This is a genomic window from Pseudomonas trutticola BRTCR10 (assembly GCF_056155105.1).
Genome location: NZ_CM149552.1, coordinates 5,961,178 through 6,018,848 on the forward strand (window position 1 = coordinate 5,961,178; position 57,671 = coordinate 6,018,848).

General features: G+C 60.2%; 51 protein-coding genes and 1 tRNA gene (2 of these 52 only partly in view). 31 read left to right on the plus strand and 21 right to left on the minus strand.

The genetic code is table 11. From position 1 onward, the window contains the following. The 12 genes from ACVVH8_RS27135 to ACVVH8_RS27190 all read left to right on the plus strand — a co-directional run. Nucleotides 1-833 carry the end of a bifunctional diguanylate cyclase/phosphodiesterase gene (locus ACVVH8_RS27135; protein WP_103304419.1) on the plus strand. Its footprint begins 2,914 nt before the window's first position, so the window shows 833 of its 3,747 coding nt (coding positions 2,915-3,747); its start codon lies off the left edge, out of view; its stop codon occupies nt 831-833. A 15-nt stretch (nt 834-848) separates the two neighbouring features. Next, nucleotides 849-925 (plus strand) — tRNA-Ile (locus ACVVH8_RS27140). Between the two features lie 131 nt (nt 926-1,056). Further along, nucleotides 1,057-1,518, plus strand: a complete 462-nt coding sequence (locus ACVVH8_RS27145; protein WP_475227229.1) for an Lrp/AsnC family transcriptional regulator — start codon at nt 1,057-1,059, stop codon at nt 1,516-1,518. 223 nt (nt 1,519-1,741) lie between these two features. Next, complete coding sequence (locus ACVVH8_RS27150; protein WP_103304421.1) at nt 1,742-3,424, plus strand: flavin monoamine oxidase family protein; 1,683 nt, start codon at nt 1,742-1,744, stop codon at nt 3,422-3,424. Between the two features lie 12 nt (nt 3,425-3,436). Then, a complete protein-coding gene (locus ACVVH8_RS27155) occupies nt 3,437-4,231 on the plus strand; it encodes a carbon-nitrogen hydrolase family protein (RefSeq protein WP_315446204.1) in 795 nt (264 codons plus the stop codon). A gap of 38 nt (nt 4,232-4,269) precedes the next feature. Beyond that, nucleotides 4,270-6,687: a pyrroloquinoline quinone biosynthesis protein PqqF gene (gene pqqF / locus ACVVH8_RS27160; RefSeq protein WP_475227231.1), complete on the plus strand. Its 2,418-nt coding sequence runs from the start codon at nt 4,270-4,272 to the stop codon at nt 6,685-6,687. Between the two features lie 156 nt (nt 6,688-6,843). Next, nucleotides 6,844-6,918 carry a pyrroloquinoline quinone precursor peptide PqqA gene (gene pqqA, locus ACVVH8_RS27165; protein WP_003422658.1) on the plus strand — a complete coding sequence of 25 codons (75 nt, stop codon included), beginning with the start codon at nt 6,844-6,846 and terminating at the stop codon, nt 6,916-6,918. Nucleotides 6,919-6,999: 81 nt separating this feature from the next. Continuing rightward, nucleotides 7,000-7,911, plus strand: coding sequence for a pyrroloquinoline quinone biosynthesis protein PqqB (pqqB, locus tag ACVVH8_RS27170; RefSeq protein ID WP_475227234.1), 912 nt, complete (start codon nt 7,000-7,002; stop codon nt 7,909-7,911). 123 nt (nt 7,912-8,034) lie between these two features. Beyond that, on the plus strand, nt 8,035-8,787 hold the full coding sequence (gene pqqC, locus ACVVH8_RS27175) for a pyrroloquinoline-quinone synthase PqqC (RefSeq protein WP_475227238.1): 753 nt from the start codon (nt 8,035-8,037) through the stop codon (nt 8,785-8,787). Further along, nucleotides 8,784-9,059, plus strand: a complete 276-nt coding sequence (gene pqqD / locus ACVVH8_RS27180; RefSeq protein WP_103304426.1) for a pyrroloquinoline quinone biosynthesis peptide chaperone PqqD — start codon at nt 8,784-8,786, stop codon at nt 9,057-9,059. The genes pqqC and pqqD overlap by 4 nt, the downstream gene beginning before the upstream one ends. Nucleotides 9,060-9,066: 7 nt before the next feature. Continuing rightward, the gene (pqqE, locus tag ACVVH8_RS27185) at nt 9,067-10,203 is read left to right on the plus strand and encodes a pyrroloquinoline quinone biosynthesis protein PqqE (RefSeq protein ID WP_371919314.1); all 1,137 of its coding nucleotides are present in this window, start codon (nt 9,067-9,069) and stop codon (nt 10,201-10,203) included. Beyond that, a complete protein-coding gene (locus tag ACVVH8_RS27190) occupies nt 10,169-11,968 on the plus strand; it encodes a S9 family peptidase (RefSeq protein WP_475227241.1) in 1,800 nt (599 codons plus the stop codon). The genes pqqE and ACVVH8_RS27190 overlap by 35 nt, the downstream gene beginning before the upstream one ends. Before the next feature lie 137 nt (nt 11,969-12,105). Here the strand turns inward: ACVVH8_RS27190 and ACVVH8_RS27195 are convergent, their stop codons facing one another. Together ACVVH8_RS27195 and ACVVH8_RS27200 are read right to left on the minus strand one after the other, a co-directional pair. Beyond that, the gene (locus ACVVH8_RS27195) at nt 12,106-12,264 is read right to left on the minus strand and encodes a YqaE/Pmp3 family membrane protein (RefSeq protein WP_003228885.1); all 159 of its coding nucleotides are present in this window, start codon (nt 12,262-12,264) and stop codon (nt 12,106-12,108) included. A 201-nt stretch (nt 12,265-12,465) separates the two neighbouring features. Continuing rightward, on the minus strand, nt 12,466-13,749 hold the full coding sequence (locus tag ACVVH8_RS27200; RefSeq protein WP_475227244.1) for an aspartate aminotransferase family protein: 1,284 nt from the start codon (nt 13,747-13,749) through the stop codon (nt 12,466-12,468). A gap of 169 nt (nt 13,750-13,918) precedes the next feature. On the opposite strand from ACVVH8_RS27200, the gene ACVVH8_RS27205 reads away from it, so the two are divergent. Continuing rightward, nucleotides 13,919-14,833 (plus strand): LysR family transcriptional regulator, encoded by a 915-nt coding sequence (locus ACVVH8_RS27205; protein ID WP_103304430.1) that lies wholly within the window; start codon nt 13,919-13,921, stop codon nt 14,831-14,833. Nucleotides 14,834-15,061: 228 nt separating this feature from the next. Here ACVVH8_RS27205 and ACVVH8_RS27210 read toward each other — a convergent pair whose 3' ends face one another. The 11 genes from ACVVH8_RS27210 to bioB all read right to left on the minus strand — a co-directional run bounded on the left by ACVVH8_RS27210 (nt 15,062) and on the right by bioB (nt 29,966). Next, nucleotides 15,062-16,840, minus strand: a complete 1,779-nt coding sequence (locus ACVVH8_RS27210; protein WP_103304431.1) for an acyl-CoA dehydrogenase C-terminal domain-containing protein — start codon at nt 16,838-16,840, stop codon at nt 15,062-15,064. A 260-nt stretch (nt 16,841-17,100) separates the two neighbouring features. Then, nucleotides 17,101-18,897, minus strand: a complete 1,797-nt coding sequence (locus ACVVH8_RS27215) for an acyl-CoA dehydrogenase C-terminal domain-containing protein (RefSeq protein WP_475227247.1) — start codon at nt 18,895-18,897, stop codon at nt 17,101-17,103. A gap of 90 nt (nt 18,898-18,987) precedes the next feature. Beyond that, entirely contained in the window at nt 18,988-20,277 is a 1,290-nt protein-coding gene (locus ACVVH8_RS27220) for a GGDEF domain-containing protein (protein WP_103304433.1), read from the minus strand. A gap of 198 nt (nt 20,278-20,475) precedes the next feature. After that, entirely contained in the window at nt 20,476-22,578 is a 2,103-nt protein-coding gene (locus ACVVH8_RS27225; RefSeq protein WP_475227249.1) for a cytochrome-c peroxidase, read from the minus strand. A 273-nt stretch (nt 22,579-22,851) separates the two neighbouring features. Continuing rightward, nucleotides 22,852-24,657 carry a phenylacyl-CoA dehydrogenase gene (locus ACVVH8_RS27230; protein ID WP_103304435.1) on the minus strand — a complete coding sequence of 602 codons (1,806 nt, stop codon included), beginning with the start codon at nt 24,655-24,657 and terminating at the stop codon, nt 22,852-22,854. Nucleotides 24,658-24,933: 276 nt separating this feature from the next. After that, nucleotides 24,934-25,230 carry a pyrroloquinoline quinone biosynthesis protein PqqE gene (locus tag ACVVH8_RS27235; RefSeq protein ID WP_475227251.1) on the minus strand — a complete coding sequence of 99 codons (297 nt, stop codon included), beginning with the start codon at nt 25,228-25,230 and terminating at the stop codon, nt 24,934-24,936. A gap of 120 nt (nt 25,231-25,350) precedes the next feature. After that, on the minus strand, nt 25,351-26,031 hold the full coding sequence (gene bioD / locus ACVVH8_RS27240; protein WP_475227254.1) for a dethiobiotin synthase: 681 nt from the start codon (nt 26,029-26,031) through the stop codon (nt 25,351-25,353). After that, complete coding sequence (gene bioC / locus ACVVH8_RS27245) at nt 26,028-26,840, minus strand: malonyl-ACP O-methyltransferase BioC (protein WP_475227256.1); 813 nt, start codon at nt 26,838-26,840, stop codon at nt 26,028-26,030. Before bioC ends, bioD begins: the two co-directional genes overlap by 4 nt. Next, complete coding sequence (locus ACVVH8_RS27250) at nt 26,833-27,564, minus strand: alpha/beta fold hydrolase (protein WP_315446193.1); 732 nt, start codon at nt 27,562-27,564, stop codon at nt 26,833-26,835. Before ACVVH8_RS27250 ends, bioC begins: the two co-directional genes overlap by 8 nt. Next, the gene (gene bioF, locus ACVVH8_RS27255; RefSeq protein WP_475227259.1) at nt 27,557-28,735 is read right to left on the minus strand and encodes an 8-amino-7-oxononanoate synthase; all 1,179 of its coding nucleotides are present in this window, start codon (nt 28,733-28,735) and stop codon (nt 27,557-27,559) included. The genes ACVVH8_RS27250 and bioF overlap by 8 nt, the downstream gene beginning before the upstream one ends. 175 nt (nt 28,736-28,910) lie before the next feature. Further along, the gene (gene bioB / locus ACVVH8_RS27260; protein WP_103304440.1) at nt 28,911-29,966 is read right to left on the minus strand and encodes a biotin synthase BioB; all 1,056 of its coding nucleotides are present in this window, start codon (nt 29,964-29,966) and stop codon (nt 28,911-28,913) included. A 90-nt stretch (nt 29,967-30,056) separates the two neighbouring features. Between bioB and ACVVH8_RS27265 the strand changes: the two genes are divergently transcribed. From ACVVH8_RS27265 to rarD, 5 genes are all read left to right on the plus strand, one after another. Then, the gene (locus ACVVH8_RS27265) at nt 30,057-30,791 is read left to right on the plus strand and encodes a phosphoribosyltransferase family protein (RefSeq protein WP_475227263.1); all 735 of its coding nucleotides are present in this window, start codon (nt 30,057-30,059) and stop codon (nt 30,789-30,791) included. 189 nt (nt 30,792-30,980) lie between these two features. After that, entirely contained in the window at nt 30,981-31,745 is a 765-nt protein-coding gene (locus ACVVH8_RS27270) for a TOBE domain-containing protein (protein ID WP_475227266.1), read from the plus strand. 70 nt (nt 31,746-31,815) lie between these two features. Beyond that, the gene (locus ACVVH8_RS27275) at nt 31,816-33,717 is read left to right on the plus strand and encodes a PhoX family protein (protein WP_475227268.1); all 1,902 of its coding nucleotides are present in this window, start codon (nt 31,816-31,818) and stop codon (nt 33,715-33,717) included. A 166-nt stretch (nt 33,718-33,883) separates the two neighbouring features. Further along, entirely contained in the window at nt 33,884-34,858 is a 975-nt protein-coding gene (locus tag ACVVH8_RS27280; RefSeq protein ID WP_110720743.1) for a serine/threonine protein kinase, read from the plus strand. A gap of 203 nt (nt 34,859-35,061) precedes the next feature. Beyond that, entirely contained in the window at nt 35,062-35,949 is an 888-nt protein-coding gene (rarD, locus tag ACVVH8_RS27285; protein ID WP_475227271.1) for an EamA family transporter RarD, read from the plus strand. Between the two features lie 223 nt (nt 35,950-36,172). Here the strand turns inward: rarD and ACVVH8_RS27290 are convergent, their stop codons facing one another. Beyond that, a complete protein-coding gene (locus tag ACVVH8_RS27290; protein ID WP_034155036.1) occupies nt 36,173-36,691 on the minus strand; it encodes a glycine cleavage system transcriptional repressor in 519 nt (172 codons plus the stop codon). Nucleotides 36,692-37,337: 646 nt separating this feature from the next. Here ACVVH8_RS27290 and ACVVH8_RS27295 point away from each other — a divergent pair. Beyond that, nucleotides 37,338-39,515, plus strand: a complete 2,178-nt coding sequence (locus tag ACVVH8_RS27295; RefSeq protein ID WP_315446190.1) for a malate synthase G — start codon at nt 37,338-37,340, stop codon at nt 39,513-39,515. Nucleotides 39,516-39,746: 231 nt separating this feature from the next. Here the strand turns inward: ACVVH8_RS27295 and ACVVH8_RS27300 are convergent, their stop codons facing one another. Further along, a complete protein-coding gene (locus ACVVH8_RS27300) occupies nt 39,747-40,193 on the minus strand; it encodes a response regulator (RefSeq protein WP_103304449.1) in 447 nt (148 codons plus the stop codon). On the opposite strand from ACVVH8_RS27300, the gene ACVVH8_RS27305 reads away from it, so the two are divergent. From ACVVH8_RS27305 to ACVVH8_RS27345, 9 genes are all read left to right on the plus strand, one after another. Next, the gene (locus ACVVH8_RS27305; protein ID WP_475227273.1) at nt 40,192-40,446 is read left to right on the plus strand and encodes a hypothetical protein; all 255 of its coding nucleotides are present in this window, start codon (nt 40,192-40,194) and stop codon (nt 40,444-40,446) included. The two genes, ACVVH8_RS27300 and ACVVH8_RS27305, sit on opposite strands and share 2 nt — an antisense overlap. Before the next feature lie 5 nt (nt 40,447-40,451). Further along, nucleotides 40,452-42,386, plus strand: coding sequence for a putative nucleotidyltransferase substrate binding domain-containing protein (locus tag ACVVH8_RS27310; RefSeq protein ID WP_475227276.1), 1,935 nt, complete (start codon nt 40,452-40,454; stop codon nt 42,384-42,386). Then, complete coding sequence (locus tag ACVVH8_RS27315) at nt 42,383-43,090, plus strand: 3'-5' exonuclease (RefSeq protein ID WP_315446187.1); 708 nt, start codon at nt 42,383-42,385, stop codon at nt 43,088-43,090. The genes ACVVH8_RS27310 and ACVVH8_RS27315 overlap by 4 nt, the downstream gene beginning before the upstream one ends. Before the next feature lie 250 nt (nt 43,091-43,340). Beyond that, nucleotides 43,341-43,817, plus strand: a complete 477-nt coding sequence (locus ACVVH8_RS27320) for an RNA polymerase sigma factor (protein WP_401302881.1) — start codon at nt 43,341-43,343, stop codon at nt 43,815-43,817. Then, the gene (locus ACVVH8_RS27325) at nt 43,814-44,788 is read left to right on the plus strand and encodes a FecR domain-containing protein (protein ID WP_475227279.1); all 975 of its coding nucleotides are present in this window, start codon (nt 43,814-43,816) and stop codon (nt 44,786-44,788) included. Before ACVVH8_RS27320 ends, ACVVH8_RS27325 begins: the two co-directional genes overlap by 4 nt. A 266-nt stretch (nt 44,789-45,054) precedes the next feature. Beyond that, nucleotides 45,055-47,493 carry a TonB-dependent siderophore receptor gene (locus ACVVH8_RS27330; RefSeq protein WP_213026774.1) on the plus strand — a complete coding sequence of 813 codons (2,439 nt, stop codon included), beginning with the start codon at nt 45,055-45,057 and terminating at the stop codon, nt 47,491-47,493. A 74-nt stretch (nt 47,494-47,567) separates the two neighbouring features. Beyond that, entirely contained in the window at nt 47,568-48,698 is a 1,131-nt protein-coding gene (locus ACVVH8_RS27335; RefSeq protein ID WP_475227282.1) for a PepSY-associated TM helix domain-containing protein, read from the plus strand. Further along, complete coding sequence (locus ACVVH8_RS27340; protein WP_475227285.1) at nt 48,695-48,874, plus strand: hypothetical protein; 180 nt, start codon at nt 48,695-48,697, stop codon at nt 48,872-48,874. Before ACVVH8_RS27335 ends, ACVVH8_RS27340 begins: the two co-directional genes overlap by 4 nt. A gap of 206 nt (nt 48,875-49,080) precedes the next feature. Then, nucleotides 49,081-49,710 (plus strand): glutathione S-transferase, encoded by a 630-nt coding sequence (locus ACVVH8_RS27345; RefSeq protein WP_103304456.1) that lies wholly within the window; start codon nt 49,081-49,083, stop codon nt 49,708-49,710. 199 nt (nt 49,711-49,909) lie between these two features. On the opposite strand, the gene creD is transcribed toward ACVVH8_RS27345, so the two are convergent. The 4 genes from creD to rloA2 all read right to left on the minus strand — a co-directional run bounded on the left by creD (nt 49,910) and on the right by rloA2 (nt 54,157). Beyond that, nucleotides 49,910-51,280, minus strand: a complete 1,371-nt coding sequence (gene creD / locus ACVVH8_RS27350; RefSeq protein ID WP_475227290.1) for a cell envelope integrity protein CreD — start codon at nt 51,278-51,280, stop codon at nt 49,910-49,912. 200 nt (nt 51,281-51,480) lie between these two features. Continuing rightward, the gene (gene creC, locus ACVVH8_RS27355) at nt 51,481-52,899 is read right to left on the minus strand and encodes a two-component system sensor histidine kinase CreC (protein ID WP_475227292.1); all 1,419 of its coding nucleotides are present in this window, start codon (nt 52,897-52,899) and stop codon (nt 51,481-51,483) included. Beyond that, nucleotides 52,899-53,579 carry a two-component system response regulator CreB gene (gene creB, locus ACVVH8_RS27360; RefSeq protein WP_475227295.1) on the minus strand — a complete coding sequence of 227 codons (681 nt, stop codon included), beginning with the start codon at nt 53,577-53,579 and terminating at the stop codon, nt 52,899-52,901. Before creB ends, creC begins: the two co-directional genes overlap by 1 nt. A 74-nt stretch (nt 53,580-53,653) precedes the next feature. Continuing rightward, complete coding sequence (gene rloA2 / locus ACVVH8_RS27365; RefSeq protein WP_053124525.1) at nt 53,654-54,157, minus strand: retropepsin-like aspartic peptidase RloA2; 504 nt, start codon at nt 54,155-54,157, stop codon at nt 53,654-53,656. A 307-nt stretch (nt 54,158-54,464) separates the two neighbouring features. On the opposite strand from rloA2, the gene ACVVH8_RS27370 reads away from it, so the two are divergent. Then, complete coding sequence (locus ACVVH8_RS27370; RefSeq protein WP_475227297.1) at nt 54,465-55,352, plus strand: acyltransferase; 888 nt, start codon at nt 54,465-54,467, stop codon at nt 55,350-55,352. A 1-nt stretch (nt 55,353) separates the two neighbouring features. On the opposite strand, the gene ACVVH8_RS27375 is transcribed toward ACVVH8_RS27370, so the two are convergent. Then, nucleotides 55,354-55,911, minus strand: a complete 558-nt coding sequence (locus ACVVH8_RS27375) for a DUF2780 domain-containing protein (protein WP_103304462.1) — start codon at nt 55,909-55,911, stop codon at nt 55,354-55,356. 148 nt (nt 55,912-56,059) lie between these two features. Between ACVVH8_RS27375 and ACVVH8_RS27380 the strand changes: the two genes are divergently transcribed. Continuing rightward, nucleotides 56,060-56,695, plus strand: coding sequence for a sigma-70 family RNA polymerase sigma factor (locus tag ACVVH8_RS27380; protein ID WP_475227299.1), 636 nt, complete (start codon nt 56,060-56,062; stop codon nt 56,693-56,695). After that, entirely contained in the window at nt 56,692-57,366 is a 675-nt protein-coding gene (locus ACVVH8_RS27385; RefSeq protein WP_475227302.1) for an anti-sigma factor, read from the plus strand. Before ACVVH8_RS27380 ends, ACVVH8_RS27385 begins: the two co-directional genes overlap by 4 nt. A gap of 295 nt (nt 57,367-57,661) precedes the next feature. On the opposite strand, the gene fdhA is transcribed toward ACVVH8_RS27385, so the two are convergent. Next, nucleotides 57,662-57,671 carry the end of a formaldehyde dehydrogenase, glutathione-independent gene (gene fdhA, locus ACVVH8_RS27390; protein ID WP_042561444.1) on the minus strand. 1,190 nt of this gene lie beyond the right edge of the window, so only the last 10 of its 1,200 coding nucleotides appear in the window; its start codon lies beyond the right edge, outside the window; it ends in the stop codon at nt 57,662-57,664.

The window sequence follows — 57,671 nt, forward strand, 5'->3', positions numbered from 1 at the left end:
ACCTCACCGCGCAAGCCATCGAACGCGTGGCACTGGAGCACGAACTGCGTCGAGCCATCGAACGCGATGAATTGTTCCTCTACTACCAACCGAAAATCAGCCTCGACGATCACCGCCTGGTCGGCGCCGAAGCGCTGATCCGCTGGCGGCATCCGACTTTTGGCGAAGTGCCGCCAGAGCACTTCATTCCACTGGCCGAAGAGAACGGCATGATCCTGCAGATCGGTGATTGGGTGCTGGAGACCGCGTGCCGACAAATGTTCGAGTGGGGCCAGATCTACGACAGCCTTGGGCCGCTGTCCGTCAACCTCGCAGGTGCCCAACTGCGTCAACCGAACCTGCTCGGACGCATCGAGCAACTGCTCAAGGAAAACCGCTTGAGGCCCGATTTACTGCAACTGGAAATTACCGAGAATTTCATCATGAGTCAGGCCGAAGAGGCGCTGGCGGTGCTGCACCAACTCAAGCACCTCGGTGTACAACTGGCAATCGACGACTTCGGCACAGGTTACTCCTCACTCAGTTACCTCAAGCGCCTGCCGCTGGACATCCTCAAAATCGACCAGTCATTCGTCCGCGGACTGCCGGACGATCCCCACGACGCGGCGATTGTCCGCGCCATCATTGCACTGGGCCGGAGCATGCAATTCACCGTGATCGCCGAGGGTGTGGAAACCCGGGCGCAACAACAATTCCTCGCCGCCGAAGGCTGCGAACAGATCCAGGGCTACATCGTCAGCCTGCCGTTACCGCCGGAAGAATTCGCCGCAACATTTCTTCGTGTAACCGTATCGGATTATTCGGATAGCACAGCCGAGAAACCGTCGCTATAATCCGCGGCCTACTGAGGGCCTATAGCTCAGTTGGTTAGAGCAGAGGACTCATAATCCTTTGGTCCACGGTTCAAGTCCGTGTGGGCCCACCAAATTGAAAGCCGCGCATTGCGCGGCTTTTTCGTTTCTGCGTTTAGCCCCGACCAATAAGGGGCTTCCATATTTTGCGGGTTGAAGCTGTAACATGCTCGCCCAAAGATCCGCGTCCCATGGAGCCGCTCCCTTGCCAGACACTCGCCCGCCCGTACTTGATGAAATCGACCGTCAGTTGATCGCTGCCCTGCAGATCAACGCCCGCGAGAGCGTGGCCATGCTCGCTCGGCAGTTGGGCATTGCGCGCACCACCGTGACTTCGCGGTTGGCGCGACTGGAAAAGGCCAAAGTCATCACCGGTTATGGCGTTCGCCTCGGTCAGCGTTTGGTCGATGGCGGGTTGCAGGCTTATGTCGGGATCAAGGTGCAGCCGCGTTCCGGCAAGGAAGTGCTGCGTCGCTTGAGTGCGATGGCGCAGGTGCAGCAGTTGTGTGCGGTGAGTGGCGAATTTGATTATGTGGCGTGGTTGCGCACGGACTCGCCGGAGCAACTGGATCAGTTGCTGGATCAGATCGGGAGTGTGGATGGGGTGGAGAAGACGACGACTTCAATCATTCTGAGCAGCAAGATTGATCGGGGGCAGCCGGTTTGAATATTTTCACCGAGATTTCTCGGTTGAATTTCAGGGCTTCATCGCGGGCAAGCCCGTTCCCACAATGATCGAAGTGAAGTCGAATATCGTCACTCTGTTCAATTAATTATCAAAACGACGACACTTTGCGTCTTATTAACGTGTTCTACGCTCCCTAAAATGGCTGGCATCTTTTCCTATACTCAGACGCGCATCCCGCGTCGGGTCGCCAGCAAGGTCAGCCATGAACAAGAACAATCGCCATCCTGCAGACGGTAAGAAACCAGTCACCATTTTCGGCCCGGACTTTCCGTTCGCTTTCGACGACTGGATCGAACACCCGGCTGGCCTCGGCAGCATTCCTGAACACAATCACGGCGCTGAAGTGGCGATTGTCGGCGCGGGCGTTGCCGGTCTGGTGGCCGCTTACGAGTTGATGAAGCTTGGCCTGAAGCCGGTGGTTTACGAGGCTTCCAAGCTGGGTGGCCGTCTGCGTTCGCAAGCGTTCAATGGCACTGATGGCATCGTCGCCGAACTCGGTGGCATGCGTTTCCCGGTGTCTTCCACGGCGTTTTATCACTACGTCGACAAGCTCGGGCTGGAAACCAAACCTTTCCCGAACCCACTGACACCGGCCTCCGGCAGCACCGTGATCGATCTGGAAGGCAAAACCCATTACGCACAGAAACTGGCCGACCTTCCTGCACTGTTCCAGGAAGTGGCTGACGCCTGGGCGGATGCCTTGGAAGCAGGTTCGCAGTTCTCCGATATCCAGCAAGCCATCCGCGACCGCGATGTACCGCGCCTTAAAGAGTTGTGGAACACCTTGGTGCCACTGTGGGACGACCGCACGTTCTACGATTTCGTCGCCACCTCCGAAGCCTTTGCCAAGCTGTCGTTCCATCACCGCGAAGTGTTCGGTCAGGTCGGTTTTGGTACCGGCGGCTGGGACTCGGATTTCCCCAACTCGATGCTGGAAATCTTCCGTGTGGTGATGACCAACTGCGACGATCACCAGCACCTGGTGGTCGGCGGCGTCGAGCAAGTGCCACAAGGCATCTGGCGCCATGCACCGGAACGCTGCGTGCATTGGCCGCAAGGCACCAGCCTGAAGTCTCTGCACCGTGGCGCGCCGCGTTCCGGCGTGAAGAAAATCGCTCACGCACCGGATGGCCGTTTCGCCGTCACCGACAACAACGGCGACACCCGCGAATACGCCGCCGTGCTGACCACGTGCCAGAGCTGGCTGCTGACCACCCAGATCGAATGCGACGAAACTCTGTTCTCGCAGAAGATGTGGATGGCGCTCGATCGCACCCGCTATATGCAGTCATCGAAGACTTTCGTGATGGTCGACCGGCCGTTCTGGAAGGACAAGGATCCGGAAACCGGCCGCGACCTCATGAGCATGACCCTCACCGACCGCCTGACTCGTGGCACTTATCTGTTCGACAACGGCGACGACAAGCCGGGCGTGATCTGCCTGTCGTACTCGTGGATGAGCGACGCGTTGAAGATGCTGCCGCACCCGGTGGAAAAACGCGTTGAACTGGCGCTGAATGCGTTGAAGAAGATTTACCCGAAAGTCGACATCGCCGCGCGGATCATCGGCGATCCGATCACCGTGTCGTGGGAAGCCGATCCGTACTTCCTCGGCGCGTTCAAGGGCGCCCTGCCTGGTCACTATCGCTATAACCAGCGCATGTACGCGCACTTCATGCAGGACGACATGCCGGCCGAGCAGCGCGGGATTTTCATCGCCGGCGACGACGTGTCGTGGACCCCGGCGTGGGTCGAAGGCGCGGTGCAGACTTCGCTCAACGCGGTGTGGGGGATCATGAAACATTTCGGCGGTTCTACACATAAAGAGAACCCGGGCCCGGGTGATGTGTTCAAAGACATCGGCCCTATCGCCCTGCCCGAGTAAGAGGAATCCCTGATGCGTGTAGCCCTTTACCAATGTCCGCCGCTGCCACTGGACCCCGCCGCCAACCTGCAACGCCTGCATCAACTGGCGATGGAGGCCAAGGGCGCCGACCTCTTGGTGCTGCCGGAGATGTTCATGACCGGCTACAACATTGGCGCCGAAGCGGTCAGCACATTGGCCGAGGTCTACAACGGTGAATGGGCGCAGCAAATTGGCCGGATCGCCAAGGCTGCCGGCCTGGCGATTCTTTACGGCTATCCCGAGCGCACTGCCGACGGACAGATTTACAACGCCGTGCAGTTGATCGACGCGAACGGCGAGCGCCTGTGCAATTACCGCAAGACGCATCTGTTCGGTGATCTTGATCGTTCGATGTTCAGCCCCGGCGAAGGCGAGTTTCCGGTGGTTGAACTGAACGGCTGGAAGCTCGGTTTCCTGATTTGCTACGACCTGGAGTTCCCGGAAAATGCCCGTCGTCTCGCCCTCGATGGCGCCGAGCTGATTCTGGTGCCAACGGCGAACATGATTCCGTTCGACTTTATCGCCGATGTATCGGTACGCGCCCGCGCCTTCGAAAACCAGTGCTACGTGGCCTATGCGAACTACTGTGGCCATGAAGGCGACATCCACTATTGCGGGCAAAGCAGCATCGCCGCACCGGACGGCAGCCGTATCGCTCAGGCCGGTCTCGATGAAGCCCTGATCGTCGGTGAGCTGGATCGCCAGTTGATGGTCGACTCCCGCGCCGCCAATCGCTACCTCAGTGACCGTCGCCCTGAGCTATACGGCGCGCTGAACAAGCGCTAATCCGCTAGCATTGGCACTTCACTGTTCTGGAAGTGCCCATGCCTGCGCCGACTCACCCCCGCCCCCACACTGAAACCCTGGCCAATGGCTTGCGCGTGACCCTGCGTCACGTGCCTGGCCTGAAGCGCAGCGCCGCCGCGTTGCGCGTGGCTGCCGGTAGCCACGACGTGCCGCTGGCGTGGCCGGGGCTGGCGCATTTTCTTGAGCACTTGTTGTTTCTTGGCACCGACCTTTTTCCTGCAAGTGAAGGGTTGATGGCCTACGTGCAAAGTCATGGTGGTCAGGTAAATGCCAGCACTCGCGAGCGCACGACTGACTTTTTCTTTGAGTTGCCAACCCACTTGTTCAGCGGCGGGCTGGAGCGTCTGTCAGACATGCTCGCCCATCCGCGTATGAATCCGGACGATCAATTGCGCGAACGCGAAGTGCTGGACGCGGAGTTTGTCGCTTGGTCGCAGGATCCTGCGGCGCAGCAGGCGTTTGCGTTGTATGAAGGTTTACCTGCGAACCATCCGTTACGCGGTTTTCATGCGGGGAACCGCGACACACTGCAAGTCGAGCAGCCAGCGTTTCAGCAAGCACTGCAAGACTTCCATCAGCAGTTTTATCGCACCGGGCAAATGACCTTGAGCCTGGTCGGCCCGCAGAGCATTGAGGTATTGCGCGCTCTGGCGGAGCAATTCGCGGCGACGCTGCCGGTTGGGGATAACGTTGCCCAGGCAGCGACGGTGCCGCTGGCGGTGAAAAGTTATCAACAGGCCGGAGAGCGGCGTTGTCATCTGCTGTTTGCCTTCGACTCGTTGCCTGTCTTGTCCGCCGAAGCCTTGGGGTTTCTTTGCCATTGGTTGAACAACGCCAAACCTGGCGGCTTGCTCGCACATCTGCAGCAACAAAACCTCGCAGATGACTTAAAAGCCGCACCGCTGTATCACTTTGCCGGACAAGCATTGCTGCACTTGCAATTCACTGCCCCCCGCGAAGCCATGAGCGCCATTCGCGAACAACTGCTGGATTGGCTTAGCTTCTTTGCTAAGCAGCAGGACTGGACAGCGCTGCGCGAGGAATACGCCAATCTGCTTGCTCGTCAGCAACAGATCAGCACCGCTCTGCAACTGGCGCGCCTCGACAGTGAACAGCTTGACGGCGAACTGTCCGAAAACGCTGTCGTTGCACTCAAACAGCTACTGCGCGAAATCGGCGTTGTGGATAACTTCAGCAGCCACTGGCATCTGCCGGCAGCCAACCCTTTCCTGCGCTCCAGCGAACCGCTGGCGAACGCCGGTTTGATTCGCGGCCAGACCAGCGCCCACCGTGGCTTGCGCACGTTCGCCCAGGATCGTTCGCGCGGCCGGCGTGAGCGTTCACCGATGCAGTTCAGCCAGGCGCTGCCGGACACCAGTGATCAGGGCGCGATTTATCTGCGCTGGCAACTGCAAGCCGCCGCCAGTGCCGATCTGCAAGGCAAGCTACAACGCAGCCTGCGGGAAACCCAGGAAGACGCGCGTCAGGCCGGGGTCGAGTTGTCCTTCAGTGCCACCGGCACTCAATGGCTGCTGAAACTGACCGGCCTGCAAGAGCCGATGCCCGGTGTCCTGGAGCATGCGCTGAAAGTTCTGACACAGGTTGATGCCGATTCTCCGAGCGCAGCGCCAGAAGCGCCGTTGATAGCGATCCGCCAATTGCTCAAGGAGTTGCCGCAACGTTACCTGCCAGCGGTCGCCGAGTCGGGCGACGCCAACCACCTGTGGACAACTTCGCGCTGGGACGGGCTGGCGCTGGGCCTCAGCGCACAGACTCAATCGGCGATGGGGCTGGCCCTGAGCCGCATCCCCGGCACACCGGACAATCAGCTGCCGGCAACACCTGCGATCAATGCTCAACACCTGTGGAGCCACATCGAAACAGGCTCCAGTGAACACGCCCTGCTGCTGTTCTGTCCGACAGCCAGTCGCGAAATTGCCGACGAAGCGGCGTGGCGCCTGCTCGCACAGCTGTGCCAGACGCCGTTCTATCAGTGCCTGCGGGTCGAATTGCAGTTGGGTTATGCGGTATTCAGCGCCCTGCGGCAGATTCACGGCCAAAGCGGATTGCTGTTTGGCGTGCAGTCGCCGAACACTGCACCGGCTCAGTTGCTCGGTCATATCCAGCAGTTCCTCGACAGTGTTCCTGGGCTGATCGAAAACCTCGATGACCACGGTTTCAACCAACTACGTCAGTCACTCGCGGAGCAATTCGACGAGAGCAATCTGACCGGCAAAGACGCCGCCGAACTGCTCTGGCAGGCAAAACTTGCCGGCCACTCGTCGGATTACCTGGCCCAATTGATCGCCGCGATCGGCCAACTGGATCGCCGGGCATTGCTGGCAGCCGCGCAACGATTAAATCGCGCCGAAGGCGGCTGGCTCTGCCTCGCCAGCGACTCGATGCCGGGCGCACCCTGGCAAGCAGCAAAATGATCGTTACCAACGCTGCAAGGAGCTTTCTCGAATATTCACGGGCATTCCCGGTGAAATTTTGAGTAACATAGCCGCCTAACTATTTGGAACATCCCTGCGCTGCCGTGGACTATAACTATGGACAGCGCTATCCCACCCACTAGAAGGAGACACCTTATGTCCTGGACAAAACCTGCTTACACCGACCTGCGTATCGGCTTCGAAGTCACCATGTACTTCGCCAGCCGCTGAGTTCTGCTTACGTAGAACTGCAGTGCAACGCCTCGGCTCGCCGGGGCGTTTTATTTTCAGCGTTGAAAGATTGGAGCGTTCATGTTCGTCCAGATTCTGGGTTCGGCCGCCGGTGGCGGATTTCCGCAGTGGAACTGCAACTGCATCAATTGCGCAGGCTTTCGCGACGGCAGCCTGAATGCCAAGGCCCGCACCCAATCGTCCATCGCGATTTCCGATGACGGTGTGAACTGGGTGCTGTGCAACGCCTCGCCGGACATCCGCGCGCAACTGCAAAGCTTCGCCCCGATGCAACCGGGCCGAGCCCTGCGCGACACCGGCATCAGCGCGATCATCCTGATGGACAGCCAGATCGACCACACCACCGGCCTGCTCAGCCTGCGCGAAGGCTGCCCGCATCAGGTCTGGTGCACGGACATGGTTCACGAAGACCTGAGCACCGGTTTCCCCCTGTTCAAGATGCTCACCCACTGGAACGGCGGGTTGAACTGGAACCGCATCGAACTCGACCAGAGTTTCACCGTGGCGGCGTGCCCGAACCTGCGTTTCACGCCGCTGCCGTTGCGCAGCGCTGCACCGCCCTACTCGCCGCACCGTTTCGACCCGCATCCGGGCGACAACATCGGCCTGATCGTCGAAGACCTGCAGACCGGCGGCAAACTGTTCTACGCACCGGGTCTGGGCAAGGTCGACGCGCCGTTGCTGGACATCATGGCTGGCAGTGATTGCCTGCTGGTGGACGGCACGATGTGGGATGACGATGAGATGCAGCGCCGTGGCGTCGGCACCCGTACCGGTCGCGAGATGGGCCATCTGGCGCAGAACGGCCCCGGCGGCATGCTCGAAGTGCTGGAACAGCTTCCCGAGCAGCGCAAGGTGCTTATCCACATCAACAACACCAATCCGATTCTCGATGAGGATTCGCCGGAGCGTGCGGAATTGGCGCGGCGTGATGTTGAAGTGGCGTATGACGGCATGAGTATCGTGCTGTAACTGAGGACCCCATCGCTGGCAAGCCAGCTCCCACATTGGATCTGTACCTGTGGGAGCTGGCTTGCCAGCGATGACTCAAGTCCAGACGCCTGAGATTCCAATGCTTGTTCCCGGAGAACAGACATGACCGACACCCCGCTGTCCCCCGCCGAATTCGAAGCGGCCCTGCGCGCCAAAGGCGCCTACTACCACATCCATCACCCGTATCACGTGGCGATGTATCAGGGCCGCGCCACCCGCGAGCAGATTCAGGGCTGGGTCGCCAACCGCTTCTACTATCAGGTGAACATCCCCCTGAAAGACGCAGCCATTCTCGCCAATTGCCCGGATCGCGAGATCCGGCGCGAGTGGATTCAGCGACTGCTCGACCACGACGGCGCTCCCGGTGAAGACGGCGGCATCGAAGCCTGGCTACGCCTCGGCCAGGCCGTTGGCCTCGATCCGGATCAACTGCGCTCCCAGGAGCTGGTGCTGCCCGGCGTACGTTTCGCCGTCGATGCCTACGTCAACTTCGCCCGCCGCGCCAGTTGGCAAGAAGCGGCCAGCAGTTCGTTGACCGAACTGTTCGCGCCGCAGATCCACCAATCGCGCCTCGACAGCTGGCCGCAGCATTACCCGTGGATCGACCCGGCCGGGTATGAGTATTTCCGCACCCGCCTCGGTCAGGCGCGGCGCGATGTCGAGCACGGTCTGGCGATCACCCTTGAGCATTACAAGACGCGCGAAGGCCAGGAGCGCATGCTGGAAATTCTCCAGTTCAAACTGGACATTCTTTGGAGCATGCTCGATGCCATGAGCATGGCCTACGAACTGAACCGCCCGCCGTATCACAGCGTCACCGATCAACGGGTCTGGCACAAAGGAATCGCCTTATGAGTTTCGACCGCAGCAAGACCCCGACCTGGCGTCCCGGCTACCGCTTCCAGTACGAACCGGCACAGAAAGGCCATGTGCTCCTGTACCCGGAAGGCATGATCAAGCTCAATGAAAGCGCCGCGTTGATTGGCGGTTTGATCGACGGTGAACGGGACGTCGCGGCAATCATCGCCAAACTCGACGAACAGTTCCCCGGCGTGCCCGAGCTCGGTGACGACATCGAGCAATTCATGGAGGTTGCCCGTGCGCAGCACTGGATCGAACTTGCCTGAGTCATCGGTGCAAGTCCCGGCCAAACCGGAAATCGGCCTGCCGCTGTGGCTGCTCGCCGAGCTGACCTACCGCTGTCCGTTGCAATGTCCGTACTGCTCAAATCCACTGGATTTCGCCGAGCAGGGCAAAGAGCTGACAACCGAGCAGTGGATCAAGGTATTCCGCGAGGCGCGGGAGATGGGTGCGGCGCAGTTGGGCTTTTCCGGCGGTGAGCCACTGGTGCGTCAGGACCTCGCCGAGCTGATTCATGAAGCGCGGCAGTTGGGCTTCTACACCAACCTGATCACTTCCGGCATCGGTCTGACCGAGCAGAAAATCAGCGACTTCAAAAAGGCCGGCCTCGATCACATCCAGATCAGTTTCCAGGCCAGCGACGAGCAAGTGAACAACCTGCTCGCCGGCTCGAAAAAGGCCTTCGCGCAGAAGCTGGAAATGGCCCGCGCGGTGAAGGCCCACGGCTATCCGATGGTGCTGAACTTCGTCACCCATCGGCACAACATCGACAAGATCGACCGCATCATCGAACTGTGCATCGCGCTTGAGGCCGACTTCGTCGAGCTCGCCACCTGCCAGTTTTACGGTTGGGCGCAGCTCAATCGTGTCGGCCTGTTGCCGACCAAAGAGCAACTGGTGCGCGCCGAACGCATCACCAACGAATACCGGGCAAAACTGGAAGCCGAAGGGCATCCGTGCAAGCTGATTTTCGTCACCCCGGACTACTACGAAGAACGCCCGAAAGCCTGTATGAACGGCTGGGGCAGCATTTTTCTGACGGTCACGCCGGACGGCACCGCCCTGCCCTGTCATGGCGCCCGACAGCTGCCGGTACAATTTCCCAACGTGCGCGATCACAGCATGCAGCACATCTGGTACGACTCGTTCGGCTTCAACCGCTTTCGCGGTTACGACTGGATGCCCGAGCCGTGCCGTTCGTGTGATGAGAAAGAAAAGGACTTCGGCGGCTGCCGCTGCCAGGCCTTCATGCTTACCGGTGATGCGAGCAATGCCGACCCGGTATGCAGCAAGTCCGAACATCACGGTGTGATCCTCAAGGCCCGCGAAGAAGCCGAGACCGCCACTCAAACCATTGAACAACTGGCCTTCCGCAATGAACGAAACTCGCGCCTCATCGCCAAGGGCTGAGCCTTTCAGTGCCTCGCAAGCCGTCGCCGCCGGCATGGATTTCGCCGAACTGCAACTCGGCGCCAACGGTCTGTTCTGGAATGAATATCGCCCCGAAGATGCGGCGTGCCGGATCTGGCATTCGCGTGACGGCGCGGCAAAATGTCTGACGCCTACTGGTTTCAGCGTGCGTAGTCGGGTGTACGAATATGGCGGTGGCGCGTTTTGTCTGACGCCTGACGGTGTGGTTTTCGTCGCTGAGGCGGATCAGCAGTTGTATCGGCAGGCGCTGAATGGCGATCCTGAAGCGCTGACATCGGGTGAGTGCCGTTACGGCGATCTGCATTTCGCCGATGGGCAGGTATTGGCGGTTGAAGAGCAGCACGACACGCATCGGCTGGTGGCGATTGATCTGGCGGATGGCAAACGTCATCTGCTGGCCGAAGGTGCGGATTTTTACGCCGCACCGACGGTAAGTCCGGATGGCCAGCGTCTAGCATGGATCGAGTGGAGTCGCCCGCATCAGCCGTGGACGTCGACCCGCTTGATGGTGGCCGAAGGTGATTTTTCGGCGCCCCGTTGCGTGGCGGGCGAACGGCTTGAGGAATCCATTCAACAGCCGCGTTTCGATGCTGAAGGCCGTTTGTATTGCCTGACCGATCGTGGCGGATTCTGGCAACCGTGGGTTGAGACATCTGACGGCCTGCAGCTTTTGCCAAGTGCCGAGGCCGACCATGCACCGGCACCTTGGCAACTCGGAGGGTGCACCTGGTTACCGGTTGGCGAGTCCTACCTTGCCAGTTGGAGCGAGGGCGGTTTCGGTCGCCTCGCGCTGGATGGCGAAGACTTCACCGGCGACTACAGCCGCTTTCGTCATCTGGCGCTGGATCAGCATTTCATCTATTGCATCGCGGCCTCGCCGATCAATCCTTCGGCAGTGATCGCCATTGATCGCGCATCCCGAGCAGTCAAAGTGCTGGCCGGCGGGGTTGCACCGTTGCCCGCCGAACGCATCAGCCGCCCGCAAACCCTGCGCTACCCCAGCGGTTCGGCGGAGGCTCACGGGTTTTTTTATCCCGCCATGAGCGGTGAGGCGAAACCGCCGCTGGTGGTGTTCATCCACGGCGGCCCGACGTCAGCGTGCTACCCGATACTCGACCCACGCATCCAGTACTGGACGCAGCGCGGCTTCGCCGTCGCCGACCTCAACTATCGCGGCAGCAGTGGTTATGGCCGGGAATATCGGCAGGCATTGCACTTGAGTTGGGGTGAGGTAGACGTCAAGGATGCGTGCGCAGTGGTGGCGCATCTGGCCGAACGCGACATGATCGACGGCGATAATGCGTTCATCCGTGGCGGCAGCGCCGGTGGTTATACGACGCTGTGCGCTTTGGCGTTCCAGCAGGTGTTTCGCGCCGGCGCCAGTCTTTACGGGGTCAGCGATCCGGTCGCGCTCGCCCGGGCGACACACAAGTTTGAAGGCGATTACCTGGACTGGCTGATCGGCGACCCCGAGCAGGACGCCGAACGCTACGCCGGCCGCACACCCCTGCTGCACGCGAGCAACATTCGCGTACCGGTGATTTTCTTTCAGGGTGAGCTGGACGCTGTTGTTGTGCCGCTACAGACGCGGGACATGGTCACGGCACTGGAACAGAACAACATCCCGGTCGAGGCGCATTACTACGCCGATGAACGCCACGGCTTCCGCCGCGCAGTGAATCAGGCGCATGCGTTGGAGCAGGAGTGGAAGTTCTATCGGCGGGTGATGGGTTTGGGGGATTGAAAATCGGCATCCGTGTCGCCCCAATCGCTGGCAAGCCAGCTCCCACAGGTTTTTAGGTGTACACAAAATGTGTGTACGACCGACACCACTGTGGGAGCTGGCTTGCAGCGATAGCGATCTATCCGGCAGCGAAGTACTCAGCGTTTGGCAATGATGTACACCGCATGCACGATCCCCGGGATGTACCCGCACAACGTCAGCAGAATGTTCAACCAGAACGCCCCGCCAAACCCGACCTGCAGAAACACACCCAGTGGTGGCAACAGAATAGCGATGATGATGCGAATGAAATCCATGGGGCAGCTCCTGTATGGGGGTTGGCTCATTTGAGCCATACAAGCTAATCGACCTGCGCCGTTCGTCAGGGTTCAGTGCAATCGCCATTTGTTCGCCAGTATCCATTGCCAAAAAAAAAAACGCCCCACGCCAAAAGAATCAGGCGTGGGGCGTGCGTTATACCGCGAGACGGTTCTTCAATTCGGGTAGGACGGTTCAGTTCAGACGGCAATCCCTTTGCGGCATTGCAGTTGTGCGGTGCGCACTCGCGAGAACGCCCGGCCCAGGCGCAGGAGCATTTCGTCGATGTTGGTTTTGCTGACGGTCAGGGCCGGGGTGAAGCGCAGGCAGTTGGCTTGCGGAGCGTTGAGCAGCAGGCCTTCATGCAATGCAGCGTGGATGACGGCATCGGCGCAATCGTCTGACAGGGTCAGTCCATAGAACAGGCCTTGACCACGCAGCTCGCCGTGACCGTAACGGTGAGCCAGTCGGGCTAAACCTTCGCGCAGATGTTGGCCGTTTTCTTTGACCTGTTCGAGAAAGCTGCGGTCTTGCACGCTGTCGAGGACGACCAGACCGGCCGCGGTCATCAGCGCATTGCCGTGATGCGTACCGCCGAGTTCGCCCGCGTCGAAACAGCATGCCTTGCCCCGCGCCAGCAGCGCCGCCAGCGGCACGCCGCCGCCAAGGCCTTTGCCAAGCACAACGATATCGGCGCGCACGCCGTAGGATTGTTCGGCGAGCACGGTGCCACAGCGACCGATGCCGGTCTGCACTTCGTCGAGAATCAGTAGAATGCCCAGCTCACGGCACAGACGTTCGACGCCTTTGAGGTAATGCTCGGTCGCGGGAATGACACCAGCGTCGCTCTGGATCGGCTCAAGCATGATCGCCACGGTCTGCGCATCGACTGCCGCGTGCAGCGCTGGCAAATCGTTGAACGGCACCAGATCGAAGCCCGGCAGCAAAGGTGCGAAACGGTTGTGCAGATTACAACTGTCCGACGCCGATATCGTCGCCAGACTGCGGCCATGACAACCCTGCTTCGCAACGATAATCCGCGAGGCGCCGCCGCGATGCAGTTGGCCCCATTTGCGCGCCAGTTTGATCGCGGCCTCGCAAGCCTCGCTGCCGCTGTTGAGCAGGTAAGCCTGATCACTGGAAGTGCTGGCGCACAGGCGCTCGGCGAGGCTGAGCATGCCGCGATTATGCAGGTTGAAACCGGGATTGATCAGCGCCTGGGCCTGGCTGGCGATGGCTTTGACCAGTGCCGAAGGACTGTGGCCGAGGCTGTTGGCACCGCCGGCCTGGGAGAAATCGAGGTAAGCGCGGTCGTTGCTGTCCCACAGCCACGAGCCTTGGCCGCGAACGAACACCTGTTGTGGCCTTTCGACGCTGGGCATCAGCCGCTCAGCGCTGAGATTTTCGCTGATGTTTGAAGGGTTGGCCTCGAAAGTGAGGTCGTCAAGGCTCGGCGTCTGGCGCCGCAAACTGAACAGATTCATTGAACAAAACCTCGCTGGAGGTTTTTTGAACTGCCTATGTAAACACTCTTGAAGCTGACGCTGATCATCGCGCTTTCTGGCCCTGTAAGCCTCGTGAATGCGGTTAGACTAGGCTCACTGACGGCCTTGGGCCATTTCGATTTCTCAGCATTTTCGATAAGCGTTACTTATGGATTTCAAACAACTGCGTTATTTCGTCGCGGTTTACGAAGAAGGGCATGTCGGCAGAGCCGCCGAACGCCTGTCGATCTCGCAACCCGCGCTTTCCCAACAGATCCGTCAGTTGGAACAGAATCTCGACGTCACCCTGTTCGAACGCAGCAGCAAACGCCTGCTGCCGACGCTTGCCGCGCACACGCTGTACAACCATGCGCTGCCACTGCTCGACGGTTTACAACGCGCGCGCGAGGCGTTGGGCAACTTCAAGGGCCAGGCACTGCGCACGCTGGCAATCGGTGTGTTGCAGACCGTGCACACCAGTCTGGTGCCGCAAATGCTAGAGCGCGTGCGCAAGGCACAACCGCATCTGGTGGTGCAGATCTACGAACTGACGGGGCTGGAAATCGAACGACGATTGCTCAACGGTTCACTGGACATCGGCATCAGCTACTTGCCGCCCCGTCAGCCCGGGCTGCAGGGCGTGATGCTCTACGAAGATGAGCTGACGCTGGTCATCCCGGCGGATCACCCGCTGCGTGAATTCAAGAAAGTCTCGATTCGCCAGGCCGCGGAATTGCCCATGCTGCTGTTGGGCGAGGAATTTCAGATCCGCCAGATCTGGCAGGCGCAACTGACCAGCCTCGGGCGTCGCCCGCAAGTGCAAGCCGAGTTGAACAATATGCTGGGGATTCTCGACAGTCTGCCGCACACCAAACTGGCGACGGTGCTGCCGGGGCGTTCGCAGAAGGAGTACGACGATCAGGATCTGCTGTGGAAACCGCTGAGCGAGCCACGGGTGCCGTTGAAGGTTGGATTGGTCTGTCGTGATGTACAGCGCCAGCAAGCCTCTTTGGCGCTGTTGCGCACGTTGCTGGAGGAAGTGATGGAGCGTGAAGCAAAGCCGCCGCTCGATCCCTTGGCCTGACTTACTTTTCTGCAGGCAAAAGAAAACCCCGCCGAAGCGGGGCTTTGCAGACTGTTTCCCTGACATCCATTTCACTCCGCCACCCTGGCAGAATCCTACGTGTCCGTGTTGTTGCTTTGCGCTTCCTGCGCGACGTCCATGAAATGTAGATTAGCTCTGGATCCAATCCGCGCATATGGGAGAACAGCAGCACGTCACGTAAGAGAATGCTTACATGACGTTACATCATCAGAATTGCGCTGCATCCAACAGGAACAGCGACTCGCTGCCGGCCTTCACCGACGCGCTCAGCGAGTGAATACGCGGCAACAGGCGGGCGAAGTAGAAGCGTGCAGTACCGAGCTTGCTGGCGTAGAAATCATCCTGCGCTTCTTTGCCCAACGACGCCTTGGCCATCAGTGCCCACATGTAGGCGTACGCCGTGTAACCGAACGCTTGCAGATATTCGACCGAGGCCGCGCCGATTTCGTTCGGGTTGTTTTTCGCCCGATCCAGCAGCCACGACGTCAACTCGTCGAGGGTGTCGACAGCGTCGTTCAATGGCTTGGTGAATTCGCCCAGGTCGGCACTGGCCGTCGCGGTGAAGTGGCGGATCTCGTCGGCGAACAGCTTGTAGAACGCGCCGCCGCTGCCGACGATCTTGCGCCCGACCAGGTCCAGCGCCTGAATGCCGTTGGTGCCTTCGTAGATCTGGGTGATGCGCACGTCACGCACCAGTTGTTCCTGGCCCCATTCGCGGATGTAGCCGTGACCGCCGAAAATCTGCTGGCCATGCACCGTGGTTTCCAGACCCAGATCGGTCAGGAATGCCTTGGCTACCGGCGTCAGCAGGGCAACCAGATCTTCAGCACGTTTGCGAGTCGCCGCGTCTTCGCTGAACTTGGCGGTGTCGAGTTGCATTGCCACGTAGGTGGAGAACGCACGACCACCTTCGTTCGAGGCCTTCATGGTCAGCAGCATGCGACGCACGTCCGGATGGACGATGATCGGGTCGGCGACTTTGTCTTTGTTCTGCGCGCCAGTTGGCGAACGGCTTTGCAGACGGTCGCGGGCGTATTCGACGGCGTTCTGGTAGGAGCGCTCACCAGTGGCGAGGCCCTGGATACCGACACCCAGACGCTCGTAATTCATCATGGTGAACATCGCCGCCAAGCCTTTGTTCGGCTCGCCGACCAGATAACCCACGGCTTCGTCGAAGTTCATCACGCAGGTGGCGGACGCCTGGATGCCCATCTTGTGTTCGATCGAACCGCAGTTGGCCGGGTTGCGCGCGCCGAGGCTGCCATCGGCATTGACCATGAACTTCGGTACCAGAAACAGCGAGATACCTTTCGGGCCCGCCGGAGCGTCCGGCAACTTGGCCAGCACCAGGTGAATGATGTTTTCGGTAAGGTCGTGTTCACCACCGGTGATGAAGATCTTGGTGCCGCTGACCTTGTAGGAACCGTCGGCCTGAGGCTCGGCCTTGGTGCGGATGATCCCCAGGTCAGTGCCGGCGTGCGGCTCGGTCAGGCACATGGAACCGGCCCAGATGCCGGCATACATGTTCGGCAGATACGCGGCTTTCAGTTCTTCGCTGGCGTGGGCGTTGATCGACAGGCAAGCGCCGGCAGTCAGCATCGGATACAGACCGAAGGACAGGCTGGCGGAGTTGACCATTTCTTCAACCTGGGCCGAAACGGCTTTGGGCATGCCCATGCCGCCGTAGGCCGGATCGCCACCGACGCCAACCCAGCCACCTTCGGCATAAGTCTGATAAGCCTGTGGGAAACCGGCCGGCGTGGTCACGGCACCGTCCGCCCAATGGCAACCTTCTTCGTCAGCGGCACGGCTCAGTGGCGCGATGCTTTTGCTGGTGACCTTGCCAGCCTCTTCGAGAATCGCTTCAACGGTCTCGGCGTCGACAGTCTCGGCCAGCGCCGGCAACTCGGCCCAGAGTTTGGCGACTTCGAATACTTCATTGAGGACGAAGCGCATATCGCGCAGCGGCGCTTTGTAGTCAGCCATGGCAAACCTCGCAAAATCTGAACAGGTGATTCGTGGAAGGGTGTTTTCGTTAGGCCGGAGTGTACCCCAACAACTTTTGCGACACATAGGGTCAACCGGTGACTGATTTGTTATTTTTAGTCACCGACCTGAAACGATAATCAAAGGATGTAGAGAAACCTGTGTCGAGGGAGCTTGCTCCCGCTTGAGTGCGCAGCGCTCACTATCAGCGGCTGCTACGCACCCGAGCGGGAGCAAGCTCCCTCGCCACAGAAAGCGGGTCAGAGTGCAAACAGTTCGGCAGGCAATTTCATCAAACACTCACTCCCCGCCTCGATCGCCGCCCGATGTGCAGCCGTACGCGATAACAAACGTTTGAAGTAGAACTCGCACGTCGCCAATTTGCCTCGCAGATAATCCGCCTCACCCTCGCCCGCCTCCAGTTGCGCCTGTGCCACCAGCGCCATGCGCAACCACAGATAGCCGAGGATGATGTAGCCGCTGTACATCAGATAATCCACCGACGCCGCGCCGACTTCGTCCGGGTTCTTCATCGCTGCCATGCCGACCTTCAGGGTCAGGTCGCCCCATTGCTGGTTCAGCTCATTGAGCTGCGCGACGAAACTGCCCAATTGCGCATGCTCGGCGTTGGCCGCGCAGAATTTGTGAACAATTTTGGTGAAACCACGCAGCAATTTGCCCTGACTGCCGAGCACTTTGCGCCCGAGCAGGTCGAGTGCCTGAATGCCGTTGGTGCCTTCATAAATCGGGGCGATCCGGCAATCACGAACCAACTGCTCCATGCCCCATTCACGAATGAACCCGTGACCACCAAATATCTGCATGCCATGGTTGGTTACTTCCAGCCCGGTGTCGGTCATGAATGCCTTGCAGATCGGCGTGAGGAACGCCAACAGGTCTTCGGCCTCCTGACGCGCCTGGGCATCATCGCTCAGGTGCGCGACATCGAGCATCTGCGCGGTGAAGTACGTCAGCGCGCGGTTGCCTTCGTTGAAGGCTTTCATGGTCAGCAACATGCGCCGCACGTCCGGGTGAACGATGATCGGATCGGCCGGTTTATCCGGAGCTTTGGCACCAGTCAGGGCGCGCATCTGCAAGCGATCATTGGCGTATTTGATTGCGCCCTGAAAGCTCGCCTCGCCCAGACACAAGCCCTGCATGCCGGTGCCGAGCCGTGCGTGGTTCATCATGGTGAACATGCAGTTGAGGCCCTTGTTCGGCTCGCCGATCAGAAAACCCTTGGCACCGTCGAAGTTCAGCACGCATGTGGCCGAGGCCTTGATGCCCATTTTGTGTTCGATCGAACCGCAGGAAACGCCGTTGCGCGTCCCTGCTTCACCCGCTGCATCGGGCAGAAATTTCGGCACGATAAACAGCGAAATCCCTTTGGTCCCGGCGGGCGCGTCGGGCAACTTGGCCAACACCAGATGGATGATGTTGTCGCTCATGTCGTGTTCACCGGCGGAGATGAAAATCTTGCTGCCGGTGACCGCATAGCTGCCGTCAACCTGAGGCGCGGCGCGGGTCTTGATGATGCCCAGATCGGTCCCGCAATGGGCTTCGGTCAGGCACATGGTGCCGGTCCACTGGCCGGCGGTGAGTTTGCTCAGATAGGTGTCTTTCTGCTCGGCGGTACCGTGGGCATGGATCGCCGACATCGCGCCGTGGGTCAGCCCCGGGTACATACCCCAGGAGGTGTTGCTGGAACCGACCATCTCACTGATCACCAGCCCCAGCGAACTCGGCAAACCCTGGCCGCCGTAGGTCGGGTCGGCGGCCAGACCGTGCCAGCCGCCCTCAACATATTGTGCGAATGCTTGCTTGAAGCCTGTAGGCGTTGTCACCACCCCGTTGTCGAAATGGCAGCCCTCTTCGTCACCGCTGCGATTGAGCGGCGCGAGAACGTTCTCGCAGAACTTCGCGCCCTCTTCGAGGATCGCGTTGATCATATCCGGGCTGGCGTCATGGGCGCCGAGGGCGGCGTAATTGGCGTGGAAGTCGAATACGTGGTCGATCAGAAAGCGCATGTCGCGCAGGGGAGCTTTGTACTCAGGCATGGTGGCTTCTCCGTCAGCAGGTTGCTTGAACCTACTGCCGGCCACCACACCCGACAATCACTGTGCAGACGCTGAATGCGCCGTCATCACTCAACCCGCAGCGCTGTCCATGCGCACCGCGCCGCGACGGTTTTGCCCGTACGCCATCACGCAGTTGCGCCCCGCGCCTTTAGCGGCGTAGAGCGCCTCGTCGGCGGATTTCAGCACTTGTTCCGGGTTGCGCTGCTCCACGCGTTCGGCGACGCCGATGCTCACCGTGACCGAAACGCTGGAGGCGCCGGAGCCGGCACGGCGCTGACGACCTTGCTGGTCATCCTGCGGGCGGTTTTCCTGATTGCGCAGTTGAATGTTGTAGGACGCAATCGACTCACGGATCACTTCCAGGTGCGGCATACACTCTTCAAGGGTTTTGCCCGCGAACACCAAGGCGAATTCCTCACCGCCATAGCGATACGCCCTACCGCCACCGCTGATTTTCGACAGTTTGCTTGCCACCAGACGCAATACCTGGTCACCGACGTCGTGGCCGTGGGTGTCGTTGAATTTCTTGAAGTGGTCAACGTCGCTCATCGCCAGCACATAATTGCGCCCCAAGCGCTGCATGCGTTCGTTGAGTGCGCGACGCCCCGGCAGACCGGTGAGTTCGTCGCGGAAGGCCATTTGATAAGCCTCGTGCGCCACGGCGGCGGCGATCATCAACATGACCTGGCTGCACATGATGTTCAGAGTGAACGGCAGGATGAAGGTTTTCGGCAGCATCCAGAACACCCCGAGCAACCCGACCAATTGCGCCGCGTGCAGCGGACGCGGATGGCGCCAGTATTGCCAGGCCAGCAGCAGGAACGCCGAGATGAACACCGGATAGGACAGCTGGATCAGACTCATCCACGCGCCGTGCAGCGCTGGCCAGCGAATCTCCGAAAGCCACATCAGCAGCGCCTGTGGGTAACTTTGCTCAAGCCCCAGCGCGACACTGCCGAAGGCGAGCAGCACGGCGAACCGCGCGACCATGTCCTGAAACAGGTGCGTGCGTTCCTGCCACGCGGCGAACAGGCCAAACAGCAGCGGCAGCAGCAGACAGACCAGATGAAAAACCACGGCGGCGTCTTCGCGCACCTTGCCGTTGTCGCGGTAATAATCGGTCTGGGTGTCGAGCAAAAAGTAGGCGATGTACACCGTGAGCATCAGAAACAGTTCGCGCTGACGTCGGTAAACCGCGCAGTAAGCGCCGCCCAACAGCAACACCAGCGTTGGCAGTACATTAAACAGAGACGTGAAGAACACGTTGAGGTCTTTGACGTACGCAGCCGCCAACCCCGCGAGCAACAACAGCAGTGAAGGTAGGAAATGGCTGAAACGTACAGCGGAAGAACGCGGCAAGGGTAAAGCTCCGACCCGTCATATCAAAGAGATGGCATTGTGCCTGCAATGTGGCCAGTTAAGCACACACAATGTGATCCAGATCACATGCAGTCTCTTTAACGGCAGAAAACCTGAGTTTCTGAGCGAATCAGTAAGTTTTTTACCCTGATTGACGTGCTGGCCATCATTGCTGATGGCCAGCCATGCAATTGGCCTTCAAAGATCGTTGTAGAACGGCAGCAACGGGCCTTCTTCCGGACGTCGACCTTCCGCGCCATACGGCTTGAGATTGAGTAACGCGTCCGTCGCCTGGCGGGTGGTGACCTTCGGACTCGCCGGACGTTGGGTCACGGCGTTTTCATCGCCGACGTGGCCCTGCGGGATCACCAGCGACGGGTGATCGAACGGCGCCCGTTCCCACGCTACACGCGGGTCGGTCAGGCCGACTTCCATGAATTTCACCAGTGCATCGATCTCGTCCGGAGTCAGGTTGAGGCTGGTCATGTCCGGATCGAGGTTGGAGGTGTTGTGCTGGTTAGCCGACGGATGCTCGAAACCGCTGGTGTTGTTCGAGTCCTCACCACGGCGGTCACCACCACGGTTGTAAAACTCCATGACTTGCTTGAGCGTCGCGCGGCTGCCGTTGTGGAAATAAGGGCCGGTCAATGCAATGTTGCGCAAGGTCGGGGTCTTGAAGGCGCCGTCAACCGAATCGCGGAACCCGACATTGGGCTTGAGCGTGGCATCGCACGGGATGGCAGCGCTGAGCGGCGCTTCAAAAGTGCAAACGTCGACATCCAGCGGATCAGGAATGTTGCCGCCCTGCAGCACCTTGTTGTATTGACGGCTGAATGACCATGGATTGCCCCAGGCATCGACGCCACCCAGGGCCAGATCTTCAGAGGTCGGCCGCACGCCGGTGTTGTAGAAACCGTTGTCATAAAGAGTCGTCAGATTGTCGGCCATGACCATCCGTTCGATGCGCTCACGCGGATGCATCAGTAGACGACTGGCGGCGTTGGTCAGTTCTGGCCCACCGTGGCAGTTGACGCATTTGCCCTTGCCAAGAAACAGGTTCATGCCTTCGACCTGCTGCGCGTTCATCGCGGTTGAGTCGCCTTGCAGGTACGCATCGATCGGTGCCTGATCAGAGATCAACGTCGATTCGTACAGCTGAATCGCCAAGCCGAAGAACAGCGGGAAGTTGGCTTCCATCTGTGTGTAAGGCGCGCCGCCCACCAGCACATTTTGCGTGGCGTTCCACAGGCGTGGCTGGAAGGCGTTCTTGATCAATTCGCGATAGGTCGGGCGCCGCGCGCCGGACACCGAAGCGAGTACGGAGTCGCTGGAGGAAATCCGCTGCTGTTTAAGCATCAACTGATCGAGCATGCGCCGGCCAATGTCAGCAAAGGTGCGGCCGCCACAGGACATTTCTACCGCACTGCCGGGCGGCCCCACTGCTTGCGAGGCGGCGGAGGCATCGTTGAGAGCCAGTCTGACTTTCGTCGCAACAGTGCTGCGCTCGCTGGTCACATAAATCCCGGCGTCCGGATCACGATTGCCAAATGGCGAGAAACCGTTGAACACGTTGTTGGCCCGGCCGTCCCAGAAGTTGCGCACGTTGAACGCAGCGTTGATCACCGACGGCGCATTACGCCCGGTACTGCGGCGCACGTTGATGCCGCCGACCTGAAAGATACCGTCCGGCTGCTGGGTGCATTTGTCGAAGCGCGGTTGATTGGGTTTGACGAAATTGGCGTCGAACACACCTTGTGAGCCGACCACGTCGTCGGTCGAATAAACGATCGGTGAGTTGCGCTCCAGCGGATTGCTCAGCACATGGGTCGGGAAGTCGGTTTTTTTCAGCGTGTAGTTCGGCCCGCCCCTGCCGCCGGACAGGGTCGCGTAGGACGCCACGTCACCGGGAATGTCGGACGCCACAAACGGTTTATTGAAGATCGACGCGACGTTGGCGTTGGTGTGCGCCTGGCCGGGATTGAGCTGGTTGGTGATGCGGTGATCGACGCCAGCGTGGTAATGGCAGGATGCACACGCGGTGGCGCCATCACTGCCGACTTCCATGTCCCAGAACAGCGCTTTGCCAAGCAGGATCGCGGCGGAGCGGTTGAGTACATAGTCGGTCATCAGGTCAACCTTGCGCCCGCCTTCGGTTCCGGAGGGATCGGGCGGCACCATGCCACGCAATGATTGCAGGCGGGGGACTTCGGGTACCGGCGGATCCACTTCTGCGGGTGTCGCGGCCATCGCGCCGCAGGCAGTGAGTGCGAGGGTTAACCAGGCAAGTCGACAGATGTTCATGTGCTTCACCCTGACGGTTGTTGTCGTGAGTTCGCCGGGCGAGAGGCGTCGTGAAACAGCACAGGATTTCTCATGGGCGCCGGTTAATCAGCGCAGTGCAATTAATTGGCCACCCCCCAAAGAAACATTTTGAATCAATAAATCCGTGGGCCAGACACTGGCGGCTACCGTTTCTGCTGGGGAATCACCCCCAGTGTTGGGGACAGACTCCAGCACAAAAAAAAACCGCTGCCCCCGAAGGAGCAGCGGTTTTTCAAAAGACCGCGTTAAGGCTTAGTAGCCCAGTGCGAAGTCTTCTTCTTTCATGTCCATCAGGTTGTTGGCGCCCGACAGCATGGTGGCCACGTGGGTGCGGGTACGTGGCAGGATGCGCTGGAAGTAGAAGCGCGCGGTTTGCAGCTTGGCGGTGTAGAACGCTGCGTCGCCAGTGCCTTCTGCCAGTTTTTCGGCAGCCAGACGTGCCATGTCGGCCCAGAAGTAAGCCAGGCAGGCATAACCGGAGTACATCAGGTAGTCCACGGAGGCCGCGCCGACTTCTTCGCGATCTTTCATGGCGGCCATACCGACCTTCATGGTCAGCTCGCCCCACTCCTTGTTGATTGCCGCCAGCGGTGCGACGAACTCTTTGACGGCTTCGTTGCCTTCGTTGTTCTGGCAGAACTTGTGGACGATCTTGGTGAAGCCTTTCAGAGCCTCGCCTTGGGTCATCAGCACTTTACGGCCCAGCAAGTCGAGTGCCTGGATGCCGGTGGTGCCTTCGTACAGCATCGAAATGCGGCTGTCGCGAACGTTCTGCTCCATGCCCCACTCGGCGATGAAGCCGTGGCCGCCGTAGATCTGCACGCCGTGGTTGGCGGCTTCGAAGCCGACTTCGGTCATGAAGGCTTTGGCGATCGGCGTCATGAACGCCAGCAGTGCGTCGGCTTTCTTCTTCTCTTCTTCATCCACGCCGTACTTGACGATGTCGACCTGTTTGGCGGTGAAGTACACCATCGCACGGTTGCCTTCGGCGAATGCCTTCATGGTCAACAGCATGCGACGTACGTCTGGGTGCACGATGATCGGGTCAGCGGCTTTGTCCGGCGCTTTCGGGCCAGTCAGGGAGCGCATTTGCAGACGATCGCGAGCGTATTTCAGGCCGCCCTGGAAGCCGATTTCGGCGTGGGCCAGACCTTGCAGGGCGGTACCCAGACGCGCGGTGTTCATAAAGGTGAACATGCAGTTCAGGCCTTTGTTCGCCGGGCCGATCAGATAACCGGTGGCGCCGTCGAAGTTCATCACGCAAGTGGCGTTGCCGTGGATGCCCATCTTGTGTTCCAGCGAACCGCAGGTCACAGCGTTGCGAGCACCAACGGTGCCATCAGCGTTCGGCAGGAACTTTGGAACGATGAACAGGGAAATGCCTTTGGTGCCAGCCGGTGCATCCGGCAGGCGAGCCAGCACGATGTGGACGATGTTGTCGGCCATGTCGTGTTCACCGGCCGAGATGAAGATCTTGGTGCCGGAGACTTTGTAGGAACCGTCGGCCTGAGGTTCGGCCTTGGTGCGCAGCATGCCCAGGTCGGTGCCGCAGTGCGGTTCGGTCAGGCACATGGTGCCGGTCCATTCGCCGGAGACCAGTTTGGTCAGATAGGCTTCTTGCTGCTCAGGCGTGCCGTGCTCGGAGATGGTGTTCATCGCGCCGTGCGACAGGCCTGGGTACATGCCCCACGACCAGTTGGCTTCGCCAACCATTTCGCTCACAGCCAGACCCAGCGACTCAGGCAAGCCCTGACCACCGTGCTCGACGTCGTGCGCCAGGCTTGGCCAGCCGCCTTCGACGAATTGCTTGTAAGCCTCTTTGAAGCCCGTCGGCGTTTTCACGCCGGACTCGCTCCAGGTGCAACCTTCGAGGTCGCCCACGCGGTTCAGCGGTGCCAGTACCTGCTCACAAAACTTGGCGCCTTCTTCGAGAATGGCGTCAACCATGTCCGGAGTTGCGTCTGCGCAAGCCGGAAGGCTCTGATAGTGCGCTTCGTAGCCGAGCAGTTCGTCACGAACGAAGCGAATATCACGCAAGGGGGCCTTGTAGTCAGGCATAGCGATAAACCTCTGCTGATGTAACCGGGAATGAACGACCGTGTTGATTTGTTGTGACGGTCAAACAGTTGTTTGAAACATACGTTTACGCCGAAATCTTGTCAAGCGTCGATCTTTTGCCGTTCGTCTTCACAACTTTCAAACGCCGGACACAGCAAACCGCCATGCGCTCGGAGGAGCCACGGGCGATAGAAAAAGATTAGTTGAGGAAGAAAGACTTACAACGAAAAACGCCGCGACAAGGCGCGGCGTTCGGCATGCACAAAGCGAGAAATGTCAGGCGAAGGTGTCGATGATCGTACCGAGCACTTCATCGGAAGCCTTGGCGACTTTCGCGCCCAGTTCCACTTGAAACTTGCCCTGGGCCATCTCGACCATGTCACTGCCCAAGTCCGTTTGCTGACTGCGATCAACCCCACGCAGACGGTCAACCTGAGCCTCGGAAGACTGACTGGTGACCGAGCGTTCAATGGTGTTGTTGGCGATCTGGCTGGCAGCCTGATCGACGCGGTTCTGCCCGGTCTGAATAGTGCTCAAACCAGCATAAAAAGCTGTGTTACCGGAGATTTCCATGGGAGTTCTCATCCTTGGGAAGGATCAATGCGTGCCATTGAACCAGACGCGTCAGAAAAACACCCGTCAAAAACACTAATGGCACAGTGCCTGCCCATAGGCAGGCTTCATGGGTAAAAACTAGTCAAGCAGATCCAATTGCAAATGCTCGGCAACCGCCTCGGCACTCAATGCCTTGAGTTTCGGCACGCGCCCCAGGCACGGCGCCGGAATCCGCTCGGCCAGCGTCGCCAGATTCTCCTCCAGCCTCGACGTCTTCGGGTCGATGATGTTGGCCACCCACCCCGCCAGTTGCAGGCCATCACGCGCGATCGCCTCAGCCGTCAACAATGCATGACTGATACACCCCAGCCGCACACCCACCACCAGAATCACCGGCAGCTTCAGGGCGATGGCCAGATCCGACAGATTGTCCTGATCCGCCAACGGCACCCGCCAGCCGCCCGCGCCTTCGATCAGGGTGAAATCGGCATTCAATGCGAGAATCTCGCGCATCGGTGCCAGCAATGATTGCACTGTCAGCGCCACGCCGGCTTCGCGCGCAGCCAGATGCGGCGCAATCGCCGGCTCGAAGGCCACGGGATTGACCTGTTGATAACTCAGCGGCAAAGAACATTCGGCCAACAGCGCCAGCGCATCGGAATTGCGTAATCCTTTGGGCGTCACCTCACAACCGGAAGCCACAGGCTTGCCCGCCGCCGTGCTCAACCCCGCTGAGCGCGCCGCATGTAACAACCCGGCGGCAACCGTGGTCTTGCCGACGTCGGTGTCAGTTCCAGTGATGAAATAGGCGGCGCTCATAAAGGTTTCTCCAACACGGCGTAGACCACCTGATAAGTCGCCGGCAAACCCGACGCCTTACGGAACCGCTCGTATGCCTCGACCAGGCCAAGTATCCGCGCCCGCCCGGTCAACCCGCCCGGTCGCCCGGGGTTCAGATTGTGCGCACCCAGCGCTTTCAACTCATGGGTCAGACTGCGCACATCCGGGTAATGCAGCACATGCGCCTGATTCTCCAGACTCACCGTGCGCAATCCACTGGCCGCACACAACTGCTCATAGCGGGCGAACTCGCGGAAACGGTTGACGTGCACCAGGCCATCGACCTGACGCCAGCTATCACGCAATTCGTACAACGTTCCGACACAAAGACTAGCAAACGCGAAAATCCCCCCCGGTTTCAGTACGCGAAACGCCTCACTGAGCACCGAATCAAACTCCGCACACCACTGCACCGCCAGGCTGGAGAAGATCAAATCGCAGGTGCCATCCTGCAATGGCAGACGCTCCGCATCACCGGCAATGAAATGTTCGGCGCCACCCAACGGACGGGCGTGTTCGAGCATGCCCTCGGCGATATCCAGCGCCAGCCCCTGCCGCCCGGTGAATCGCTCAGCCAACGCACGGGTGAAGTAACCGGTGCCGCACCCCAGATCCATCCACCGCGATGGCGAAAAACCTGCCGGCAGGCGTTGCAGCAATTGTGTACCGACATCACGTTGCAACTCGGCGACGCTGTCATAACTGGCCGCCGCGCGGGAGAAAGAGGCCGCCACCTGACGCTTGTCAGGCAAGCCGCCGGGCAGCGCTACAAGGGACAAATCAGTCATCACCGCACTCATGTAGAAAAGCCTGGATCGCACCCGCCACTCCATGGGGGTCCTCCAGAAGAAACGCATGGCTGGCCTGTTCGATCAGACCAATCTCGATATCCGGCAACAGCGCGAACAATTCGCCCGCCGCCTCCGCAGGCACCAGGCTGTCCTGCCCGGCGAACAGATGTAACTGCGGGCCGCGAAACGCCTGCAAGGCTTCACGGGTGTCCAGTTGCGCGAGCAATTCCAGCCCGGCCATCAACGCGGCCGGCGCAACGCTCGGCGCAGCGCCAAGCAGCAGTCGCGACAATCCGCGCGGGTCCTCGGCGCCTTGGGCACACAGCAGGGAAAATCGCTTGAGGGTAAGCCGCGGATCAGCATTGCAACCGGCGAGAAAGCCATCGAACGTCTCGCCGGGCATCGCACTCGGCCATTGTTCGTGGGCGACAAAAGAAGGGTTGCTCGCCAGCGTCAGCAAACCGCAGCAGCGCTCGCCACGGCGCGCCGCCAATTCGGAAGCGAGCATGCCACCCAGCGACCAGCCACCGAGCCAGACGTCTTGGGGAATGCGCTCATCAAGTACATCGAGCCATTCCAGTAGATCGCTGGAATCCAGCTCCGGCAACGGCTCGATATCGACGTTAAGGTGCTCGTCGAGCCCTTGCAATGCGGCGGCCAAGGGTTCCATCGGCGAAACGCCGAGGCCCCAGCCGGGCAGCAGGATCAGGCGATTACGCATGGCTTGGCTCCGACGACAGTTGGGCAAAGCAATCGGCCAGTCCTTCTAACAATAGCTGCACCTGCGCCTCGCTGTGGGCGGCGGTAAGAGTCACCCGCAGGCGCGCACTGCCAGCAGGCACGGTGGGCGGACGAATCGCCGTGACCATCAGCCCGCGTTCACGCAGCATCTGCGACAAACGCACCGCGCGCCCCGCATCACCGATCATGATTGGCTGGATCGGCGTGAAGCTGTCCATCAGTTCCAGACCAATCTGTTTGGCACCATGGCGGAACTGGCGGATCAGCGTCTGCAAATGTTCGCGACGCCAGTGTTCGCTGCGCAGCAGTTCCAGACTTTTCAGTGTCGCGCAGGCCAGTGCCGGTGGTTGGCTGGTGGTGTAAATGTACGGACGGGCGAACTGGATCAGGCTTTCAATCAGTTCTTCACTGCCAGCAACAAACGCGCCTGCCGTACCGAACGCTTTACCGAGCGTCCCGACCAGCACCGGTACATCCTCCAGGCTCAAACCGAAATGCTCGACAATCCCGCCGCCATTGGCGCCCAGCGGGCCGAAGCCGTGGGCATCGTCGACCATCAGCCACGCGCCTTTGGCCTTGGCCTCAAGGGCCAGTGCCGGCAGGTCGGCAAGATCGCCGTCCATGCTGAAGACGCCATCGGTGACCACCAGCGTATTGCCGGTGGCTTTCTCAAGACGCTTGGCCAGACTCACCGCATCGTTATGCAGATAGCGATTGAATCTGGCGCCGGACAACAAGCCAGCATCCAGCAAAGAGGCGTGATTGAGACGGTCTTCCAGCACCGTATCGCCCTGCCCGACCAGCGCCGTGACCGCGCCGAGGTTGGCCATGTAGCCGGTGGTAAACAGCAGCGCACGCGGGCGCCCGGTGAGATCGGCCAGCGCTTCTTCCAGTGCGTGATGCGGGCCACTGTGGCCGATCACCAGATGCGAAGCGCCACCGCCCACGCCCCAGCGCTCGGCACCGGCGCGCCAGGCTTCGATCACTTGCGGGTGATTGGCCAGGCCCAGATAGTCGTTGTTGCAGAACGCCAGCAACGGCTGGCCGTCGACCACCACTTCGGGCCCTTGCGGGCTTTCAAGCAGTGGGCGCTGGCGGTAGAGGTTTTCGGCACGACGGGCAGCAAGGCGTGCGGCGAGATCGAAAGACATGCAGGCCTCGACAGATCAAATCACATGAACCGGATGGACACGGATCCTGTGGGAGCTGCGGTGCGACGATTCGACTTGCCAGCGATGGCGGCGCCACATTCAACATAAATGTCAAATGCCAGTACGCTATCGCTGGCAAGCCAGCTCCCACGAGGTTTTGCATCGCATCAAAAAATCAAACAGCGGCGTTATAAAACTGCTCGCTGCTCTTCTGCTCCACCAGCGCCTGCTCGATCGCAGCCTGGTGCACTTCATCGGCGTGCTCTTCGCGGGCTTCCGGTTGAATGCCCAGGCGCGCGAACAACTGCATGTCCTTGTCGGCCTGCGGGTTGGCGGTGGTCAGCAACTTGTCACCGTAGAAAATCGAGTTGGCGCCGGCAAAGAACGCCAATGCCTGCATCTGCTCGTTCATCGCTTCGCGGCCGGCGGAAAGGCGTACATGGGATTGCGGCATGAGGATGCGCGCCACGGCGAGCATGCGGATGAAATCGAACGGGTCGATGTCTTCAGCGTTTTCCAGCGGCGTACCGGCGACTTTCACCAGCATGTTGATTGGCACCGACTCCGGGTGCTCCGGCAGGTTGGCCAACTGGATCAGCAGGTTGGCGCGGTCGTCCAGCGACTCACCCATGCCGAGAATGCCGCCGGAGCAGATCTTCATCCCCGACTCACGCACGTAAGCCAGCGTCTGCAAGCGCTCGCTGTAAGTACGAGTGGTGATGATGCTGCCGTAGAACTCCGGCGACGTGTCGAGGTTGTGGTTGTAGTAATCGAGCCCGGCCTTGGCCAAGGCTTCGGTCTGCTCCTGATCGAGACGACCTAGGGTCATGCAGGTTTCCAGGCCCATGGCTTTTACACCCTCGACCATTTTCAGCACGTACGGCATGTCTTTGGCCGAAGGATGTTTCCACGCTGCGCCCATGCAGAAACGGGTCGAACCAATGGCCTTGGCGCGAGCAGCCTCTTCGAGGACCTTCTGCACTTCCATCAACTTTTCTTTTTCCAGACCGGTGTTGTAGTGACCGGACTGTGGACAGTATTTGCAGTCTTCCGGGCAGGCGCCGGTCTTGATCGACAACAGGGTCGACACCTGAACGCGGTTGGCGTCGAAATGCGCGCGATGCACCGTTTGCGCCTGGAACAGCAAGTCGTTGAATGGCTGTACGAACAACGCTTTGACTTCGGCCAGTGACCAGTCGTGACGCAGGGTGGCGGTGGTGCTCGCGCTCATGGGTAGTTCCTTGGTTATGCTTGGCTGGCGCCGGGGAAACGGAATACCCACAGGCGCTACACGGATGTTCGGCATATTTAAGGAAGAGTCATGAGCTGTCAACCACGATACGAAGGACAGGTTTACATCTGTTTAAAAAACATACAGATCTGTTTGTTGTGCGATGAGCCCGCAGAAGCAGAAATGCCAATCTGCGATGCCTGCGAAACCGAATTGCCTTGGCTCGGTGACCACTGCCAGACCTGCGCCCTGCCGCTGTCCGCAGCCGGCCTGACCTGCGGCGAGTGCCAGCTAGAGCCGCCGGCATTCGAACAGGTCGTCGTGCCATGGCTTTACGGCTTCCCGGTAGACAGTCTGATTACGCGTTTTAAACACAACGCGAAATGGCCGTTTGGCCACCTGCTCGCCGACGTTCTCGGGCAATACCTGCAACATTGCTTCGATGAGGGTTTGCCCAGGCCCGACGTGTTGGTGCCGGTACCACTGGCGAGCAAACGCCTGCGTCAACGCGGGTTCAATCAAGCCGCGATGTTGGGGCGATGGTTGAGCAAACAGCTCGATCTGCCATTTGAAGAACAGGTGCTTCGGCGGATTCACGACACTAACGCCCAGCAGGACCTCGACGCCAAGGCGCGCAAGCGCAATTTGCGTCACGCCTTCGCACTCGCGCCCGACGCGGATGTGAAAGGTCGGCACTTCGCGTTGATCGATGACGTACTGACCACTGGCGCCACTGCCCAGGCACTGGCGCGACTGTTGAGGGATGCAGGCGCCGCTCGGGTCGATGTCTACTGCTTGGCCCGGACCCCAAAACCCGGAAGCTGAAGCCAAACACAATCCCCCTGTAGGAGTGAGCCTGCTCGCGATAGCGGTGGAAAGGTCAGCATAGATGTTGGCAATGACAACGCCATCGCGAGCAGGCTCACTCCTACAAGGGATCTCGGCTCGGCTTGACTCTCGCGTCGCAAGCCGCCAACTTCACTTCCCACCGCCACAGCACAAAAGCACCCATCCATGTCCATGCCTTCTCTGTTGTCCCAGCACATCGTCCGCCGTCCGCAGCGCATCGCTTTGCTGCAACACATCGCCGAACAAGGCTCGATCACCCGCGCGGCGAAAAGTGCAGGCTTGAGCTACAAAGCGGCGTGGGACGCCATCGATGAGCTGAACAACCTGGCGCAAAAACCGCTGGTTGAACGTGCCGTCGGTGGCAAGGGCGGCGGTGGCGCGAAGTTGTCGGATGAGGGCGAACGAGTGCTGCGTCTTTACCAAAAGCTGCAAGCCTTGCAAGCGCAGGTACTCGAAGCGGCGGAAGATGCCAGCGATCTGGATTTGCTCGGGCGCCTGATGCTGCGCACCAGCGCGCGCAACCAGTTGCACGGCAAGGTCGTGGCAATCGAAGCTCATGGCCGCAACGACCTGATCCGTCTCGAGCTGGCCGAAGGCCTGTGCCTCGATGCGCAAATCACCCATGACAGCACCGTGCATCTGGAGCTGCAAACCGGCACCGAAGTGGTCGCCCTGATCAAGGCCGGGTGGCTCGAATTGCTCGCCAGTGATCAACCCGCAACGTCTGGACACAATCTTCTCAAGGGCACCCTCGAAGCGATTCTCGACGCCGAAGACGGCCCCAGCGAAGTCCGCATCTCCCTGCCGAACGGCCACACCCTCTGTGCGCTGGCCGAACCGCTGGACTTGCGCACTCGCAAGTTGTCCGTAGGGCAATCGGTACAGGTGCAATTTTCGCCGTCCAACGTGCTGATCGGTACGCCGCTCTAATCAAGCCCTGCAACGAAAGCGTCATCGACGCTCATTAAGGTGTCTGCCAAAACCAAGCAGGGAGCCTGATGTGAGCCTATTAGAAGAAAACCAATCGACTGACCTGGAAAAGATGGTCGGCCTCAGCCGTCGCGGTTTCATCGGCGCCGGTGCGCTGTGTGGCGCGGCGATGTTCCTCGGCGGCAGCCTGTTGAGCCGCAGCGCACTGGCCACCGGCGTCAGCGCCGGCAACAGCCGCCTGCTCGGTTTCGAGAGCATTCCCGCTGCGACCACCGATGTCATCACGCTGCCCAAAGGCTACAAGTCTTCGGTACTGATTAGCTGGGGCCAGCCGCTGCACAAGAACGGCCCGGCCTTCGACCCTAGCGGCAATGGCACCGCCGCCGCACAGGAAGTGCAGTTCGGCGACAACAACGACGGCATGAGCCTGTTCGAATTCCCGGATGATCGAAACCGCGCCTTGATGGCGATTAACAATGAATACACCAACTACCGCTACCTCTACCCGCACGGCGGCATGCCGCAATCGGCCGAAGACGTGCGCAAGGCGCTGGCCTGCGAAGGCGTGTCGGTGATCGAGGTGCAGCGCAAGAACGGTCAATGGCAGTTCGTCCAGGGTTCGCGCTACAACCGCCGCATCCACGGCAACTCGCCGTTGCGCATCAGCGGCCCGGCGGCCGGCCACGACTTGATGAAAACCGCTGCCGACAAGCACGGCAAGAAAGTCCTTGGCACCTTCCAGAACTGCGCCAACGGTAAAACCCCGTGGGGCACTTACCTGACCTGCGAAGAAAACTTCACCGATTGCTTCGGCAGCAGCAACGCCCAGCAGCAGTTCGATCCGGCGCAGAAACGCTATGGCGTGTCGGTCGCCAGTCGCGAGATCAACTGGCACCCGTACGACCCGCGTTTCGACATGGCGAAGAACCCCAACGAACTCAACCGTCACGGCTGGGTGGTCGAGATCGATCCGTTCGACCCGCAATCGACCCCGGTCAAACGCACGGCGCTGGGCCGCTTCAAGCATGAAAACGCCGCCCTGGCCGAGACCGACGACGGTCGCGCCGTGGTGTACATGGGCGATGACGAGCGTGGCGAGTTCATCTACAAATTCGTCAGTCGCGACCGCATCAATCACCGCAACGCCAAGGCCAACCGCGACATCCTCGATCACGGCACCCTGTACGTGGCCAAGTTCGATAACGGCGACAGCAACCCCGATCACCCGAAAGGCCAGGGCCAGTGGATCGAATTGACCCACGGCAAGAACGGCATCGACGCCAGCAGCGGTTTTGCCGATCAGGCCGAAGTGCTGATTCACGCGCGCCTCGCCGCCAGCGTCGTCGGCGCCACGCGCATGGACCGCCCGGAGTGGATTGTGGTCAGCCCGAAGGACGGCCAGGTTTATTGCACCCTGACCAACAACGCCAAGCGTGGCGAGGACGGTCAACCGGTGGGCGGGCCGAACCCGCGTGAGAAGAACGTCTACGGGCAAATTCTGCGCTGGCGCACCGACCGCGATGATCATGCTTCGAAGACGTTTGCCTGGGATCTGTTCGTGGTTGCCGGTAACCCGGGCGTTCACGCCGGGACGCCGAAGGGCGGCTCGAAGAACATCACCCCGCAAAACATGTTCAACAGCCCGGATGGTTTGGGTTTCGACAAGGCCGGACGCTTGTGGATTCTCACCGACGGCGATTCGAGCAACGCCGGGGACTTTGCCGGGATGGGCAATAACCAGATGCTGTGCGCTGATCCCAAGACCGGCGAGATTCGCCGGTTCATGGTCGGGCCGATTGGCTGTGAGGTGACGGGGATCAGCTTCTCGCCGGATCAGAAAACTCTGTTTGTCGGGATTCAGCATCCGGGGGAGAACGGTGGATCGACATTCCCCGAGCATCTGCCGAATGGCAAACCGCGATCTTCGGTGATGGCGATTACCCGTGAGGATGGCGGGATCGTCGGCGCCTGATCGGGCCTCATCGCTGGCAAGCCAGCTCCCACAGGGGATCGCATTCCAAATGTGGGAGCTGGCTTGCCAGCGATGGCGTCAGCACAGACACCAACCACCTTTCCAGCTGCCATCTGCGCTACCATGCTGGGCCGGACGCGGCAGCCTGCTGCGCGCAGGAGTCAGCATGGCCCACCCGTTTGAAACCCTCACACCCGACCTCGTCCTTGATGCCGTTGAAAGCATCGGGTTTCTCAGTGATGCGCGCATTCTGGCGCTCAACAGCTACGAAAACCGCGTCTATCAGGTCGGCATCGAAGACTCCGAACCGCTGATCGCCAAGTTCTACCGTCCACAGCGCTGGACCAACGAAGCCATCCTCGAAGAACACCAGTTCACCTTCGAATTGGCCGACGTCGAAATTCCGGTGGTCGCGCCGTTGATCCACAACGGTGAAACCCTGCACGAACACGCCGGTTTCCGCTTCACCCTGTTCCCTCGTCGTGGCGGGCGGGCGCCGGAGCCGGGCAATCTTGATCAGTTGTATCGCCTCGGTCAGTTGCTCGGGCGGATTCACGCGGTCGGCGCCACCAAGCCGTTCGAACACCGTGAAGCCCTCGCCGTGCAGAACTTCGGCCACGCCTCGCTGAATACTTTGCTCGAAGGCAACTTCATTCCGAAAAGCCTGCTGCCGGCTTACGAGTCCGTCGCCCGCGACCTGCTCAAACGTGTGGAGGATGCCTACGCCAACACGCCGCACCAGAACATCCGCATGCACGGCGACTGCCATCCCGGCAACATGATGTGCCGCGACGAGATGTTCCACATCGTCGACCTCGACGACTGCCGCATGGGCCCGGCGGTACAGGACATCTGGATGATGCTCGCCGGTGATCGTCAGGAATGTCTGGGGCAGTTGTCGGAATTGATGGACGGCTACAACGAATTCCACGATTTCGATCCACGCGAACTGGCGTTGATCGAGCCGCTGCGCGCACTACGCCTGATGCATTACAGCGCCTGGCTGGCGCGGCGCTGGGACGATCCGGCGTTCCCGCACAGCTTTCCGTGGTTTGGTACTGAACGTTATTGGGGCGATCAGGTGCTGGCATTGCGTGAGCAGCTTTCGGCGCTCAACGAAGAACCGCTGAAACTCTTCTGACAATTTCCCCCTGTAGGATTGAGCCTGCTCGCGATTACGCCGGTACATTCAATATTTCTGTTGTCTGACACACCGCCATCGCGAGCAGGCTCACTCCTACAGGGTTTTTTGTGTTCACACATTTCTGACCATTCTGCTCCGACATTCGTCGACAAACTTCCTTACAATCCCTGCTCTGTCAGCTGCCTGAGCAAGGATTCTGCATGCAAGCCGCCAACCCGCGTCGCGGGTACATTCTGGGCCTGAGTGCCTACATCATCTGGGGCCTGTTCCCGATCTATTTCAAAGCCATCGCCGAAGTGCCGGCCGTCGAGATCATCATCCATCGGGTGTTGTGGTCAGCGCTGTTTGGCGCGCTGCTGCTGATGGTGTGGAAACACCCGGGATGGCTGCGCGAATTACTGGATAACCCCAAGCGTCTGGCAATTCTGGCCTTGAGCGGCACGCTGATCGCCGCCAATTGGCTGACCTATGTGTGGTCGGTGAACAACGGACGCATGCTCGAAGCGAGCCTCGGTTACTACATCAACCCGCTGGTGAATGTGCTGCTGGGGATGTTGATTCTTGGCGAGCGTCTGCGGCGCATGCAGTGGCTCGCGGTGGGGCTGGCGACGGTGGGTGTGGCGCAACAGGTGTGGCAGGTCGGCAGTCTGCCGTGGGTGTCGCTGGTGCTGGCGTTGACGTTCGGTTTCTACGGGCTGATCCGCAAGCAGGCACCGGTCAAGGCGTTGCCGGGGCTGGTGGTGGAGACCTGGATGCTGGTACCGATTGCCCTCGCGTGGCTGCTGTTCAATCAGACCGCGACCAGCGCTCAACCCGAGTTCTGGACCACGTCGCAAGCCTGGTGGCTGGTCGCGGCCGGACCGGTGACGTTGATCCCGTTAGTGTGCTTCAACGCCGCCACGCGACACCTGCCCTACACCACCATCGGCTTCCTGCAATACCTCGCGCCAACGCTGGTGTTGTTGCAAGCGGTACTGCTGTTTGGTGAGCACTTGTCGTCCAGCACGCTTATCGCGTTTATCTTCATCTGGGCCGGTCTGGCCGTTTACAGCGTCGATGCCGTGATCAGTCTGCGCCGGCGCAGCTGATCAAAAAATGCACAAACCTCCGCAGGCCACGGCTCTCGTGGCCTGCATCGTTCCTTCCCAAGGTTATCCACAGCGTGATCCCCGCCGTTTGTGTGCAAGTTGTTGAATGCTGGCGGTTTTTTGATCAACTCACGCGAAGCCACGTTCGGCGTGGCCTGGAGCTTGGTCTCTACAGGTTATCCACAGGCGGGTGCACGTTAAAACTGGATAACCCGTGTGGCCCTTAAACGTCTGTGCGTAACACCAGTTCGACCATCAGATCGTCGGCCAGAGTTTCCAGGCGCGACTGCAACACATCGAGGGACAAGGTCAGCGGCACGGCGAGAATCGCTTCGGCGTGGAACAACGGTTCGCTGCTCATCGGTGCCGGCCGCACTTCCGTCACCAGCCGTTCGAGGTTCACGCCCTGTTCGCTCAACAGCCGAGTGATATCGCGCACAATCCCTGGACGATCATTGCCCACCAGTTCCATCGCAATCGGTTTCCAGGTACAGGATTGCTCGATGCCGCTTTCGGCAATCAACACACGAATGCCATGAGTCGACAGCGCTTGTAAGGCATCGACTAATTCGTCGTAAGCCTCTGCCGGTACGCCCACCCGCAAAATCCCGGCGAACTGCCCGGCCATCCGCGACATCCGACTTTCCAGCCAGTTACCGCCGTGCTCGGCGATGCATTGGGCGATGCGCTCGACCTGCCCGGGCTTGTCCGGGGCGAAAACGGTGAGTACGAGATGGTCCATGGCGCAGCCCTCTTGTCATGACTTTTGTTATAGAAAGGCAAGTATAGGCAAGGGGTTTGATTCAGCCCGGGCGGCATTTTGTGCGGATGACGTGGGCTGGGTTTTGCAAGCAACCTGTGGCGAGGGGATTTATCCCCGATGGGTGGCGAAGCCGCCCCTGCGCGCTGACCGGTAAACCGGGCTGACAGGGTTTACGGCTGCTGCGCAACCGATCGGGGATAAATCCCCTCGCCACAGAATTCTGTACAGCTGAACTGCGCCATAGCAGGCAGACAGTATTTATGTGTACAACTTTTGATATTTAGCTGGAACAATCCAATGGTTTTTTGAGAACATCCCGTTCCGCGATGTGACCGCAATGCGACATGAGGTCGCAGAACGACGTTATTAGTCTGATTTTCACAAGCGCAACTCATCATGTAGTATGCCTCGGCACGCACTACATAACGCTGGATCGATGTCTGCCCAAGGCATGTTCGCAACCCTGAAAGCCCCGTCAGCAAGGCCCCAAGCCGTTGATTGGTCCCAGCCCAGCCGCCAGCAATGGCATGTACTGGTCGGAAGGTTTGTGGTTTAAATGGCCAGAGGCTTCATTGTCAAATTGAAGAGCTGAAAAGCGAAATAGCTGAGCAGAGTGAGGCAAGCAATGACTGAACACGTTCAAGTCGGTGGCCTGCAGGTCGCCAAAGTCCTGTTCGACTTCGTGAACAACGAAGCCATTCCCGGTACCGGCCTCACCGCCGAAAAATTCTGGGAAGGTGCCGACAAGGTCATTCACGACCTGGCACCGAAGAACAAAGCCCTACTCGCCAAACGCGATGACTTCCAGGCGCGCATTGATGCCTGGCATCAGGAACGCGTCGGCCAGGCCCATGACGCCGCGGCCTACAAAACCTTCCTGCAAGAAATCGGTTATCTGCTGCCAGAAGCGGCTGATTTCCAGGCAACGACGCAAAACGTCGATGACGAAATCGCCCGTACCGCCGGCCCGCAACTCGTGGTGCCGGTGATGAACGCCCGCTTCGCTCTCAATGCCTCGAACGCCCGCTGGGGTTCGCTGTACGACGCCCTCTACGGCACCGACGCGATCAGCGAAGACGGTGGCGCGGAAAAAGGCAAAGGCTACAACAAGGTGCGTGGCGACAAAGTCATCGCCTTCGCCCGGGCCTTTCTCGACGAGGCCGCGCCACTGGCCGCCGGCTCCCACGTCGACTCGACCGCCTACAAAATCGCTGACGGCAAACTGCTGGTCACCCTCAAGGGCGGCAGCAACACCGGCCTGCGTGACGACGCTCAATTGATCGGTTTCCAGGGCGATGCCAATGCCCCGATCGCCATCCTGCTGAAGCACAACGGTCTGCATTTCGAAATCCAGATCGACGCCAGCACCCCGGTCGGCCAGACCGACGCCGCCGGCGTCAAAGACGTCCTGATGGAAGCGGCCCTGACTACCATCATGGACTGCGAAGACTCCGTGGCTGCCGTCGATGCCGACGACAAAGTGGTGATCTACCGCAACTGGCTCGGCCTGATGAAGGGCGACCTGGCGGAATCCGTGTCCAAGGGTGGCCAGACGTTCACCCGCACCATGAACCCGGATCGCAGCTACACCACGCCCAATGGCGGCGAAGTGACCCTGCATGGCCGCTCGCTGTTGTTCGTGCGCAACGTTGGTCACCTGATGACCATCGACGCGATCCTCGATAAAGACGGCAACGAAGTACCGGAAGGTATCCTCGACGGTCTGGTGACTTGCCTCGCGGCAATGCACAACCTCAATGGCAACACCTCGCGCAAGAACACCCGCACCGGTTCCGTCTACATCGTTAAACCGAAGATGCACGGCCCGGAAGAAGCGGCGTTCACCAACGAGCTGTTCGGCCGCATCGAAGATGTGCTGGGCCTGAAACGCAATACGCTGAAAGTCGGGATCATGGACGAGGAGCGCCGCACCACGGTCAACCTCAAGGCCTGCATCAAGGCGGCCAGCGAGCGCGTGGTGTTCATCAACACCGGCTTCCTCGACCGCACCGGCGACGAAATCCACACCTCCATGGAAGCCGGCCCGATGGTGCGCAAGGCTGACATGAAGGCCGAGAAATGGATCGGCGCCTATGAGAACTGGAACGTCGATATCGGTCTGAGCACCGGCCTGCAAGGTCGTGCGCAAATCGGTAAAGGCATGTGGGCAATGCCCGACCTGATGGCAGCGATGCTCGAACAGAAAATCGCTCACCCACTGGCCGGTGCCAACACCGCCTGGGTGCCATCGCCGACGGCTGCTGCGCTGCACGCGCTGCATTACCACAAGGTCGATGTGTTCGCCCGTCAGGCCGAACTGGCCAAACGTGCCCGCGCTTCGGTTGACGACATTCTGACCATCCCGCTGGCGGTCAACCCGAACTGGACGCCAGAGCAGATCAAGAACGAACTGGACAACAATTCTCAGGGCATTCTTGGCTATGTGGTGCGCTGGATCGACCAGGGCGTTGGCTGCTCGAAAGTACCGGACATCAATGACGTCGGCCTGATGGAAGACCGTGCCACGCTGCGTATCTCCAGCCAGCACATCGCCAACTGGCTGCGCCACGGTGTGGTCACCGAAGCGCAAGTGATGGAAAGCCTCAAGCGCATGGCGCCGGTAGTGGACCGTCAGAACGCCAACGACCCGCTGTACCGTCCGCTGGCGCCGAACTTCGACAGCAACATCGCCTTCCAGGCGGCGGTCGAACTGGTGATCGAAGGCACCAAGCAGCCGAACGGCTACACCGAGCCGGTGCTGCACCGTCGTCGCCGTGAGTTTAAGGCTGCCAACGGCCTGTAATTCTACGTAGACGCTGGATATGAAAAAGCCCTGATCTTTGGATCAGGGCTTTTTTTTGTGAAAGCAGAATCAAAAGATCGCAGCCTTCGGCAGCTCCTACAGGTGATTGTTGATCGTTCCCACGCTCCGCGTGGGAATGCAGCCCGGGACGCTCCGCGTCCCAACAGCGGACGCAGAGCGTCCATTGAGGCATTCCCACGCAGAGCGTGGGAACGATCGGCAAATCAGGCGCTATGGCTCTATGCCCAACTCATGTTTGACCAACCCGAGCAACTTGCCCGTATCAATCGGCTTGAGCAGAAAATCCACCACGCTCAAATGCATCGCCGCAATCGCGTCTTTCACATCGGCATCGCCGGACACAATGATGATCGGCAGCGCCGCCCGCACCGATTCGCGCACCTGTCGAATCAGCTCAAGGCCATCGACATTGCCCATGCGCAAATCAGTGATCACCAGCCCGATCGAAGGTTTTTCCTCGAGCATCTTCAGCGCCGTTTCGCCGCTGGCGGCGGTCATGCAGCGAATACCGTCCAACGCCAATATCTCCGCGAGCAACTCCCGAGCGTCCTTGTCGTCATCGACGATCAGCACACGCTGCGGCGGCAGGTCGGGTTCGAGCATCACAGCGCTGAGCGCTTCCCGCTCGGCGTCGCTCAAAATATCGTGGTCGGACATGGCGTTCTCTATGTTTCCAAATCAATCACCTGCACAGTCGTCAGACATCGCCATGCAGAGCTTCAATGTGCACTTCGTCGGATTTTTTTCCAATAGCCGGACGGTTGAATTCCCGACTGATTTTGTAGGGCACTTCCCAAATGTGCCCAACGGCATGGCAAACCTAGACTTACGTCCAATGGGCACCCTGCTCGCCGGGGCCGACCATGGCTGCAACGATCCGACAACAACAATTCGAAAAAGACTGCGGTAATGGTTATGAGTAAAGCGGACGCCTTCACCCAGGCAGGGAAAACCGCGGTGTTGCAGAACATTCAGGGCACCCTGCAATTCCTTCAGCGCTTCCCGCCCTTCAATCAGATGGAACACGCCCACCTCGCGTATCTGGTGGAGCAATGCCAACTGCGCTTTTACGCTCAGGGCGAGAGCATCATCAAACCCACCGATGGCCCGGTCGAGCACTTCTACATCGTCAAACAGGGCCGCGTGGTGGGTGAACGTCAGCACATCACCAAGCCCGGCACCGAAACCACCTTTGAAATCACCACCGGCGAATGCTTCCCCCTCGCCGCGCTGCTCGGCGAGCGGGCAACGCGCACCGAGCATCTGGCCGGCGAAGACACCTTCTGCCTGCAACTGAACAAACCGGCGTTCATCAAACTGTTCGCGCTGTCCAACGCCTTTCGCGACTTTGCTTTGCGCGGGGTCAGCAGCCTGCTTGATCAGGTCAACCAGCAAGTCCAGCAGAAAGCCGTGGAAACCCTCGGCACCCAGTATTCGCTGAACACCCGACTGGGTGAATTGGCCATGCGTCATCCAGTGACGTGCAGCCCTGAAACGCCGTTGCGTGACGCGGTGAAGTTGATGCATGAGCAACAGGTCGGCAGCATCGTCGCGGTGGATGAACACAAGGCGCCACTGGGGATTTTCACTTTGCGCGACCTGCGCCATGTGGTGGCTGAAGGCGTGGGCGATTTCAGCGAAGCCATCGAACATCACATGACCCGTGCGCCGTTTTATCTGTCGCCGGATCACAGTGCATTCGACGCGGCGATTGCCATGACCGAGCGGCACATCGCTCACGTCTGCCTGGTCAAGGATCAGCGCCTGTGCGGCGTGGTGTCCGAGCGTGATCTGTTTTCCCTGCAACGCGTCGATCTGGTGCACCTGGCCCGGACCATCCGCAGTGCCCAGCGCGTCGAACAACTGGTGTCCCTGCGCGGTGAGATCGGCCAATTGGTCGAGCGCATGCTCGCCCACGGCGCCTCTTCAACCCAGATCACCCACATCATCACCCTGCTCAACGACCACACCGTGTGCCGGGTGATCGAACTGACCCTCGCCGAAAAAGGCGACCCCGGCGTGCCGTTCAGTTGGCTGTGTTTCGGCAGTGAAGGCCGGCGCGAGCAAACGCTGCACACCGATCAGGACAACGGCATTCTGTTCGACGCTCGCGATGCGGCGCACGCGGCGGAAATTCGCGGCAAGCTGCTGCCGATCGCGCAGCAGATCAACCAGAGCCTGGCGCAATGCGGCTTTACTCTGTGCAAGGGCAACATCATGGCCGGCAACCCCGAGCTGTGTTTGTCGCGCGCGGAATGGGCGCGGCGTTTTGCGGCGTTTATTCGCGAGGCGACGCCGGAGAATCTGTTGGGCTCGAGCATCTATTTTGATCTGCGGGTGGTCTGGGGCGATGAAAGCGGTTGCGCGCAACTGCGTCGGGGGATTCTCGAGCAGGTCGGCGACAACCGTCTGTTCCAGCGCATGATGGCCGACAACGCCCTGCGCAATCGCCCGCCGGTCGGGCGTTTCCGCGAGTTTGTACTGGCGCGCAAGAACGGCGAGAAAGCCACGCTGGATTTGAAAGTTCAGGGTCTAACCCCATTCGTCGATGGCGCACGCCTGCTGGCGCTGGCCAACGGCATCGACGCCAACAACACCCTCGAACGCTTTCGCCAACTGGTCGATAAAGAAGTCATCGAACCACTCGACGGCGCCGCGTATGAAGAGGCTTACCACTTCATTCAGCAAACGCGCATGCAGCAACATCAGTTGCAGACCCGGGAGAATCTGCCCTACTCCAACCGTGTCGATCCCGACAGCCTCAACCACCTCGACCGACGCATCCTGCGCGAATCCCTGCGTCAGGCTCAACGCCTGCAAAGCAGCCTGACCTTGCGGTATCAGCTATGAGCCTGTTCTCGTGGCTGCGTACGGCCAGCCCGGTGGTGCCGGCCGAGCTGCAACACCGCCTGGCGCGGTTGCCGGCGATCAGCGCGTTGAGCGATTGCAGCCTGCGCGAACAGCGCTGGGTGGTGCTGGATCTGGAAACCACTGGGCTGAACCTGAACAAGGATCGCGTGTTGTCGATCGGCGCCGTGGTGATCGACGACGCTGCGATCGATTTCAGTCAGCAGTTCGAACGGACCTTGCAATGTCGTGAACTGAAGCTCAGCCCCAGTGTGTTGATCCATGGCCTGGGGCCGAATGAACTTGCCGCCGGCAGCGACCCGGCCGAAGCGTTAGTGGACCTCATGGAGTTTATCGGCGACAGCCCGGTGCTGGCGTTTCATGCGCCGTTCGATCAGCACATGCTCGGGCGCGCGCTGAAGGAGCATCTGGGGCACAAGTTGCAGCAGGTGTTTCTGGATGTCGCGGATATTGCGCCGCTGGTGTGCCCGCAGGCGAATATTCGCGAGGCCGGGCTGGATGAGTGGATCGACTGGTTTCGCCTGGAAGTGTTCGAACGGCATAACGCCAGTGCCGATGCGCTGGCCACGGCGGAATTGGCGTTGATTCTGTTCAGTCGGGCGCGGGGGCAGCAGATTCATAGTCCGCTGAATTTGCAGCAGCGCTTGAGTCAGTGGAAGCGCCGACAACAAGCGCCGTCCTTTTAGATTTCCGTTGGCTGTTCTGGCCTCTTCGCGAGCAGGCTCGCTCCCACATTTGGAATGCGATGCCTTGTGGGAGCGCGCCTGCTCGCGAAGAACGATGACGTGGTTTCCCTGATGCCACCTGACCAGTGGCCAATTGCTAACCATTCCCACCTCTGCCAGAATCGCGAACAATTCGCGTTAGTTAATATTTCCCAATCGGTGATGTCCGGTGTCGTCAGTCCCAAGCCCTCACAATCAGCTCGTCGGTGCGATGTATCGCGACCATCGCGGTTGGCTGCTGGCGTGGCTACGGCGCAACGTGGCCTGTCCGCAGCGGGCCGAAGACCTGAGCCAGGACACCTTCGTGCGCCTGCTCGGCCGCGATGAACTGCTGACACCGCGCGAGCCCCGAGCCTTTCTCGTGGCGATTGCCAAGGGTCTGTTGTTTGACTACTTCCGCCGCGCCGCGCTGGAGCAGGCTTACCTCACTGAGTTGATGCTGATCCCCGAGGGCGAACAACCGTCGGTGGAAGAACAGCAAATGATCCTCGATGACCTCAAAGCCATCGACCGCCTGCTCGGCAAACTGTCGACCAAGGCCCGCGCCGCCTTCCTTTATAACCGCCTCGATGGCCTCAGCCATGCCGAGATCGCCGAGAAACTTGGCGTTTCAGTGCCGCGCGTGCGCCAGTATCTGGCTCAGGGGATTCGTCAGTGCTACATCGCGCTCTACGGTGAGCCGACGTGAGCCCTGCCAGTTCCAGACCGGTGCCGGCGCATGTGCTGGATGCGGCGATTGCCTGGCAGTTGACGCTCGATTCGAGCAGCCCGCTGGAGCGCGAGGAATTCGCCAAATGGCACGCGGCAAATGAAGAACATGCCCGCGCATGGCGTCAATTGGGCATGCTCGACCAACGCTTCAGCGTGGCCAAAGGCCCGGCCCGCAGTGCACTGCTGCAATCGCGCGAAGGCATCCGCCGGCGCGTGCGCAAACTGGGCAGCGGTCTGGCCAGTGTTGTCGTGGTGATCGGTCTGGGATTGTTTGCCGCTGAGCGTTACTTGCCGCTGGACTACTGGCTGGCCGATCAGCGCACCGCAACTGGCGAACAGCGCATCGTACGCCTGGCCGACGGCACCGTGCTCAACCTCAATACTCACAGCGCCGTGGATGTGCGCTTCGATGAGAAGCAGCGCCTGATCGTCTTGCAGGAAGGCGAGATCCTCGTCGAAACCGGCCACGGCGATGCACGGCCATTTATCGTCGAAACCCGCGAAGGCAGCATGCGCGCGCTGGGCACGCGGTTCCTGGTCAAGCGCGAGGAACAAGGTACGCGTCTGAGCGTGCTGCAATCAGCGGTGGCGGCACACACGCAAGCGAATCCCGAAGAACAGATTTTGCGCGAAGGCCAGCAAGTATTGCTGCGCGGTGATGGGCTGGGCGCGATTGTCGCCCTCACGCCCGGCGCCGATGCCTGGACGCGCGGCATGCTGGTGGTGGATAACGCACGACTGAGCGATCTGGTGCATGAGCTGGGTCGTTATCGTCGTGGGCATCTGGGCGTTGCGCCGGAAGTGGCTGACTTGCGCATCACCGGCAGCTTCCCGCTGCATGACACCGACAAAGCCTTGAGCGCCCTGCTGCCAACCCTGCCAGTGCAGATCGAGCAGCACACACCGTATTGGGTGACGGTGGCCAAGGCTGATTCCAAGCCTGAATGATCGGGTGGCTGAGCGGTCGCCATCGCTGGCAAGCCAGCTCCCACAGGTTTCAGTGCTGCCCACAAAGTTGATGTTTACAGCACTCCCCTGTGGGAGCTGGCTTGCCAGCGATGAGGCCGCCAGCAGCTCCACAAAACCAGGCTCGCCATGTCTATCAGCAGCACCGCTGCAAGTTAATCGAAATTATTTCCATCCACCCCTATCACTTTTTGGTTTTCATCCGGCACACAGGCAATTGAGAAATATTTCCATTCAGGAGCCGCCGTATGTCCCGTTCGCTAGACACCTTGTTGCGCCCCAGTCTGCTGGCCGTCGCCATCGCTTTCAGCACTCCTCTGATCAGCAGCCCGTTGCTCGCCGTTGAACAAGCGTCCAGCGTTCGCGCCTACAACCTGCCGGCGGCGCCCTTGGCCACCACCCTCAACCAGATCGCCAGCCAGGGCGGCCTCGCCCTGTCGCTGAATCCTTCGCTGGCGGCTGGCAAGACCTCGGCACCGGTCAACGGTCAGTACGATGCGGCCGGCGCTCTGCGCGCGGCTCTGCAAGGCACCGGTCTGCAACTGGAACAGGCCAGCACGGGGACTTACACCCTGGTCGCCGTGCCGGAAGGCGTGATGGCGCTACCGGAAACATCGGTCATCGGTGTGGAAAATCTGGAAACCGCTTGGAGCCCGGTCGAAGGCTACACTGCCACCCGCACCGCCGCCGGCACCAAAACCGACACCGCGCTGGTTGAAGCACCGCGTTCGATCTCCGTGGCCACGCGCCAGCAGATGGACGACCGCAGCGTGCACAGCCTCGATGACGCCGTGCGCTACATGCCCGGCATCACCGCCAGCAGCTACGGCAGCGACACCCGTATCGACTGGCTGCGCGTGCGTGGTTTCGAACCGACTCAGTTCCTCGACGGCCTGCCGCTGCCAAGAGGCATCTACGCCAACCCGAAACCGGAAACCTGGAACCTCGATCGCCTCGCCCTGCTACGCGGCCCGGCTTCGTCGGTTTACGGCCAGACCCCGCCAGGCGGTCTGCTGGACATGGTCAGCCGTCGTCCAAGCGCCGAAGCCAGCAGCGAAATCCAGTTGCAGTACGGCAGCGACAACCACCGCCAGATCAACTTCGCCAGCACCGGCAAGATCGATGACGCCGGGCAATTTCTGTATGGCATCAGCGGCGTGGTGCGCGACAGCGACACGCAGATCGACCACATCGAAAACAAGCGCTACAACATCGCGCCGAGCCTGACCTGGAACATCGACGACGACACCAAGTTGACCTTGCTCTCACAGTTCACCCGCGACGATACCGGGGTCACCAGTCAGTTCTATCCGATCCAGGGCACCAAGATCGACATGCCGTTCGGCAAGATTTCCCACCACAAGAATCTGGGCGATCCTGATTACGACTTCTACGACCGCACCTACTACGCGCTCGGTTATGCCTTTGAACATCGCCTGAATGATGTCTGGCAGTTCAAACAGAATCTGCGTTACACCAAGTCCGATCTGTCGTTCCAGACCGTGACCGTCAACAGCTACAACACGACCATTCCCGGCTTCACCGTTGACGATCAGGGCAATGTCGGTCGCGGCACCACCAATGTCGATGAGGACATCAGCCAATTCGCCGTGGACAACAACTTCCAGGCTGACTTCGCTACGGGCGACATCCGTCATACCTTGCTGCTGGGTCTCGACCATCAGCGCAGCAACGACAACTACACCTCGATCTTCGGCAGCGCGCCGGACATCAACGTCAACAACCCGATCTACGGCCAGCCGATTACGCGTCCGCCACGTTCCTCGGCGTTCTACGACTACAACCAGAAAACCAACCAGACCGGTCTCTACGTGCAGGACCAGATGGCGCTGGACCAGTGGCGTCTGACCTTGGGCGGTCGTGAAGACTGGGTACACACCAGCACCAGATTCCTCAACAAGGGCGATGCCACCAACACCCAGCGTGACAAGGCGTTCAGCGGTAACGCGGCGATCAGCTATGTGTTCGACTCGGGCTTCGTGCCATACCTGTCGTATGCCGAATCCTTCCAGCCAACCAGCGGCGCCGATGCCAGCGTCACTGAGTCGTTCAAGCCGACCGAAGGCAAACAATGGGAACTGGGCATCAAGTACCAGCCACCGGGCAGCAAAACCCTGCTCAGTGCAGCGGTGTATGACCTGACCCAGAAGAACGTCGCGGTCAACAACATCGTCAACAACGTGACCATCACCAGCCAGACCGGCGAAGTGAAAGTCAAAGGCCTGGAGCTTGAAGCGGTTTCGGATGTCACCGATAACCTGAAAGTCATCGCCGCCTACACCCTGGCCAAGTCCGAAGTGCAGAAAGGTGTCGACAAGGGCAATCGCCTGCAACTGATGCCGAACCAGCAAGCCTCGCTGTGGACCGACTACACCTGGCACAGCGGCGTGCTCGACGGTTTCGGCATCGGCGGCGGGGTGCGCTACACCGGCAACACCTACGGCGACAAGGCCAACACCTGGCTGGGCAAGGCCGACGCCTACACCGTGTTCGACGCAGCCGTGCATTACGACCTCGGCCGACTGGACAACAGCCTCAAAGGCGCGTCGCTGGCACTCAACGCCACCAACCTGTTCGACAAGGACTACATCTCCACCTGCGACGGTTACTACTGCTACTACGGCGACCAGCGCAGTGTGGTCGCCAGCGCTACTTACAAGTGGTAAACGACTGAGCTGAAACAGGCCCTGTTACCAGGCCGTCCCCCGTGGACGGCTTCGGTGTTTTTGAAGGTCATGAAATGAAAAGTAAAACAATTCGCCGCTGGTCGTTCATCCACACCTGGACCAGCCTGGTTTGCACCGTGTTTTTGCTGATGCTGGCACTGACCGGTCTGCCGCTGATCTTTCACCACGAAATCGAGCACTTGCTCGGCGATGCTCCTGAAGTGCGCGAGATGCCGGCGGACACGCCGCGTCTGAATCTGGCGCAACTGGTTGAAGCCGCGGAAAAACATCGCCCGGATGAAGTCGTGCAGTACTTCGGCTTCGACGACGATGAGCCGAATGCCGTCCTGACGATCATGGCGAAAACCGCCGGCACCGAGCCGAACTCTTCGCACACCTTCATGCTCGATGCTCGCACCGGTGAAGCGCTGGAAACCCCTGCGGCCAACGGTGGCCTGATGCTGTTTATCCTGCGCTTGCATGTCGACATGTTCGCCGGATTGCCAGGCAAATTGCTGCTGGCGTTCATGGGACTGCTGTTTGTCGTGGCGATTGTCTCGGGGACGGTGCTGTACCTGCCGTTCATGCGCCGCCTGAACTTCGCCACCGTGCGTCAGGACAAATCCACACGCCTGCGCTGGCTGGACCTGCACAACCTGATCGGCGTTGTCACCCTGACCTGGGCCTTGGTGGTCGGCGTGACCGGGGTGATCAGCGCCTGCGCCGATCTGCTGATCGCTGCCTGGCGCAACGATGCGCTGAACACATTGATTGCGCCCTACCGCGATGCGCCGCCGCTGACGCAACTGGCACCGGCCACGCGTTTGCTCGACATCGCCGGCGAAGTCGCGCCGGGGATGAAACCAGACTTCATTGCCTTTCCCGGCACACGGTTCTCCAGCGAACACCACTACTCGGTGTTCATGAAGGGCGGCACGCATCTGACCTCGCATCTGCTGACGCCGGTGCTGATCGACGCCACTACCCTGCAAGTCACCGCCGTAGCCGAACGCCCGTGGTACATGGACGCCATGGGCATGTCGCAGCCGCTGCACTTCGGCGACTATGGCGGCATGCCGATGAAGATTCTCTGGGCGACGCTGGATGTGCTGACCATCATCGTCCTCGGCAGTGGCGTGTACCTGTGGGTGGTGCGGCGTAAAGCAGCCAAGCCTGCGCTGGAAACGGCGGAGGCGTCTGCATGAAGCCGCGTCAGTCGAATTTCTGGAAGGTCTTCAGCACGCCGCTGGTGATCGCTCTGCTCAGTGCAGCGGGGTTGTTTGCGGCGTTGCTGGGGGATGGGATCTGGGATGCGTTGAGCTGGGTTGGGCTGGGTGTTCCGGCAATTCTGGCGATCAGGGGATTGCTGCAGCGCAGTTAGTTTCTTTGTTGTCGGTAATGGCCTCATCGCTGGCAAGCCAGCTCCCACAGGGGTTGATGCTGAATCTGAAATTTGTGTTCGCTGCAAAAACTGTGGGAGCTGGCTTGCCAGCGATGGCGATCTCACGAACACCATCAATTCCTCGCCAGCCACAGTGGTTGTAGCTAGGCTAACCTCCTGCTCTTCGATGCTCACGAGGTTTGCCAATGTCCGCCCCCAGCATGACCCTGTTCCACAACTCGCTGTCCCCGTTCGTTCGCAAAGTGATGGTGTTGCTGCACGAGACCGGTCAGCAGGATCGCGTCGCGTTGCAAGACTGCGTGCTCAGCCCAGTCAGCCCCGATCCGACCCTCAACGCCGACAACCCGCTGGGCAAGATCCCGGCCCTGCGCCTGGCCGATGGCAACGTCATCCATGACAGCCGCGTGATCCTCGATTACCTCGACCACCAACACGTCGGCAACCCGCTGATCCCCCGCGACGGCTCGGCCCGCTGGCGGCGCCTGACCCTGGCCTCGATGGCCGACGGGATCATGGATGCTTCGGTGATGGTGCGTTACGAACAGGCGCTGCGTGCTCCGGAAAAGCACTGGGACGAATGGCTCGACGCCCAGCGCGAGAAGATCCGCCGTGCGCTCGCACTGCTGGAAACGGACGCGATCGCCGAGCTGACCAGTCACTTCGATGTCGCCGCAATCAGCGTCGCCTGTGCACTGGGCTACCTCGACCTGCGCTTCCCTGAAATGGACTGGCGGACCGCCAATCCACAATTGGCCAACTGGTACTTTGAAGTCAGCCAGCGACCGTCCATGATCGCCACGATGCCCAAGGTTTAAATCGGCGGCGCCTGTTCCGGCCTCATCGCTGGCAAGCCAGCTCCCACAGGATCCTTGTCGGATCGCAAATACGCGTAAGACATCAATCCACTGTGGGAGCTGGCTTGCCGGCGATGGCACCACCTCGGTTCCGGCGGCAGTGACGCAAAGATCAGCGTAACCAACACCTCAGCCTCCCGCTGATCCTCACGCAGCCCGCTCATTGCACCGCCCCAATATCAAACTCCAACGGCTTGGCCGGCTTCTGCCCGATCCCGTACCAGTCCAGTTTGCGCGTCAGCACCATGAACACACCGAGCAAGCCGAACAACAACAGCGAGCCCATCAACAGCGCGTAATCCTCGGCACTCAACAATCCATAGAGCAGGCCATACAACGCCGCCAATCCCGCCGAAAAACTCAAACCGTGGCGCACGCTGCGCAGCACGTGGCAAACGTAAAAGCCGATCAACAACACGCAGCCACTGGCCGACAACAGATACGCCAAGGCAAACCCGATGTGCTCCGACAGCGACAGCAGCAACAGGTAAAAGAAAGCCAGTGCCACGCCGACCAAGGCGTACTGCACCGGGTGAACCGCCAGACTTTTCAGCACTTCGAACAAGAAGAAACCGGCGAACGTCAGAACGATGAACAGCAGCGCATATTTGATCGCCCGGTCACTCTTCAGATACTGATCCACCGGATCGATGAAGCTCACGCCAAAGCTGCGGCCGTTGAACGCCTCGCAGTCATTGCTGCTCACGCAACGGCTCATGGCGTCCTGCAAATTGGTGGAGAAGAACGTGGTCTGCCAGTCGGCGCTGAAACCGGCATCGTTGATTTCACGTTTGACGGGCAGGAAGTTGCCGACAAAGCTCGGGTGCGGCCAGTTGGCGGTGAGGCTCACGCTACTGCTCTTGCCCACCGGCAGCACCTGCAGCGAACCGGTGCCTTGCAGGCGCAGATCAAAACCGAACGCCAATTCGGTGGCTTTACTGGTGTCGAGCAGCGGCAACGTGACGCGTACACCTTCGCCGAGCCAGCCGACCTGGGTGCCCGGGACAAAGTCCAGGCGCTGGCCCTCGAGCTCCAGTTTCAAAGCGTTTTCGATGCCGCGAATGTCGCTGATGCCGACCGCGAGAAACGGCGCGTCGAACTGGTAGTCGGCGAAGTCTTCCTTGATGCCCAACTGGGCCGGCAGCGAGAACTGACCGTTGATGCGGTTATCGGCGTGGAACAACCGCGCTTCGTAAATACCCCGGGCGCGCAACTCGGTCTGCACTTGGCCATCGAGTTCGAAGCGCTCCGGCAGAAAGTACAAACGCCCGCGTTCCTCCCGGGGATCGTCGTAGCGCTTGTTGGTTTTGTCGTTGATCTTCCAGTTGTGAATCACCTTGCGATACGGCACCACCATCACCGGCCCGCTCACTTGCTGGTTGTAACTGGCACTGCGAGCGATGTCCTGCAGCACGCCGTCGCGCAATTGCTGGCGATCGTCGATTACGCCGTCGATCATCATTAACGGTATGAGTAACAGCAGGATCAACAGGGCAATGGCCCCGAGCTTAATGGTCAGATTCTTGTTCATGGGACTCTCCCTGTTTCGATGGGCAGAGTCTGATTCGGCTGTTTGAGGGTTTTATGGGGGGAATGTGGAGATTGTGTGGAGACAGTTCGGGCCCCATCGCGGGCAAGCCCGCTCCCACAATGATTCAGGTGTACACAATCGTCGCTTACGACAGAAAATCCTGTGGGAGCGGGCTTGCCCGCGATGGCCGTGACACGGTTTCAAGGCAAGCGCAGGGCCACTTCAACGCCGTTTTCAACATTGCGAATGCTCATTGAGCCACCATGCAACTTGACCACCTCTTCAACGAAGTTAAGCCCCAATCCCGTGCTTTTGCGCCCACTGTCCGGGCGCGGCAATGAGTAGAAGCGCTCAGTCAAACGCGGCAAGGCGTAATCCGGAATCGGCGCAGTTTCATTGAACAAGCGAAACTCGATCTGCTCGCCGACGCGCTCGGCGCTGAAGCGCAACAACCCCTGCGGCGGGGTGAAATCCAGCGCGTTTTCCAGCAGATTGCCCAACGCCTGACGCAGCAAAAACGGTTCGCCGATCAGCAGCATATCCGCCGCAATCGTCTGTTCGATCCGCAACTGTTTGCCTTCAATCCGCGCCGCCTGCGCCTGCAACAACTCATCGACCAACACCGCCAGCGGCACCGCCACCCGTTCCTCCAGGCCATGCCGCTGTTCGACCTGCGCCAGATTCAGCAAGCGCTCGATCAACTGCTGCATCCGCGCACTTTCGCTGTCGATGTTGCCGACAAACCGCAGTCGCTGAATCGCAGGCATGTCACCTTGCAGCAACTCCGCCGCGCCGCGAATCGCCGCCAGCGGACTTTTCAGTTCGTGGGTCAGGGTGTGCACGTAGCGCTCGACGTAAGCCTTGCCCTCCAGTTGCGTGCGCATCTGCTCGACCGCCGTAGCCAGTTGCTCCAGCTCACCGCCGCGATAGTGCGGCACTTCAACGCGCCGACCTTCGCTGACAGCCTCGGCATACCTCGTCAAACGGTGCAGCGCGCGACTCAGCCACCACGACAGCAAGGCGCCGAACAACAGGCCGAGGCCGATCAGGCCCGCACCGTAGAACAGCAAACGCCGTTCGGTACGATCGACATAGGGCTGTAACGAGCTGTTGGGTTTGGCCACGGTCACCACACCGATGATCCGGCCGTTATCGCGGATCGGGGCGCCGACGTGCATCACCGATGAGGCCGGGTCATCCGGATCGCTGCGACTGGAACGCGCACCGTATTCGCCGCGCAGGGTCAGGTAGACATCGTTCCAGCGCGAGTAATCCTGACCGACCGCCACGCCGCTGGAATCGAGCACCACGATGCCTTTGGCGTCGGTGACGTAGATGCGATGGTTGACCTGATTTTTCGGCAAACCCCAGATGGTCGCTTGCGGCTGGCGTTCGCCATAGGCACGCAGCAACTCGGGCCAGCGGTTCTCGCTGAGGGTGCCTGCCTTGAAATCGTCACGGAGAATTTCCGCCATCAGGTTGGCGGTATCGACCAGGGTTTCTTCGGTGGACTGGCGCACGCCGGGGCGGATTTCTTCCATCACTGTGTTGAGCACGAAATAGCCGGTCAGGCCGACAAACAGCACATACACCAGAAAAATCCTCAGCCCCAACGACATCAGCTGTGCCCCGGGCTGTAGCTGTAACCGAGGCCGCGATGGGTCTGGATCGGCTCGGCGTCGGCGCGCACCAGTCGCAGTTTGGCCCGCACGCTTTTAATGTGGCTGTCGATGCTGCGCTCGTAACCGGCATCGGCGGCGACACCCAGCGCATCGAGCAATTGCTCGCGGCTGAACACCCGTTCGGGTTGGTCGAGCAAGCATTGCAACAGGCGGAATTCGTGGCGGGTCAGGCTCAGGGTCTGGCCGCGATAGGCAATCTGCACGCGCTCGGGATCAATGCGAAACAGCGCCGAGGAGGCCTCGATTGGCGGGCGCGGCGCCATGCGCTTGAGGATCGCCCGGACCCGTGCCGCGACTTCTCGAGGGCTGAACGGCTTGACCACGTAGTCGTCGGCGCCGATCTCCAGGCCCACAACACGGTCGATCTCGGCGTTGCGGGCGCTAAGGAACAGCACCGGCACTTCGCTGAAACGGCGTAGCTGCTTGCAGGTTTCGAAACCACTGATGTCCGGCAGGCCGATGTCGAGAATGATCAGATCGGCCGGCGTCTGGCGCTGGTGCGCAAGCGCTGCCTCACCGAGGCTCACCCAGGTGGTGATGAACCCCTCGCCCTGCAAGGCAAAAATCAGCGTGTCGGCAATCGCCGCTTCGTCTTCGACAATCAGGATATGAGGCATGGCGTCCGAGCCCGTGGGTTAAGTGCGCGAACGGTGCCCCAAGCGTGCCTTTACGTCAATGAGACCACTTGGCGCTAGCAGTCCGGTTTGTCGGCGGTGAAGCGCCGCGCCGGGTTCACCGCCGCGCCAAATTCACGCAAGGCCTTGGCACCGATCAGCAGCGGATAGTTGAAGTTGCTGCGGTCGGTCAGATTGACCTCCACGGTACGCTTGACGTCGCCCAGGCACAGCTCCAGATCGACCACTGGCCGTTTCGCGACTTCGGTGCTTTCGCCTTCGTCTTCTTCATCCGAACGGCTCTTGATCTTGCTGATTCGCGCGACCTTGTGTTCATAGACCTTGTTGCTGGCGTCCTTGGTGCCGAGACGGAACCGCACCCAGTCTTCGCCATCACGGGTGAAGGTTTCGATATCCTTGGCCGACAGCGACGCTGTCAGCGCACCGGTGTCCATCTTGGCCTTGAGCACTTCACCGCCGATTTCCGGCAGCGCGATGTATTCGTAGCGCCCGTACAGGGTCGGCTCGGCGGCCATGACCGGGAGGGCGACGAGGGCAAACAGTGCAAGGAGGGATTTCACGTAAGGGGCTTCCTTGGAAAATGAGGGCGGCAGACGTGGGATTTTAGACAGCCAGCAAGCAATTCGTTCGCCGCTGAGCCCGCATCGCTGGCAAGCCAGCTCCCACAAGGATCTTCAACGAATGTAATTCTTGCGGACACCCGATAAACCTGTGGGAGCTGGCTTGCCAGCGATGAGGCCAGCACATTCAGCGAAATATCTGACCCAAGCATACCCAGCCAAAAGTGAAACATTCGTCACCCCCGATTTGGCCTGTCGCCCGAAGCCACTTATCATGGCGCGCTCATCCGACTTCATAGAGTTGCTTATGCGCCGCCTGCTCACCGGCTGTTTCGTCACCCTGCTGCTGTTGCTCAACACCCTGATCCTGATCGGGCCGTTGCTGGTGTTTGCCCTGCTCAAACTGGTGGCGCCCGGGCGCTGGCGCGATTACGCGTCGTGGGCGGTGATGTGGATCGCCGAGACCTGGGCCGAAATCGACAAGCTGATTTTTCGCCTGTGCATTCCCACTCAATGGGACATTCGCGGCGGCGCAGACCTGCGTGGCGACACGTCCTATCTGGTGGTCAGCAATCATCAGTCGTGGGTCGATATTCCGGCGCTGATCCAGACACTCAACCGGCGCACGCCGTTCTTCAAGTTCTTCCTCAAGAAAGAGCTGATCTGGGTGCCGTTCCTCGGGCTGGCGTGGTGGGCGCTGGATTACCCGTTCATGAAGCGCTACACCAAGGCGTTTCTGGCCAGGCACCCGGAGCTGGCGGGCAAGGATCTGGAAATCACCAGACAAGCCTGCGAGTTGTTCAAGCGTCAGCCGGTGACCGTGGTGAATTATCTGGAAGGCACCCGCTACACCGGTACGAAAAGCGCACAGCAACAATCACCGTTCAAGCACTTGCTCAAGCCTAAGGCCGGCGGCGTGGCGTTTGTCCTGGCGGCGCTGGGTGAACAGCTGGATGCGATTCTCGACGTCACCGTGGTTTATCCACAGGAGAACATTCCGGGGTTCTGGGACTTGATCAGCGGCAACGTGCCGCGGGTGATCATCGACATTCAGACCCGCGAGCTCGACCCGGCGCTGTGGCAGGGCGATTACGAGAACGATCCGCTGTTTCGCGAGAAGGTCCAGAGCTGGGTCAACCAGCTCTGGACCGAGAAAGATCTGCGCATCGCCGAACTGCGCGGCGAGCGCAACTGAATCAGCTGCCGGTGCCGGCGCCCCAGATGCTGCCCAGGCTTTGCAGCAGCGGGCCGCCGACGCCTTGATCACCCAGATACTTGAGCAGCACCGGGGCAAACTGGCCGACCATGCCGCTGTCCATGCCCAATGCGCCGAACGCATTGTTCAGGTCATTGGTGTTCTTGACGTTGCCCAGGGCGTTTTCCAGCCCGGCGGATTTGCCCGACGAACCCAGCAAGCCGCTCAACGCCGCCATGTTGCCGCTACCGCCCGACAGCTTGTCGATGCCCGGCACTTCTTTGGCCAATTGCGAATAATCGGTGCTGCTCAATTGGTTCTTGGCCAGGCCTAGCATGGCGCTGGTGCCGCCGACCGCTTGCTGAGGGGTAACACCCAGACCGGTGACGGCTTGCAGCAAACCGGCGGTTTCCGAGGTCGGCGCGGCGGCGGTGGCCGAGTTGCCACCCTGCATGCTCGCAGCCGCTTTGGTCACATCGTCCAGGCTGAAACCGGCGAACACCGGGCTGGCCGCAAGGGTCATCAGCGAAGCCATTGCAATACCGCGTGAAATCTTCATTCAGACATCCTCTTGCGCTGCAAAAACCACCCTTCGATGGGCGGCGAAACTGCCGATTTGACCGGGTATCCGCCGGCATGTTCCAAACCTGCGCATCCATTTTCAGCATAGCCACGTATATAAATCGTGAAACCCCGGAATGGCCGCGATGAATGGCACAAGCGCTATCGCTGAACTAGCCTGTGAGCAAACCGAGATCAGTCCTCGTCGCCTGCCTTTTGCCTGGAGAGACGTCATTTCCATCGCCGACACCGATCAGTTGCGACAGCTGTTGGCCCAGTGTTCACTGGGTGATCGTCGCGCCTTCGAAACGCTGTACCGCAGCGTCGGCCCGCGCCTGCACGGTGTGGCCCTGCGCTTTATGGGGCGTGCGGATCTGGCCGAAGAGGTCTTGCAGGAAAGCTTCGTGCGCATCTGGAACAACGCCTCGCGCTACGAAGCGCATCTGTCAGCACCGCTAACCTGGATGATCAACATCACTCGCAATCAGGCGATCGATCAGTTACGCAAACACCGCGACCGGCCGCTGAGCGATCTTGAGCAGGACGGGTTGGCGGATGAGAGCCCTTCGGCGCATGAGCAATTGAGCAGCGCCCGCGAGGCTCACGCCCTGAACCGCTGCCTGGAAAGCCTCGACAGCATGCAGCGCCAGTCGATCAGCGTGGCGTATTTTCACGAGTTGTCCTGCACCGAACTGGCCGAGCATCTGGCCACGCCGCTGGGCACAGTCAAATCGTGGATCCGCCGGGGCATGGAGCGACTGCGTCGGTGCCTTGAATCATGAACTACCAGACTCCTGCCCTGCGCCGTGCCCTCGCCGCCGACTACGCCATCGGCTTGATGTCCACGGCTGCGCGTCGACGCTTTGAGCAATTGTTGCTGGATGACGCTGCGTTGCGGGCGGAAGTGGCGCAATGGCAGGACACGCTGGCGAGCCTCACCGAATCCCTGCCTGAACAACCGGTGCCCGACCGCGTGTGGCACGGCATTACCGCGCGCATCGAGCCGCAAGTGCTGCATGTGCCGCAAAAACGTCCGTTCTGGAATTGGCTGAGACTCACGGCAGCCGCCGCCTCAATCGTTGTGCTGGTTTTCCTCGGTTCGCTGTACGACCGTGACGACGCCCGCTACCGCGCCACCCTGCTGAGCGCCAATGCGCAACCGGCGCTGAAGGTCGAGGCGCATGCAGATTATCTGCAGGTCGAGCCGCTGATATTGGCGGCGGTTGATGCCGATCGCAGCCTGGAACTGTGGGCGATTCCGGCGGATGGCAAGCCGATTTCGCTGGGGGTGATTCCAGCGGGGGGTAAAGGCAAGGTTGAGTTGAGTGAGGCGCAGAAAGTCTTGATTGGCAAACCGATTGCATTGGCAGTGAGTCTGGAGCAGAAGGGTGGTTCGCCGACTGGGCAGCCGACTGGTCCGGTGCTGTATCAAGGGGCGTTGGCGGCCTTGTAAAGCCCCTCACCCTAACCCTCCCGAAACGTCGGACCGCCCGGAGGGAGAGGGGACTGACTGTGGGATATTTACGCAATACGCCGACCTGTAAGTGCCGTGCCGAATCCATAATCGACTCGATCTTTCAGGTCGACGTATGACACCAGACACCTCGGTCGGCCCCCTCTCCCTCCGGGCGGTCCGACGTTTCGGGAGGGCTGGGCGGGCGGCGTTCCGATGAGGGTAGCTTTTGACCTTGGCTCTCAACAAAAAAACGGCGACCCTGAGGTCGCCGTTTTTTTTATTGCGATAAGCCCTACGCCGCA

Bases quoted from the DNA above. Each gene is read 5' to 3' on its own strand.
- ACVVH8_RS27150 (WP_103304421.1), top strand. From the start codon at position 1,742: ATGAACAAGAACAATCGCCATCCTGCAGACGGTAAGAAACCAGTCACC.
- ACVVH8_RS27155 (WP_315446204.1), top strand. From the start codon at position 3,437: ATGCGTGTAGCCCTTTACCAATGTCCGCCGCTGCCACTGGACCCCGCC.
- pqqF (WP_475227231.1), top strand. From the start codon at position 4,270: ATGCCTGCGCCGACTCACCCCCGCCCCCACACTGAAACCCTGGCCAAT.
- pqqB (WP_475227234.1), top strand. From the start codon at position 7,000: ATGTTCGTCCAGATTCTGGGTTCGGCCGCCGGTGGCGGATTTCCGCAG.
- pqqC (WP_475227238.1), top strand. From the start codon at position 8,035: ATGACCGACACCCCGCTGTCCCCCGCCGAATTCGAAGCGGCCCTGCGC.
- pqqD (WP_103304426.1), top strand. From the start codon at position 8,784: ATGAGTTTCGACCGCAGCAAGACCCCGACCTGGCGTCCCGGCTACCGC.
- ACVVH8_RS27190 (WP_475227241.1), top strand. From the start codon at position 10,169: ATGAACGAAACTCGCGCCTCATCGCCAAGGGCTGAGCCTTTCAGTGCC.
- ACVVH8_RS27195 (WP_003228885.1), bottom strand. From the start codon at position 12,264: ATGGATTTCATTCGCATCATCATCGCTATTCTGTTGCCACCACTGGGT.
- ACVVH8_RS27200 (WP_475227244.1), bottom strand. From the start codon at position 13,749: ATGAATCTGTTCAGTTTGCGGCGCCAGACGCCGAGCCTTGACGACCTC.
- ACVVH8_RS27205 (WP_103304430.1), top strand. From the start codon at position 13,919: ATGGATTTCAAACAACTGCGTTATTTCGTCGCGGTTTACGAAGAAGGG.
- ACVVH8_RS27210 (WP_103304431.1), bottom strand. From the start codon at position 16,840: ATGGCTGACTACAAAGCGCCGCTGCGCGATATGCGCTTCGTCCTCAAT.
- ACVVH8_RS27215 (WP_475227247.1), bottom strand. From the start codon at position 18,897: ATGCCTGAGTACAAAGCTCCCCTGCGCGACATGCGCTTTCTGATCGAC.
- ACVVH8_RS27225 (WP_475227249.1), bottom strand. From the start codon at position 22,578: ATGAACATCTGTCGACTTGCCTGGTTAACCCTCGCACTCACTGCCTGC.
- ACVVH8_RS27230 (WP_103304435.1), bottom strand. From the start codon at position 24,657: ATGCCTGACTACAAGGCCCCCTTGCGTGATATTCGCTTCGTTCGTGAC.
- ACVVH8_RS27235 (WP_475227251.1), bottom strand. From the start codon at position 25,230: ATGGAAATCTCCGGTAACACAGCTTTTTATGCTGGTTTGAGCACTATT.
- bioD (WP_475227254.1), bottom strand. From the start codon at position 26,031: ATGAGCGCCGCCTATTTCATCACTGGAACTGACACCGACGTCGGCAAG.
- bioC (WP_475227256.1), bottom strand. From the start codon at position 26,840: ATGACTGATTTGTCCCTTGTAGCGCTGCCCGGCGGCTTGCCTGACAAG.
- ACVVH8_RS27250 (WP_315446193.1), bottom strand. From the start codon at position 27,564: ATGCGTAATCGCCTGATCCTGCTGCCCGGCTGGGGCCTCGGCGTTTCG.
- bioF (WP_475227259.1), bottom strand. From the start codon at position 28,735: ATGTCTTTCGATCTCGCCGCACGCCTTGCTGCCCGTCGTGCCGAAAAC.
- bioB (WP_103304440.1), bottom strand. From the start codon at position 29,966: ATGAGCGCGAGCACCACCGCCACCCTGCGTCACGACTGGTCACTGGCC.
- ACVVH8_RS27265 (WP_475227263.1), top strand. From the start codon at position 30,057: ATGAGCTGTCAACCACGATACGAAGGACAGGTTTACATCTGTTTAAAA.
- ACVVH8_RS27270 (WP_475227266.1), top strand. From the start codon at position 30,981: ATGTCCATGCCTTCTCTGTTGTCCCAGCACATCGTCCGCCGTCCGCAG.
- ACVVH8_RS27280 (WP_110720743.1), top strand. From the start codon at position 33,884: ATGGCCCACCCGTTTGAAACCCTCACACCCGACCTCGTCCTTGATGCC.
- rarD (WP_475227271.1), top strand. From the start codon at position 35,062: ATGCAAGCCGCCAACCCGCGTCGCGGGTACATTCTGGGCCTGAGTGCC.
- ACVVH8_RS27290 (WP_034155036.1), bottom strand. From the start codon at position 36,691: ATGGACCATCTCGTACTCACCGTTTTCGCCCCGGACAAGCCCGGGCAG.
- ACVVH8_RS27295 (WP_315446190.1), top strand. From the start codon at position 37,338: ATGACTGAACACGTTCAAGTCGGTGGCCTGCAGGTCGCCAAAGTCCTG.
- ACVVH8_RS27305 (WP_475227273.1), top strand. From the start codon at position 40,192: ATGGCGTTCTCTATGTTTCCAAATCAATCACCTGCACAGTCGTCAGAC.
- ACVVH8_RS27300 (WP_103304449.1), bottom strand. From the start codon at position 40,193: ATGTCCGACCACGATATTTTGAGCGACGCCGAGCGGGAAGCGCTCAGC.
- ACVVH8_RS27310 (WP_475227276.1), top strand. From the start codon at position 40,452: ATGAGTAAAGCGGACGCCTTCACCCAGGCAGGGAAAACCGCGGTGTTG.
- ACVVH8_RS27315 (WP_315446187.1), top strand. From the start codon at position 42,383: ATGAGCCTGTTCTCGTGGCTGCGTACGGCCAGCCCGGTGGTGCCGGCC.
- ACVVH8_RS27320 (WP_401302881.1), top strand. From the start codon at position 43,341: ATGTATCGCGACCATCGCGGTTGGCTGCTGGCGTGGCTACGGCGCAAC.
- ACVVH8_RS27330 (WP_213026774.1), top strand. From the start codon at position 45,055: ATGTCCCGTTCGCTAGACACCTTGTTGCGCCCCAGTCTGCTGGCCGTC.
- ACVVH8_RS27335 (WP_475227282.1), top strand. From the start codon at position 47,568: ATGAAAAGTAAAACAATTCGCCGCTGGTCGTTCATCCACACCTGGACC.
- ACVVH8_RS27340 (WP_475227285.1), top strand. From the start codon at position 48,695: ATGAAGCCGCGTCAGTCGAATTTCTGGAAGGTCTTCAGCACGCCGCTG.
- ACVVH8_RS27345 (WP_103304456.1), top strand. From the start codon at position 49,081: ATGTCCGCCCCCAGCATGACCCTGTTCCACAACTCGCTGTCCCCGTTC.
- creD (WP_475227290.1), bottom strand. From the start codon at position 51,280: ATGAACAAGAATCTGACCATTAAGCTCGGGGCCATTGCCCTGTTGATC.
- creC (WP_475227292.1), bottom strand. From the start codon at position 52,899: ATGTCGTTGGGGCTGAGGATTTTTCTGGTGTATGTGCTGTTTGTCGGC.
- creB (WP_475227295.1), bottom strand. From the start codon at position 53,579: ATGCCTCATATCCTGATTGTCGAAGACGAAGCGGCGATTGCCGACACG.
- ACVVH8_RS27370 (WP_475227297.1), top strand. From the start codon at position 54,465: ATGCGCCGCCTGCTCACCGGCTGTTTCGTCACCCTGCTGCTGTTGCTC.
- ACVVH8_RS27375 (WP_103304462.1), bottom strand. From the start codon at position 55,911: ATGAAGATTTCACGCGGTATTGCAATGGCTTCGCTGATGACCCTTGCG.
- ACVVH8_RS27380 (WP_475227299.1), top strand. From the start codon at position 56,060: ATGAATGGCACAAGCGCTATCGCTGAACTAGCCTGTGAGCAAACCGAG.
- ACVVH8_RS27385 (WP_475227302.1), top strand. From the start codon at position 56,692: ATGAACTACCAGACTCCTGCCCTGCGCCGTGCCCTCGCCGCCGACTAC.